We start from the raw sequence: 57,671 nt of genomic DNA on the forward strand, positions 1-57,671 counted from the left end.
ACAGAAAAATTGTCTAGAGACTATCAAAAAAGTTTATGAACAACAACAGTCAATGTGGGAGAATAAGACCCAGAGTGTTCCTCAAAGAATTGTAAGTTTAACTCAACCGCATATTCGTCCAATAGTGAGGGTAAAAGCAGGGAAACCAATAGAGTTTGGAGCTAAACTCTCAGTAAGCTGTGTAGATAACTATGTGTTTCTAGACAAAATAAGTTGGGAAAACTTCAATGAATCTTGTCATTTAAAAGAACAAGTAGAAAAGTATAAAGAAACGTTTGGCTATTATCCCGAATCCGTCCATGTAGATAAAATTTATCGAACTAGGGAAAACAGAAATTGGTGTAAGGAAAGAGGGATAAGAATCAGTGGTCCGAAGTTAGGAAGACCTCCGAAAAATGTCAGTGAAGAAGAAAAGAAACAAGCCCACTCCGATGAATGCTTCCGTAATGCTATTGAGGGAAAGTTTGGACAAGCTAAACGAAGATTTAGCCTAAATCTCGTGATGACAAAACTCCCTGAAACCTCCATTACATCTATTGCTATTACATTTTTAGTTGTCAATCTTTCTAAACTTCTGAGGCAGTTTTTGTCGCTTTTTTTGTCCTTATTTACTAATAATAGAACAGGGGAACTTATTAAACCGCCTTTCATTAATTTTGATTATACTTTAAACAATTTTTATGTACTAAAACTTATTGATTTGTCAGAAAATTCTTGGTCAAAAGTGGCATAAATTTTGGAGAAACTTTTTCAGCAAACCCTAGATAGCATCAACGTTGTGGCTAGTTACCTTTTCGGACATCTCTGGTCATCAAGTTACCCTCAGTGATGGTAACGGGGATACACGGGGAGCGATAGCTTAGCTTCTTTCCAAGCTCCGCAATCTTTCTTGATTCGACGACATTGAGGCAACTTAATCTTCGTCAAACTTAATCAACAATTTCTTGGTGGTATAGTATAATAGTATTAATAGTCTAAATACTAATAAATGTTTGACTCTACTTGTCGGTTCATTGCTGCCAACTTTGCGATGGACATGGCCACATGGCTGCTTGGAAAACCCATTAACTTAACAGAACTGAAGCCGTCGGAACTTTCCCTAGAACCGATTAGGGCTGATAGCTTAATCTTTCTTCAGTCAGAGGACTTGGTGTTGCATATTGAGTTCCAAACCGACCCTAAAGAGGATATTCCCTTTCGGATGCTCGATTATAGGCTTAGAGTCCATCGCCGTTATCCCAACAAGCAAATGTACCAGGTGGTCATTTACTTGAGGAAATCCAACTCAGAATTAGTACAGCAAACGGTATTTGAATTGCCACAAACACGGCATCATTTTAACGTTATTCGGCTTTGGGAAGTGGATTACTCTGAGTTGCTGACTGCACCTGGGGTCTGGCCATTTGCTGTATTGGGGAAAGGTGGCGATAATGAAGCTGTGCTTAGGGATGTGGCTAAACGCATTGATAAGATCAGTGATCAAACAGAGCAAAGCAACTTAGCTGCGTCCACTGCAATTCTTGCTGGGTTATTATTAGAGAAAAAGTTAATTCAAAGGATATTGAGGGAAGACATTATGAAAGAATCTGTCATTTACCAAGAAATAACAGCATCAGCTAAGCTTGAAGGACGGCTTGAAGGAAAACTTGAAGAAGCCGCTAACTTAGTATTACGTCAACTCAACCGCCGTCTCGGACAAGTCTCAAAGTCAGTCTCCGAGCAAATCCGTCAACTCCCCATTGAACAAATAGAAGATTTAGGAGAAGCTTTGCTGGACTTTGAAAACGAGGCAGATTTGCTCAATTGGTTAGCAAAATAATCTGTGTACTTAGGGTTTGCTGAAAAAGTTTCTCCAAAATTTATGCCACTTTTGACCAAGAATTTTCTGACAAATCAATAAGTTTTAGTACATAAAAATTGTTTAAAGTATAATCAAAATTAATGAAAGGCGGTTTGATGAGTTCCCCTGTTCTATTATTAGTAAATAAGGACAAAAAAAGCGACAAAAACTGCCTCAGAAGTTTAGAAAGATTGACAACTAAAAATGTAATAGCAATAGATGTAATGGAGGTTTCAGGGAGTTTTGTCATCACGAGATTTAGGCTAAATCTTCGTTTAGCTTGTCCAAACTTTCCCTCAATAGCATTACGGAAGCATTCATCGGAGTGGGCTTGTTTCTTTTCTTCTTCACTGACATTTTTCGGAGGTCTTCCTAACTTCGGACCACTGATTCTTATCCCTCTTTCCTTACACCAATTTCTGTTTTCCCTAGTTCGATAAATTTTATCTACATGGACGGATTCGGGATAATAGCCAAACGTTTCTTTATACTTTTCTACTTGTTCTTTAAAATGACAAGATTCATTGAAGTTTTCCCAACTTATTTTGTATAGAAACACATAGTTATCTACACAGCTTACTGAGAGTTTAGCTCCAAACTCTATTGGTTTTCCTGCTTTTCTCCTCACTATTGGACGAATATGCGGTTGAGTTAAACTTACAATTCTTTGAGGAATTGGACTTTAGATAAAAAACAATTGTTAGCGTAAATTTTACGCTAAACATATCTCCAGAGCTAAAATAGAGAATTAAGGTGATTTTAAAAACTCTCTTTCCATCTTTTTAGGGGATTTTAAATATTAAATAGCTTCATTCAGTTTCGGTTCCAATATAGATATCTAAGTAGCTTTCAGTTAGAGATTGAATGACTCGTTCTAATTCATCAATGAGATTTCTTCTAGTGAGTTTTTCTACAGCATCAATATGAGCAGAACTTCCGGCTCGTCCTAAATATTTATATTTGGTTTTTTTCTCATGATTAGTGGCCATAGGAAAAATTGATTCAGCAGCCTGTAGTTTATAATACCAGTAGATTGTTCCCTTTCCATTAACCTGATAACGAATAATATGACAATTAGCTGGTGCTACTTCCCCTTCCCGTTCAATTTTCTTTATTTTCTGTTTAAGAGAGCGAATTAGACTCTTAATTTGTTTGGCTCTCAGGTGGACATCTTGACTGGTCTTAAGTTCGGAATGTGATGACATTAGCCTTAACTGTAACAAATAACCTCTTTTGATGTTAGCGTATATATTCCGCTAATTTATAAGGTAATAAATTTTAAAAATGACCAAAAATGAAACGGCTACGTCTGTCGAGGAATTCCTGGTGTGGAGGTCTAACCTCTTCCAAGGACTAAAAGCTAGAAAAGAAACTATTATAGAATTACTCGATGCCCTCTCCAGTAACCAACAAGCTCACTCAGTCGTTGAATTGTCTCTCAATCCTTTATTTAGAAGAGATTATAACAGTTTATATAGAGGAATTCAAGAGTTTTTACCCACTCAAACTGACCCTAATTATGAACAGAGAATTGAGACTTTATTTTCAGCGGTATAGAGAACAATTCCTCCCACTTCAAAACATTATAACTTATTTGGTATTGACACAACTCCCTGTCCACGACCGTTTGCCGAAACGTTAGCGGATAAAACCTTTATTCATTACCCCAATCCAATTAAGGGAAATAAACCCATTAATATTGGACATTGTTATTCCGTTGTCTGCGCTTTACCTGACCAAATAGACACAGAAAAAGTCCCTTGGGCTGTCCCCTTATCAGGAGAGCGAGTTCCCTCTAAACATAAAGGAGTAAATCAAGGCAATCAACAACTAAAAAAAATCTGGCAAAGTTCTTTATTTTCTGATAAATTATCTGTCTTAGTGGCTGATAGTGACTACAGCCAAAAGGATTTTATTGGGGAACAAGTTAAGCATGAAGACGTAGTTAATATTACAAGAGTTAGAAGTGACCGAGTTTTTTATCGTCAATTTATTCGGGACCCAAATCAAGCCAAAACTTCGGGACATCCCCGTTGGTATGGGGATAAATTTGACCTTAAAGATGACCAAACTTGGACTGAACCTGATGAAGTTCATCATGTTCCCTTTACAACGAAAAAAGGTCGTCAATTAACAGTGACTATTTCGGGATGGAAACAGATGTTAATGAGAGGAACTAAAAACTATAAAATGAACAATCACCCCTTTACTTTACTCCAGATTGTTGTCAGAGCTCAAGAAAGAAATAGTATTTGGAAACCTATGTGGCTTATTGTTATTGGTTCTCGGCGCGATGAGTTAAGTTTAGTTGATTGTTATCAGTGTTATCGACAACGTTATGACATGGAACATCTTTTTCGATTTGGTAAACAAAGATTATTGATGACATCTTATTTAACTCCCGATGTACATCATGAAGAAAATTGGTTTAAACTAACACTTCTTTCTTATGTAAATTTGTGGGCTGCCAGAAAATTAGCTGTGGTTTTACCCCGTGATTGGGAACAGTATTTGAAGACTAATAAATCCATCAAAATCACCCCTAGTCTAGTTCAAAGAGACTTTTCAAGAATAATGACGACCTTGGGGACTTTCGCCAAATTTCCCAAACGTCGAGGTTTTTCTTCCGGACGTATTAAAGGTTACAAAAAAGCCCCACGAACTCGTCATGATGTTATCAAGAAAGGGAGCAAAAAATCAACTGAAAACTTAAAAGCTCCTTAGTTTTCCTCAGAATCTATAGATTAGCCCTATTTGTCAGCCAATTTTATTGACTGATACAGAGCCGATATTTTGGGATTTTAGTTTAGCGTAAAATATACGCTAACAAGCTTTTTTTGTCCAAAGTCCAATACTCTATATAAAGGCAATAACTCAGACAGTCTTTTTCCTCTAAAGTCTAAAAACTCAGTTAAGCCTCTACTGATGTTAAAGCATAACCAGCAACGTCTGTGTTTACAAGTGGAGCAGATTTTAGTTGAACAAGAACTGGTGATTAAATCTTTGGGTGATACCTTAACCTTACCTTCTTATATTCAGGGTTACAGTGTCTTAGGAAATGGTGCTTTAACCCTAGTAATTGATCCCATGGCCTTACCTTCTCAACCGCAAAAAACCAGTCAAACAGTCCATCCTTTATTAAAAACACTGTCTGGTGAACCACAAAAGAGTGAGCGATCGCCGATGACAACTGTTGCGCAACAGAAGGATTTAAGTATCAACCCAGAAAAACCCAGTCTTTTAGGCCACTCTGTTTCGGTGTTAGTGGTGGATGATTCTGTGGTGCAAAGACAAGCTTTGTTGCAAACAATAGAAAAAGGAGGTTATAAGGTATTGCAAGCAGGAAATGGTCAAGAAGCACTAGCCAAGTTAAATAAGCATCCAGAGATCAAATTGATCATTTGTGATATAGAAATGCCTTATATGAATGGTTTTGAATTTTTGAGTCACTGGAAACAAAATGCCAACATTTCTGAAATTCCTGTGATTATGGTGACAACTCGCAGTGGCAAAAAACACCGTCAGTTAGCTTTAGCGTTAGGAGCGAAAAGTTACTTGACTAAACCTTGTTCTCACCCAGAACTTTTAGAGACCATTGGGGAATTGATTACCCAAAACCAGACCTTGGTTACTCTTAAGTAGTCAAATAAACAAAAAGTAAACTGTAATGGAGACGATAATGGCCATGATCGATCAAACTTTTGAAATTCAAAGATTATCTCATACCACCACTCAACCGGATACTTTACGGGTTCTCGTTTTTAGGATTTCAGGAAATTCTTTATCAGATGAATCTGACTATCTTTTTGCTCTTCCCGTTGAGTCCGTCTTCAAGGTTATCCCTTGTCCTCCTATTAATTGGGCCATGGATACGGGTCTTGGTATGACTGATGTAGGTTCAGAAAATGTGACCACTTTGGATTTATATCAGCAGTTTTTTTCTAGAGACTCGAATAAGCTTGAGAATGCCAATGTTTCGACAGTTTCTAATGGTCATAAATTTCTTCTTTTACTCAAAACTAACACTGAAGAAAAATATGGTATTCCTGTTGCCGGACTTCCTATTCTTAGTAATATTCCCTTGGCAACCATTCGTCCCGTATCCTTATCCTATCGTCAGGTGGCTAAAATTGATTTTGCCAGCCACATGGCTATACTACCTCAAGCAGAAAACAAAAAGCCTATTAAGATATTTCTTCTGGGGATGAGTGATATTATAGAAGACCAATTAATGAAAAATAATCCATAATATCAAATCTGCTGATATAGCAGTCGGAAATGATATGTGAGGAGGGAGAATATATCAGGACTTTAATAATGGATAATTACCTCCCCCTAAAAGGGAAGAAGACCCTCGAAAAATGAATAATTTTGTCTTTTTTATCCTTTAAAGGAGAGCTTTTTAACAGAATTATACCCCGTCGTTAACCACGTGGTCTATGTCAATTATTCTGATACAGTTAATTGATAAATAGGGATGGTTTTGCTATGTACAATAGAAGATTTAATCCAGGCTTTGGCTTTTAATCTACCCAGGAAATAAAATGTACAATTACAGTTATTCGAGAAACAAGAGCAATATTTATAGGGATAAGTCTGTTCAGTGTGGTTGTCATCCAATAGAAAGTCAAAGAAGATTAGAGATTTGTATTAACAGCTTCATAGATGAACTTAATTTCTATAACTTTGACCTAGTTATATCGTTATTTAAAAAAGTCAGTGAAGATAATTCTCTGCAAGTAGATTATATTGATCAATCTAGTTATAACCTTATTGTTAATGGCTCTGATCAAGAATTAATAAAACTAGAAAAATTATTCACTTCTGGAGATTTAGAGGAATTCCTAAAAAATATAAAAACTGAATATTTTTCTCAAGTTATAATTGAGAGTGTTCGCTTCAGAGAAGATATAGAAGTTATCAAAAAATGTCAGTTATAGGAGTTACGCATTGACAGATGGTTTACAATGTGCATAGTCCAAACAGAGAAAGCGATCGCTGTTAACAAAAAGCAAAAAACTGATAAAATAGAGAGGATTATAAGAACTGGAGGTAGATATCCGAACTATAACGAAGAAATCAACGGCTAAATGTCATTTAGAACTCTATACTTACTATTTAATTGCTGAATCCAAATATTCGGGTTGTAATCGTTTATCCGAGATATTTGAGGATTTATCTCATGATAGTGTTAACCGTTTTTTATTAAGAGAAAGCTATAAACCTGTTGATTTATTCAATGAATTTAAACAGCACATTGAACTGAGTGGGGGAACCTTAAGTATTGATGATACAGTCATTGAAAAACTTTATAGTAATCCTAAATTAAGTAAATTTATTGGTTATTTCTGGTCAGGAAATAAACATAAAACTATCAAAGGAATTAATTTAGTTACTTTATTATATACTGACCCTAATGGAATTTCAGTCCCTCTAAATTATCGACTTTATGATAAAGAAGATAATCTGTCTAAAAATGATTATTTTCGGATGATGCTATCGGAAGTTTTAGCTTGGGGACTGAGGCCAATTTATGTAACTGGTGATAGTTGGTATTCATCTAAAGAGAACCTTAAATTTTTGAAAAAACAAGAATTAGGTTTCATGATAGGAATAGCTAAAAATCGACAAGTATCAATCGTTAAAGGACAATATCAATCCGTTGAAAGCTTAGAAATAGGGGAAAATGGGACAATTGTTTACTTAAAAGAGTTTGGCGAAGTTAAAGTATTTAAGAAACATTTCAAAAACGGGATGCTTCGTTTTTATATTTTATTTGACAAAGAAAATAAAGACTTAAGAGAAACAGATAAAACTCTATTTACTTTGTTGAAAACAACTCATTGGATTATTGAATGTTACCATCGTGCGCTCAAACAATTATGTGGTATCAATAAATTTATAGTCAGAAAATCAGAAGCTATATTGACCCATTTCTTTATTTCTTTACGGGCTTTTATTAAACTTGAAATTAATGAGAGCTAATGAGTTAATTGATAATTGGTATCAACTCCAAAGAGAATTGTCTATTGAAGTTAATCGGAATTTTATTTTAGAGCAAATAAATTTGAAATTATCAGCCTAATTTATAGATTAGTTATTGTTATTATTACGTCAATTTTAATGACTCTAATAATTAGCGATCGTTGTCTCTCTTTAAAGCTACTCATATTTAAGTTAATTTGTCAATGCGTAACTCCTATCATCTTCAAGGGTTTCATCTTCAACGGTTTTATCTTCAAGGGTTTGATCTTCAAGGGTTTCATCTTCAACAGTTTTATCTTCAACGGTTTCATCAATATGAGTCAGAGGAGTATCAGTTTCAGCAACGGTGATCTCTTCTTCAGTGACAACCCCATGAGAATGACGTTTAGTTTTAGTTTTTTTGGTATCTTCAACCCCATCAAGAGTCCAAATACGCTCACGAGTAGGCAGACCATGAATAGCCCAATTTTTAGTATGGTCTAAAATAACAGCATAATCCTTATCTTCTGTTGGTCTTAAAACCCTGCCAACCATTTGTAACCATTTAGTTAAAGATTTAGTGGGTTTAGCCACCTGTACTGCTTCAAGTGCGGGAATATCTAACCCCTCATCAAATAACTGGCAATTAGTAAGAACTAAAATTTTTCCCTGTCTAAATTGCTCAAGAATCTCTTGACGTTCTTGGCTGGGGGTAGTGCCATCAAGATGACGTGCCGGAATACCAGCTTGATTATAACGAGCAGCAATCATCATTGAATGGTCAACATTAATAGCAAAAACGAGACAGCGTTTCCCCTTAGCCTGTTCTAAATAGGATTCAATTAACTGACCGGATAACTGAATCAAATTATTAGCATTTTCCAAACCCTTAACAGAAAAATCCCCTTGTGCCATTCGTACCCCTTTAGTAGACATAGGGTTAGGGTCAGCATAAAGACGAAAACGGCTTAAATATTTCTGTTTAATTAGGGTTTGCTGAAAAAGTTTCTCCAAAATTTATGCCACTTTTGACCAAGAATTTTCTGACAAATCAATAAGTTTTAGTACATAAAAATTGTTTAAAGTATAATCAAAATTAATGAAAGGCGGTTTGATGAGTTCCCTTGTTCTATTATTAGTAAATAAGGACAAAAAAAGCGACAAAAACTGCCTCGGAAGTTTAGAAAGATTGACAACTAAAAATGTAATAGCAATAGATGTAATGGAGGTTTCAGGGAGTTTTGTCATCACGAGATTTAGGCTAAATCTTCGTTTAGCTTGTCCAAACTTTCCCTCAATAGCATTACGGAAGCATTCATCGGAGTGGGCTTGTTTCTTTTCTTCTTCACTGACATTTTTCGGAGGTCTTCCTAACTTCGGACCACTGATTCTTATCCCTCTTTCCTTACACCAATTTCTGTTTTCCCTAGTTCGATAAATTTTATCTACATGGACGGATTCGGGATAATAGCCAAACGTTTCTTTATACTTTTCTACTTGTTCTTTTAAATGACAAGATTCATTGAAGTTTTCCCAAATTATTTTGTCTAGAAACACATAGTTATCTACACAGCTTACTGAGAGTTTAGCTCCAAACTCTATTGGTTTTCCTGCTTTTCCCCTCACTATTGGACGAATATGCGGTTGAGTTAAACTTACAATTCTTTGAGGAACACTCTGGGTCTTATTCTCCCACATTGACTGTTGTTGTTCATAAACTTTTTTGATAGTCTCTAGACAATTTTTCTGTCTTTTACTCAGATTTTCCAGGGAAGCCCCAGCTTGAATTAAGTCTTCTATATTTCCTAAATTTTTCTTAAGGTATTTTAACTGTTTCCCGATAGCTTTTCTTCTTTCTTGATAAGATACTTTTCGTTTTTTAGCTACTTTTAAGTATTCCTTTCTAGCAATTTTTCTAGAAGTTCTCGGCTTTTTTCTCAATTTTACTCTTAATGGTTTATAAAGATTATCTATTATTCTTTCTGTCTCAATTCTGGCTTGATTTAATATGCCTAAATCCGTTGGGTATTTGATGTCTGCTGGCGCACAAGTCGCATCTAAAATTAGTTTACCTTTATTTTTTATTTTTTCTCTTTTTTCTTGGAGACAATCCTTTTTTTTTACTTCTTTATCACTCTTGTCTATTTCTCTTTTTACTATTTTTTTATTGATTTTGTTTATCAATTCTCCATCAATTCTTTTCCTAAAATGAACTAGCATTGAAGATTCCAGTGGTGGCTCTTGTTGATAACAATTTAAACCTATAAAGTATTGTAGATAGGGATTTTCTCTAATCTGTTCTATAGTTTCTCTATCACTTGTCCCTAATTTTTCCTTAATAATTAATGTCCCTAATGCCATTCTAAATAGTTTGGCTGGCGCACCTTTTTCTGCTGAAAAAAGTTTAGCATATTCTTCCTCAAAATCATCCCAAGGTATCAACTCTGCCATGATTACCCAACGATTATTGGGGGACAATTTGCCCTCGAAAGGTAATTCAAATTTTTCTGGGGGCGGTAAAGGTTGCTCCTCTTTTCGATACATTTGTTCTTGACCAACAACTGGGAGGTGTTTCTACCAATTATAGCGGTTTGTAGCCGACAAAGCTGATCTTTTTTGCGATCGCGAATATGGGTGTAACCTTTTAAAGAATAGGGTTTTGCTTTTATTCAGCAAACCCTAATTAGTCCGATAATTCTTTGTAATTCGTCTAAGGCTCCATCGGCTGGATCTACATTAGATGAACGAAGTTTAGCAACTAATAAATGATGCCCACAGAAAATATATAAAGGAGCATAACATACTCCGTGATAATAACTATTAAAAAATGCCCCTTCTTTATTACCATGTACTTGGTCATCCGTGACATCCATATCTAATATAATACTTAAGGGAGGTTTTTTATAAGACTCTAAAAAAAATTCGACAAAAGATTTTTCAATGGCTTCAAAGTTGGGTTCTATTTTATGATAACGACTCGTTTTTTGGTCGAGAATAGTCTCAGGACAATATTCCAATCTATTAATTGTACTTTTTCCAGCTAACCATCCCTTTTTATCTTCAAGTTCATTAAGCTTTTCTAAAGCGATCTTAAGGGCAGGATCGTGACGTAATTTATCATGGTCATTGACATCTTCATAGCCTAAAATAATTCCATAAAGCCTTTGTGCTAATAACTCATGAACGGAATGATCTACATAAGATTGATGACGATGATCTTGAAAACAGTTACCAAACTTCTCCGTAATTCCCAGTTTTTTATCCAACTCAGCTATCCAGACAATCCCCGCATCTGAAGTGATTAGTCCCCCATCAAAATTAGCGATTATTTCTTTTCCTTTGGTTGGGGAAATCTGCGATCGCTCTGTTCAAACCCACTTCCTGTAAGGCTTCTGTGTTTGGCGATCGCAGATTTTGTGAGAAATTCGGGTAAAAGCAGTCTGTGATCGGAACCAAGAAAGAGCAGAAAAATTAGTCAAACAGAAAAATATCAATATTTATAATGACTTAACAACCTTATTGACCGCAGAAAACTTAGATGTGGTTATCATCTTGACCCCCCCTGAATTCCATTGTGTAATGGCTTGTCAAGCTATGGATGCAGGATGTGATGTTCTCATTGAAAAACCTTTTACCTATAGCTTAGCAGAGGCTGATCAAGTCATTGCTAAACAAAAAGAAACAGGGCGGAGATTTTCTGTGATTCATAACGAACTTTTTAAACCGACAGTCACAGAACTAAAAACAAGAGTCATGAGTGGGGAAATTGGCAAAATTTGCTCAGTTCGTTTTTTTAGTGGACGACGTAATCAAACCTTTATTCCTGAACCATGGTACTTTCAAACTTATGGTGGTAGAGTGGGGGAAACCTTACCCCATGCACTTTATCAGTTAATTGAGTATTTTGATGATCTAGTTGTTGAGTATGTTCGAGCCAGAAAATTAGGACATTGTATTATTCCTGATGTAGCTAAATCTGTAGATGTTAAATACGATGAACTATTTGTTGAATTTAGGTGATTTCCGAGAAAGCTTTTCCCATAGGGGGTAATCGCTTGGACTAAAGGCTTTCAAGAAATAAAAGGAACAGAGAGTTAGCGGATCTTGGTACACAACTTTAAAATTTCATAATTGGCTTGTCTGAAAAAACAGAAGAAATAGATTAAAATGAAGAGGTAAAAAGATTAGAGAGAGTAAATTGAAGCTAAAACAGACAAATAATCCCTTAACCCCGTCGATGGTCGATGGTTTACGTTTAGCAGCCTCAAAAATGACGGGAGCAGAGCGTCGTTCATTTCAAGCTGAAATGTGTCTCAAGTATTGTGGAGGAAGTGCCAGACAAACCGAAATCGTGTTTGGTTGGGGGAGAAAAAATGTTCAACTTGGATTACATGAAAAACGAACTGGGATAGTGTGTTTAGGATTACAATCAGTCAATAGTGGATGTAAAAAATGGGAGGAAAGATACCCAATAGTTGCCCAATCATTGAAAGAAATAGCCGAAGCTCACGCACAACAAAACCCCACATTTAATAACCCCATTGCCTATACAAGATTAACGGCGGCTGAAGCCATTAAACAATTAAGAAATCTAGGATATAATGGAGAGGAGGTTCCTGCTGCTTCGACAATGGCAGATATTTTAAATCGTTTGGGCTATCGATTAAGAAAAGTGGTAAAAGCTAAACCTAAAAAAAAATCTCGGAGACGGACGCTATCTTCGAGAATATAGAGAAAAAAGATAGAAAAAAAGACCCTTCTGTGAAACGTTTAAGTATGGATTGTAAAGCAACTGTGGAAATAGGAGAATATTCACGTGGCGGACAAACCAGAGGTTATAATCAAGCTCAAGATCATGATATGGGAACTAAAGAAAAATACGTTCCTTGTGGGATTGTAGATGAAGATACAGGGCAACTTTATGTAACTTTTGGAAGTTCTTATAAAACGAGTGATTTCATGGTAGATAACTTGGAGCAATGGTGGACAAGTCTGAGTATAACTGAAAAGCAGCAACTAGAGAACATCCAAATTAAAGTTGATAATGGAGCAGAAAATAGTGGAATAAGAAGGCAATTTTTGAAGAGAATGGTAGAGTTTGCCGACCAAACTAAGAAATCTATTCAATTACTATATTTTCCTCCTTATCACAGTAAATATAATCCCATAGAAAGATGTTGGGGAATTTTAGAGAGGCATTGGAACGGAACACTTCTGAGAAATGCTCAAACGATGTTAGCTTGGGTAAAAACTATGACATGGAAAGGCTTAAATCCGATAGTTAAGTTAAGTAAAAAAGTTTATCAAAAAGGCATTTCTTTAACGAAAAAAGAGATGAAGGAAATTGAGAAACGTTTAGAACGTAATCCTCACTTACCTAAATGGGATATTTTGATTAGACCCAGTTAGTCTAAAAAGTTAATAAGAGTGTAAAATTAAGTGAATTTCCTTTTTAAAAATAGTCAAAGCTAATTTAAAAGTTAGCGTATTTCTTTCTTTTAGATAGGGAGGTTTTTGTTCGCGGAAAGTATCCGCGAACAACTTTTTATTTTTCCCTTTTCGCTTATTTGAGATGTTCTACAAACAGATTCTGAGAATGGGTGGGAAACTTTTTCTTGGAAATCACCTAATCGTTGGGTAATCATGGCAGAGTTGATACCTTGGGATGATTTTGAGGAAGAATATGCTAAACTTTTTTCAGCAGAAAAAGGTGCGCCAGCCAAACTATTTAGAATGGCATTAGGGACATTAATTATTAAGGGAAAATTAGGAACAAGTGATAGAGAAACTATAGAACAGATTAGAGAAAATCCCTATCTACAATACTTTATAGGTTTAAATTGTTATCAACAAGAGCCACCACTGGAATCTTCAATACTAGTTCATTTTAGGAAAAGAATTGATGGAGAATTGATAAACAAAATCAATAAAAAAATAGTAAAAAGAGAAATAGACAAGAGTGATAAAGAAGTAAAAAAAAAGGATTGTCTCCAATAAAAAGGAGAAAAAATAAAAAATAAAGGTAAACTAATTTTAGATGCGACTTGTGCGCCAGCAGACATCAAATACCCAACGGATTTAGGCATATTAAATCAAGCCAGAATTGAGACAGAAAGAATAATAGATAATCTTTATAAACCATTAAGAGTAAAATTGAGAAAAAAGCCGAGAACTTCTAGAAAAATTGCTAGAAAGGAATACTTAAAAGTAGCTAAAAAACGAAAAGTATCTTATCAAGAAAGAAGAAAAGCTATCGGGAAACAGTTAAAATACCTTAAGAAAAATTTAGGAAATATAGAAGACTTAATTCAAGCTGGGGCTTCCCTGGAAAATCTGAGTAAAAGACAGAAAAATTGTCTAGAGACTATCAAAAAAGTTTATGAACAACAACAGTCAATGTGGGAGAATAAGACCCAGAGTGTTCCTCATTGGACTTTGGACAAAAAAAGTTTGTTAGCGTATATTTTACGCTAAACTAAAATCCCAAAATATCGGCTCTGTATCAGTCAATAAAATTGGCTGGCAAATAGGGCTAATCTATAGATTCTGAGGAAAACTAAGGAGCTTTTAAGTTTTCAGTTGATTTTTTGCTCCCTTTCTTGATAACATCATGACGAGTTCGTGGGGCTTTTTTGTAACCTTTAATACGTCCGGAAGAAAAACCTCGACGTTTGGGAAATTTGGCGAAAGTCCCCAAGGTCGTAATTATTCTTGAAAAGTCTCTTTGAACTAGACTAGGGGTGATTTTGATGGATTTATTAGTCTTCAAATACTGTTCCCAATCACGGGGTAAAACCACAGCTAATTTTCTGGCAGCCCACAAATTTACATAAGAAAGAAGTGTTAGTTTAAACCAATTTTCTTCATGATGTACATCGGGAGTTAAATAAGATGTCATCAATAATCTTTGTTTACCAAATCGAAAAAGATGTTCCATGTCATAACGTTGTCGATAACACTGATAACAATCAACTAAACTTAACTCATCGCGCCGAGAACCAATAACAATAAGCCACATAGGTTTCCAAATACTATTTCTTTCTTGAGCTCTGACAACAATCTGGAGTAAAGTAAAGGGGTGATTGTTCATTTTATAGTTTTTAGTTCCTCTCATTAACATCTGTTTTCATCCCGAAATAGTCACTGTTAATTGACGACCTTTTTTCGTTGTAAAGGGAACATGATGAACTTCATCAGGTTCAGTCCAAGTTTGGTCATCTTTAAGGTCAAATTTATCCCCATACCAACGGGGATGTCCCGAAGTTTTGGCTTGATTTGGATCCCGAATAAATTGACGATAAAAAACTCGGTCACTTCTAACTCTTGTAATAGTAACTACGTCTTCATGCTTAACTTGTTCCCCAATAAAATCCTTTTGGCTGTAGTCACTATCAGCCACTAAGACAGATAATTTATCAGAAAATAAAGAACTTTGCCAGATTTTTTTTAGTTGTTGATTGCCTTGATTTACTCCTTTATGTTTAGAGGGAACTCGCTCTCCTGATAAGGGGACAGCCCAAGGGACTTTTTCTGTGTCTATTTGGTCAGGTAAAGCGCAGACAACGGAATAACAATGTCCAATATTAATGGGTTTATTTCCCTTAATTGGATTGGGGTAATGAATAAAGGTTTTATCCGCTAACGTTTCGGCAAACGGTCGTGGACAGGGAGTTGTGTCAATACCAAATAAGATATAATGTTTTGAAGTGGGAGGAATTGTTCTCGATACCGCTGAAAATAAAGTCTCAATTCTCTGTTCATAATTAGGGTCAGTTTGAGTGGGTAAAAACTATTGAATTCCTCTATATAAACTGTTATAATCTCTTCTAAATAAAGGATTGAGAGACAATTCAACGACTGAGTGAGCTTGTTGGTTACTGGAGAGGGCATCGAGTAATTCTATAATAGTTTCTTTTCTAGCTTTTAGTCCTTGGAAGAGGTTAGACCTCCACACCAGGAATTCCTCGACAGACGTAGCCGTTTCATTTTTGGTCATTTTTAAAATTTATTACCTTATAAATTAGCGGAATATATACGCTAACGTCAAAAGAGGTTGTTTGTTATAGTTAAGGCTAATGTCATCACATTCCGAACTTAAGACCAGTCAAGATGTCCACCTGAGAGCCAAACAAATTAAGAGTCTAATTCGCTCTCTTAAACAGAAAATAAAGAAAATTGAACGGGAAGGGGAAGTAGCACCAGCTAATTGTCATATTATTCGTTATCAGGTTAATGGAAAGGGAACAATCTACTGGTATTATAAACTACAGGCTGCTGAATCAATTTTTCCTATGGCCACTAATAATGAGAAAAAAACCAAATATAAATATTTAGGACGAGCCGAAAGTTCTGCTCATATTGATGCTGTAGAAAAACTCACTAGAAGAAATCTCATTGATGAATTAGAACGAGTCATTCAATCTCTAACGGAAAGCTACTTAGATATCTATATTGGAACCGAAACTGAATGAAGCTATTTAATATTTAAAATCCCCTAAAAAGATGGAAAGAGAGTTTTTAAAATCACCTTAATTCTCTATTTTAGCTCTGGAGATATGTTTAGCGTAAAATTTACGCTAACAATTGTTTTTTGTCCAAAGTCCAATAACCTTCATCAAGAGGTTAAGAAAAAAGGCCCTTTTACCGAGGCAGGGATTAAACAATTTTTGACGGAACTCTTACCCATCCTAGAGTATATCCATTCTCAGAAAGTCATTCACCGTGACATCAAACCCGCTAACCTCATTCGCTCTCAAAAAGACAGTAAACTGGTGTTGATTGACTTTGGAGCCGTGAAAAATCAAGTCAATTCTATGGTAGCCAATAACACTCAAACCGCCTTTACCGCTTTTGCCGTGGGAACTGCCGGTTTTGCTCCTCCCGAACAAATGGCTATGCGTCCTGTTTACGCCAGTGATATTTATGCGGTGGGTGTTACCTGTGTGTACTTATTAACCGCTAAAACCCCTAAAGATATTGGTTGTGACCCCGAAACTGGGGAAATTGCTTGGGAACCCTACGTGGATATTAGCTATTCCTTGGCCAAAGTTCTCAAAAAGATGTTAGAGGTATCGGTTAAACATCGCTACAAGTCAGCCGAACAAGTCCTAGATGCTATGGCCATGGCCCCTTATGAACAAGGGATGCAAGATAGTATGACCACCATGATCTCAGGGTTCAAGACTTCCGGTAGCCCATCAACTCCCAATTGTTCCGTGAGTACAGGTTTAATTACTACATCACCATCGACGAGAACTCGAGGAAATACCGTTTCTTCCGTTTCTACTGAACTCAATAAACCTGTCTCTATTAGCGTTAACCGTGGAGGTGGAGGTGGAGGTGGTGCGGCTGCACCAGGAAGTGTTTATAATATGGCTCATGGGGCAACTTCTACCCGTCGTCGTGGCCGTGGAAAAACTGCTTTTTCTGATGCCACGGAACCTAAAAAAAAGAAGAAAAAATGGCGAAGTAAAACCTTATTAAAAGCTTACAATAAAGGTCGTCGGGATTTTGCTCATCAAGAATTAAATGAACTCAATTTATCCAAAGCTTTTTTACCAGGAATTAATTGTTATGACTCCAAATTAAGTCGTATTAATTTACAAGGCGCTGAGTTATCTCGTGCGGATCTTGGCCGAGCAGATTTAAGCGAAGCTATTATGAAAAATGCTAATCTTAATGAAGCTTATTTGGGTTATGCTAACCTCAATGGAGCGGATTTAAGGGGGGCTAATTTATGTGGAGCTAATTTGAATTATGCTAACCTACAAGGGGCTAATCTTTGTGGGGTCGATCTCAATAGTGCTAGAATTACTGAGGCTCAATTATCCGTAGCAAAAACCAATTGGCGTACAGTTATGCCTAGTGGAAAAAGAGGTTTTTGGTAAGGTATTTCCTGTTCTATAAAGATTAAAAACCATGAATAAAGTAGAAATTAAAAATACTAACTATCAAGATAATTTAGAAGCTATTGAAAATATCAGAATCCGTGTTTTTCAACAAGAACAGGGGGTAGATCCGGCTTTAGAATTTGATGGTTACGATGATTATTGTGTTCATTTTATAGCTTATTTAGCTCAAAAACCCATAGGAACAACAAGAATTAGATATATTGATGAAGATACTGTTAAAATTGAACGATTGGCTGTTTTATCGACCGCAAGAGGTCAAGGGGTAGGCACAGCATTAATGAAAGAGGCGATCGCCTTTATTAAAGAACAAGAAAAATATAAGCAAATTGTTATTCATGCTCAAGTTTATGTTCAAAGTTTGTACGAAAAATTAGGCTTTGAACCAGTAGGCGATCTCTTTACAGAAGGGGAAATTATTCATATAAAAATGGTTAAATACATCTAGAATTTATTAATTATCCATTATTCGTTGTTTCGGAATTACAAATAAATATATAATGAGAAAAATATAAACTTTTATAACAAAAATTTAAACTGTGTCTAAACAAGCTATAGTCGTGGGAGCAGGAATTGGGGGCTTAACGGCCGGGGCATTACTAGCCCGTCGAGGGTATGATGTAAGCTTATATGAACAGGCTTATGTACCTGGGGGTTGTGCCTCAACCTTCAAACGTCGGGGGTTTACCTTCGATGTGGGAGCAACCCAAGTGGCAGGGTTAGAACCCGGAGGCATTCATCACCGCATTTTTGAAGAATTAGAGATTGACTTACCCCCGGTTACTCCCTGTGATCCCGCTTGTGCGGTTTTTTTACCCGGAGAAACCCAACCGATCAATGTTTGGCGTGATCCTGAAAAATGGCAACAAGAAAGACAACAACAGTTCCCCGGAAGCGAACCCTTTTGGCAATTATTAGCTAAACTATTTCAAGCAAGTTGGCAGTTTCAAGGGCGAGATCCTGTCTTACCTCCTCGCAACCTTTGGGATCTTTGGCAACTCACCAGCGCGCTACGGTTAGATACTTTAATTACAGTTCCTTTTACCTTGATGACGGTGGGGGATGCTTTACGGTTGTATGGAATATATAACGATCGCAGATTAAAAACCTTCCTTGATTTACAGTTAAAATTATATTCTCAAGTGGATACTGATGAAACCGCTTTATTGTATGCAGCTACAGCGTTAGGAGTATCCCAGGAACCCCAAGGATTATATCATTTACAAGGGAGTATGCAGGTATTGAGCGATCGCTTAGTAGAAGGGTTAAAAAAATACGGCGGAAAACTCTTCACCGGCCATTCTGTTGAGAAAATAGAAACCCTTAAGGATAAGAAAACTAAAGTTACTATTCGTGTTCGCAAAACAGGGGAAACCATCACCAAAATAGCAGATCATGTGGTGACTAATGTTCCTGTACAAAATTTAGTAAAAATGATTGATACACCGACTAAACCTGGGTTTAACCTGTATCAACAAAGGGTTGATAAACTGCCCGAAGCGTCTGGGGCCTTTGTTATTTATTTGGGGGTTGATGAAAAAGCTATCCCCGAAAGTTGTCCCCCTCATCTGCAATTTTTCTATGATTATGATGGCATTATTGGGGAAAATAATTCCTTGTTTGTTTCTGTGAGTAAACCTGGAGATGGTAGGGCAAAAAAAGGACAAAGAACAATTATTGCCTCTAGTTTCACCGATACTCAAATATGGAACAATATAAGTGAAGAGAAATATCAACAATTAAAACAACAATATAGCCAAGAAGCGATCGCCCGTTTGAGTAACTATTTCCACCTCAATGCTGACACTATTATTCACCAAGAAGCAGCCACCCCTCGCACTTTTGCCTACTATACAGCTAGGGATAAAGGGATAGTAGGAGGTGTTGGCCAACGGGTGTCTACTTTTGGTCCGTTTGGTATCGCTACCCGTACCCCGATGAAAAATATTTGGTTAGTGGGAGACTCTACCCACCCCGGAGAAGGTACAGCAGGGGTCAGTTATTCGGCCTTAACTGCTGTTAGACAAATCGAAAGGATGACCTAAAATTAACGTGAGTTCGGAGTTCGGAGTTCGGAGTTCGGAGTTCGGAGTTATGATTTTCTTAAGGAGAGAATGAAGGTTTCAGACTTCTCATTTGAGTTAGTTTTCTAGAAATTTCCTTATATCGAACTCAGGCTAAAAATAATGGTTGTGAAGGTTTTTAAGCACCTTCACAACCTTGATACTTCAACTAAAGGACATATTCAGTACCATTAGCTAACAAAATTGATTATCACCATGAACACTTCACGGGTAAGAGGTAAACTATCTACTACCATCGCAGTACATAACAACATTAGATAAAGGATAGAAAACTTAAACAGAGATTTTGCCATATCCTTATCAAAGGGGTTTTGTTTCAGTAACCAGGTTTTCTTGATAAATATCGCCCCTAATAATATAGCGATCGCTCCATATAACCAACCAGAAGCACCCACAGGATAGACTAACAACAGGGTACAAGGAATCACTAATAAGGTATACCACCAAATTTGACGCACCGTTGATTCTTCTCCTTCGATGACGGGCATCATAGGAACATTAACCTGAGCATAATCATCCTTGATCATCAAAGCCAAAGCCCAGAAATGGGGAGGAGTCCAGAGGAAAATAATGGCAAATAAAATCCAAGGGGCCCAACTGAGATCCCCTGTTACAGCAGCCCAACCCACTAAAGGAGGAATGGAACCTGCTGCCCCACCAATAACGATATTTTGAGGGGTATTGCGCTTGAGGAAATGGGTATATACCAGCATATAAAAGACAATGCCGGACATAGCTAATAAACCACTGAGAAGGTTTATATAGGCAAGAAAAAGACTAAAAGACATCACCCCTAACACCACTGCAAAAATGAGGGCGTGACTAGATTGAACTCGGCCAGAAGGGATGGGACGGGTTCTAGTCCGCAACATTTCGTAGTCAATGTCGCGATCGTAGATACAGTTCATCACTTGCGCTGAAGCGGCTGCGAGGGTTCCTCCTAATAAGGTAATGAAGAGTTTAAAAGAGTCCACTTCACCTTTAGAGGCCATCCACATCGAAGCGGCCGTGGTGATTAATAATAGAGGAATAATCCTCGGTTTGGTTAGTTGGTAATAACTTCTAACCACTTGTAAAAGGTTCTCGTTACGACGGACAAGATCAGTCCCAATCATTAATTCACACCAAATTCTATGGATTGATAGGTTATTGTGCTAAGCACGAAAAAATAGGAAATGGAAAGGCAAAAACACTGATTTTTAGGCTTTTGCATCTCGCATCCCCAAGGTTGTCAAGGCGACTAAGGTAGCAAATAAAGCAGCCCCGACGGTATGATGGGTTACGGTTAAGGGTTCTACCTGTAAATGGAGGTAAAAGGTAGCTACCCCTAAGAGGACCTGCAACACAACGATCCCACCAGCAACCCAAGCTAGTTTTCTGAGGGTTGGATGAAGCGCCGGAGTTCGCCAGGCGGTGGCAACAACGGCTAAGGTGGCTAAGGTAGCAGGAACCACACCGATAATATGACTATTCATCACAGCGCATAGTTGGGAACCGCCAAAGCATTGATGCAGGGCCCAACGGGAACCAACTAAGGCCCCTAATAAGCACTGCACATAGACTAAAATAGCTGCTGTCAGGCTAACCCATCGCAGTGTGCCGGCAGTGGTGGTGCCTTGGTAGGGGGTTAAACAGAGGGCAATGATCACTAAGCTGGCAAAGAAGAGGAGGGCGGTTCCTAAATGGGCGGTGACAATATCAAACCGCAACATTTGGGTGACGGTTAAACCCCCTAAGATACATTGAAAGACAATCAGTCCTAATGCTCCTAAACAAGCCCAGGGTAGCCATTTGGGGAGTTCTTTGCGAAACCACCAAGATAGTCCTACTAAGGCCAGGGTACTTAAACCAATGAGGGAAGCATCTAAGCGATGAAACCATTCTAAGAAGACTTGCAGGTTCATTTGTTGGGTGGGGACTAACTGACCATAACATAGGGGCCAGTCGGGACAAGCTAACCCGGCATTCATCACCCTTGTGGCACTGCCTACGGCCATTAAGAGTAGGGTAGCGATCGCGATTTTCCACACCAAAAATCTCATCCATTTTTGGACCTTCGGGCGATCGCTGGTGGTGGTTATTCGTCCTGTAAGAACAGATTCTGTCATAGCATCCTAATTACTTTATTTAACAGATTTTCTTGTTAGCAAAATGTTGATTTTGCTACAAAATTTTGTCTCTTTAAAAGTAGAGCTAGTCAGATTCTACTGAAGGGTTTCTGATTTGTGACGGAATTTTTAGGAACTTTTCCTAATCTTTTGATTAGGTTAATAATGCCTTTACTTAAGTTAACAAACCGAGACTTAAATTTAATTATGTTTTAATCTATTAGCAGGGTTAAGCGATGGCAAAGTTTGTATATTTCCGACTTTCAGGATCATGAAATGCTAAAACAATATCTTCTTTTGGTACACTTTCTCTTAAGAATTCATTTGCGATCCCTTCTTCTGTCCAATCTTCTTCTATATAGATTTTATTATTTTTAATGCGGATATGTACATGAGTGTTGTTAATTCTTTTTTGATTTACCCAAGCTATAGACATCCATAAATAATGATCATGATTTTCATCAAATATCAAACAAGTTTCATACTTTCTTTTAGATGAACGATTAGCAATTTCATCATATTCTGTTAAAATTTTTTTGATGATTTGACGATACTTAACTAAGTTATCCATTTTATGCTTACTTTTCTATATATATTTATTATAGGCGATCAGCAGAATTCAACCCATGTTTTAAGATAAAGTTATTATTCCTATGCTATTGTCTTGTGAAAAATCACTAATAATTTGATAATTATTTCTCAGTAATGATTCTATCATCCTTGTAGAACAGTTACCTATACGAATCCAAATAACTTTAGGAGGAAATCCTTTTAATATCAAGAGTTCATTAAAATCTGAATCTTTGGTAACAATAATATAATCTTGTTGTTTAGCTATTTCCCAGATAATGTTATCATTTTCTCGATCTAATCCCATCAAATATAAATGATTAGAGTTGGGATATAAATCAGCTAATCGCTTGACTAAACTAGGGGAAAGATTATGATCAAAAAGGAGTTTCATGATTGAATAATTAAGGTTTGACGTTCCCGATCTGCTGCATAACTGAGACAAGCTAAAATATCTTCTTTTGTTAAATAAGGAAAGTCCTCTAAAATCTCCTCATAAGTCATTCCGGAAGCAAGATAAGATAAAACATCATAAACAGTAATTCTCATGCCTCTAATGCAAGGTTTTCCGCTACGTTTTCCAGGTTCTATGGTGATAATATCTTGGTAATTCATAATATTAGGCATAAACTTTTCTTATTTCGTATATTTCAGAAGATTCAGAATCTTCAATGGTTAAAAATTCATGGAGTTCATCAATATGAAGGGGACGAGAATAAACATTTTTTTCACTATTATAAACTTCTGAAAAAGATTCAATGGCTTCTTTGAGTTTATCAATAGCTTGTTCTGGAGTTTCTCCTTGTCCCACTAATCCGTTTTCGAGACATAGTGAAACCCAATAATGTGCGCTTTTTCTGATTATAAATGTATAAAAATTCATTTCATTATTGATATTTAATATTTCTTTAAAGTAATGATAAAAAAAATAGTATATTAACTTAGTAAATCTTTAGGTATTTCAAAATTATCTTTTAATTGTTTCATGTATTGATTTAGTTTTCTTAAAACATAGTCAGCCATATTGCCTGGAGTCTTATTATTAGTATAACAAAATTCTAGACACACTAACTTATCATTTGTATCTACTAAAATATCAGGTCTAATATTTGTTAAATGAGGATGAGGTTTCTCAGCAACAAAGTCCAAATTATGTTCTGAGTTGTTAAAGACATCTTGTAAAGCTAAACAAACAGCTTTGTTAAACTTTTGATCACTAATTTTCTTGTCAGATATATCCTTGTTTATTTTTTCAAAAGCTGGCGTTGCATTTTTTAAACCCTTTTCTACTCTACCACTTTTTCTTTTTCCACCTGTAATAGAAACTCCTGACAATTGTAAATATAAAGGAGTTGTGCTGAGTGTTTTCTTTGCATTGCTTTTAATGCACCAATGTTGTAAAATATTATACTTATCTCGGTTCAATAAATCCTCTTTTGGAATAGGAATTTCTGCATCTTTTGCATAAGCAGCGATACAGCTTACTAAAGCATTTGTCGGTAAATACATAATTTTAGTAGTTAGCATACGACTACTTAAAGCTAAAGTAAGACGTTGAGGTTTCCAATCAGCTTTTCTTTGATTATTGTCGCTAATATAGACAAATAGGGATTTATAATCGGCATTCCACATTTCATTAATTATGTCTGGGGTTTGCTTGGCAAAGCGTGCGACTATATCTTCTGCTTCAGGATAAAAAAATATAAACCAGACTTCTGTTGGTTTAGGAACATTTTTGACAATTCCAGATATATAATCAGTTCTTTCTTCCCAAAGACTTCTTATATCTTTGAGATAATCTCTAATCAAGTGTTTTTCTTGTGCTTTCTTTTCATAACCTTTCTTTAAGTTTTCAAGATCATTATCAGTTAATTGAAACTCATAGCAACTTTTACCTTCGTTAAAAAACATGATTGTTTTTTTAGCAATATTTGGATATTCATCCAAGGGAGGACCTGTAAAATTTATAGCAGGTCTTATTCTATGAAACATAGTACTAGAAAAGCTTTTAGCAAATTCTTGCATATTTTCTAAATCTTCTCTAACTGTTACAGGCCAAATAATGAGAATTGGATACTTACGAAGTAGTCCATTTAAGTCTCTAAAAAAAGCTTTTACATTATTATTATCTTCATCGTTTAAATTTTCTAAGTAATCAATTACAATACATAGTTTATCATTGCTCTGATTATTCTCTGAAAAGAAATCCCTCGCTTCTTTTTTTATTTGTTTTAGTAATTGTTTTAATTTTATGTCAGACTTATTTTCATAGTCTAATTCACTAGCATCTATGGAAACTATTGATTGTATGGGAATATGTTTTTGAAATTTAAGTGAACTGATGAAAGTTGATTTTCCAACTCCCGATACACCATATAAGAATAGCAAATAACCGGCATTTTCAATATCTAGAACAACTTGAATAATTTGTTTTTCAAATTGAGTAACTGGAACAATTAAATCAACAAGTCTAGATTTATCTTTTCCAATTTTTTTTAAAATTTCTTCATAAGTAAATGGCAAAAATAAATCATTTTCACTTCTCTCATTTTTATTTGAAAATTCAGGATGTACTTCAGTCATTTTTATCTACTCCAATTATAGTGTAAGTGTTTACGCGATCTCAAAGTCTGTATGTTTACGAGTTTCGGCATCATAAAAAGCTAAAACAATATCCTCTTTTGGGACATCTCCTCTTAATAACTCATTAGCAATACCTTCCTCTGTCCAATCTTCTTCTATCCAAATTTTATCATTTTTAATTCTAACATAAACAGAAATGGCTTTCACTCGTTCGCCATTTTTCCAACCAATATTAAACCAAAGATATTGACTTCTTAGATCATCAAATATTAAAGTTTCATCGATATCAGGATCAGTTACCTGAGATGAGAGTTTTTCATACTCTAGAAGAATTTTTTTAATTAAACTTTGATAGTGAGTTATTTTATCCATATTAAGCATTTTCTTGACTTCATCTAATGAATAAGATGGACTATCTTTTTCTTCTTCTTTTGCTTCTTTTAAATCTTCTAAATCTTCTAAGTATTCCAGTCATTGTTTAATTTTAAGGAACTCTTCGTAGGATAAAACAGCAAACTCTTTCTTTCCATTCCTAGTTAAAAATGTAGGACGAAATTCAATCATTTTTATCTCCTTAATTTAATTCTCTCAAAAATTTACGTTAAGGTGGGCAATGCCCACCCTACGATGTTAACTTAAAGCACCTGCTGGAATGCCTAAAATATATTCAATTTTGGGTATTTCTTCTAAGGGAATAACTCTTCCTTCTTCTTCAAATCCTGCTATTTGATCAAAGTTCAAATAACGGTATAATTCATCGGCAAAAGGATCAATTTTTTGGGTGACAATCTCCATATATTCCTCAACAGTGGGTATTTTTCCTAATAAGGCACACACAGCAGCTAACTCCGCAGAACCTAAGTAAACTTGCGCCCCTTTACCCATACGATTATTAAAGTTACGGGTAGAGGTAGAAAACACAGTAGCATTATCTTCTACTCTTGCTTGGTTGCCCATACATAAAGAACATCCAGGCATTTCTGTCCTTGCACCTGATGCAGCAAACACACCATAAATACCTTCTTCTCGTAGCTGTTTTTCATCCATTCTGGTTGGGGGACAAATCCATAAAACAGATTTAATGCGTCCTGCCCCTTCTAAAATTTTGGCAGCAGCCCTATAATGTCCAATATTGGTCATACAGGAACCGATAAACACTTCATCTACTTTATCCCCTGCACATTCAGACATCAATTTAATATTATCAGGGTCATTGGGTGCAGCAATAATTGGTTCTTTGATCTCGCTTAAGTTAACTTCGATAACATCAGCATATTCTGCTGTTTCATCTGCCTCCATTAAAACAGGATTTTTTAACCATTCTTCCATTTTTGAAGCCCGACGCATCAACGTTTTAGGATCTTCATAACCCCGTGCCACCATATTTTTAATTAAGGAAACATTGGAACGCAAATATTCAGCGATGGTATCTTTTCCTAACTTAATAGTTGACCCGGCACAAGACCTTTCTGCTGTTGCGTCGGTTAATTCAAAAGCTTGTTCTACTTTTAAATCAGGTAATCCTTCCATCTCCATAATACGACCATTGAAAACATTAATTTTGTTCTCTTTGGAAACAGTTAACTTACCTTCTTGTATGGCAACCCAAGGAATAGCATTAACAATATCTCTTAAAGTTACTCCCGGCTGCAACTCTCCACTAAACTTAACTAATACTGATTCTGGCATATCCAAAGGCATAACCCCCAACGCTGCTGCAAAGGCAACTAAACCGGAACCAGCAGGGAAGGAGATACCCAAGGGAAAACGAGTATGAGAGTCTCCCCCAGTTCCCACTGTATCGGGTAATAACATCCGGTTTAACCAAGAATGGATGATACCGTCCCCTGGTTTCAACGCTACACCTCCACGGGTAGAAAAGAAGTCCGGTAAGTCTTTATGGGTGTTGATGTCAACCGGTTTGGGATAAGCTGCGGTATGACAGAAACTTTGTAGGGTTAAGTCTGCGTTGAACCCTAAACAAGCTAACTCTTTCAACTCATCCCTAGTCATGGGTCCTGTGGTATCCTGGGAACCAACGGTGGTCATCATGGGTTCACAAGATGTTCCGGGTCTAACCCCAGGCAAACCGCAAGCTTTACCTACCATTTTCTGCGCTAAAGTGAAGCCAGGTATCCCCCCGTCTTCGACACCCCCCTTACTAAGGGGGGAAGGGGGGATCGGACGGACAAATAGGGTACTGGGTTCCAGTCCCAATGCTTCACGGGTTTTATCCGTTAATGCGCGTCCAATGAGTAAAGGAATGCGTCCCCCGGCCCGAACTTCGTCTAAAATGGTTTCAGGTTTGCGCTCAAAGGTGGCAATAATGTCTCCTTCTTCGTTGGCAACTTCTCCTTTGTAGGGATAGATGATGATCACGTCCCCGGTTTCCATGTCGGAAACATCGCATTCGATGGGAAAGGCCCCGGAGTCTTCTGCGGTGTTGAAGAAAATAGGGGCTATTTTCCCCCCCAAAATGTAGCCTCCAGCCCGTTTATTGGGGACAAAAGGTATATCATGTCCAATGTGCCATAAAACGGAGTTAATAGCTGATTTACGGGAGGAACCTGTACCGACTACATCCCCAACATAAGCCACAGGATAGCCTTTTTCCTTGAGTCTAGCAATGGTTGCAATACCTTCTGGCATTTTTGACTCTAACATAGCCAACCCATGCAGGGGAATATCGGGACGAGTTGTTGCATGGGGTGCGGGAGATAGGTCGTCAGTATTAGTTTCTCCTGGGACTTTAAAAACGGTGACGTTGATGCTTTCGGGGACTTGGGGTTTATTTGTGAACCAAGTAGCTTCGGCCCATGCGTCGATGACTTGTTTAGCGTAGGGGTTGCTTTGGGAGAGTTCTAAGACTTCGTTAAATGCGTCAAAGACTAACAGGGTTTTGCTGAGTGCGGTGGCTGCTTCTGAGGCTAAGGTGGTGTCAGAAGATTTCAGCAAGTCTACCAATGACTGTACATTATAACCGCCCATCATGGTTCCTAATAAGTCGATCGCCCCTTGAGGGGAGATGAGGGGACAGGTTATTTCTTCTTTGGCGATCGCTGTTAAAAACCCTGCTTTCACATAAGCTGCTTCATCCACACCAGGGGGAACTCTATCCCGTAATAAGCTCAAAAGTTCTTCTTTTTGGTCTTCCGGAGGATGTTTTAAGAGTTCACATAGTTGCGATGTTTGTTCTGCGGTTAAAGGTAAGGGAGGAATACCAAGTTTGGATCTTTCTGCTGCGTGTTTGTGATAGTTTTCTAACATTTAGTAGTGTCTCCTTTTCTTCACATTTACTTAAGGTGTTGCGATGAGGACTTTTTAGGGTATCTCTTCTAAGGGTATCAAGTTTATTTGTTAATAGTGTTTAGGCATTTCTTAAGTTTTCTTGGAAGTGGTGTTAGGGTTGGGTTATATATCTTCAACCATTGTTGGATTACAATAAATAAATGTAATACATAACCACAAAACTATGATTGACTTATCGAAATTAGAAAAAAGTCCTGAAACAACAAAAGTTGAAGCGTCAAATAATATTTTTAGTGAACTAGGAAAAAACACTTATAGTTATTTAGATGTAATTTCTGAATTAATTGATAATTCAATAGCAGCTAGAAGAACAGATATGATTCTTGAAGTAACTATTAAACTTTATTTTAATCAAAAGAATAAAGTAAGACTATTTAGTATTACTGATAATGCAAACGGTATTTCTCAAGATAAATTAGGAATAGCAATTACTCCTGCTGGAGTACAATCTTGCCAATCCTTAAATGAACACGGTTTAGGAATGAAACAAGCAATTGCTGCTTTAGGAAAACTTAAATATTTAGCAACAAAAACTATATAGGATTCCAAAGCAAGAGTGATTAAAGAGTTTTCTTTTGGCGAATTAACTACTTATTATACATCCGAATTCAATCAAGAATCAGGAACAGAAATTTCTATCACCGATCTCAAATCAATAGTAAATGTTACCCAAACATCAGTAACGAATACTTTAACCCCATATTTAGGAGAAAGGTATAGGAGATTTTTAGCACCTGATAATAAAATAATGAACTTAAAATTATTGTTCCTAGAAGAAAGTGAGCAAACTTCATTATTTCAAGATTCAGGTTATAACATAAAAAGAGAATGGATAGTAAAGGAAGTAAAGCCTATATATTTTCACCCATTTAAAAGAGAAAACAAACCAGTATTTCTAAAACATCCGATTTCTGGGAAAGGATGGAAAGCAGAGCTAACTTTTGGATATGCACCTCAAGATAAAGAATATGAAGAATTAGGGTTAAAGATTCCTAATAAATTTCAGCCCTATTATGTTTCAATCAAAAGACAAGGATTAGACGTATTATTACATGATAGAGTAATTTTATTTCATCAATTATTTGAACTTGACATTGTTCCTAATAGACACGCAGACTATAATACTATTCGAGGAGAAATTGATCTTAAAGAAGGTTTTGAAACAGCAATCACGAAAAATTCTATTATAGAAGATAATAATTTTCGACACTGTTTAGAAAAAGTGAGAAAAATACTTAAAGGAGAAGAACCTGGACCAAAAAAAGAAAAGAAAAATTATTTACGACGTAGATCAGTTCCTGATGAACTTCCAGAAAAACTATTAAGAGATAGATTGGCTGAACACTTAGAAAATCATCCTATTTTCAAAAAAGATAAAGTCAACAAAGAATATGTACTTGAAGGAATAGAAGGTTATATTGATATTTTGGCAGATCAAGAAGTTTGGGAAATTAAAACATCACAAGCAAATGCTTTAGATATTTATCAATTATTTATGTATATGGATGTTGGTGGTTTTGATAACGGTTATTTAGTAGCGCAAGATTTTTCAGGAGGGGCTAAAGTTGCTATCGATTTTATCAAGAATAAACATAATAAAGAGATAATATTAGCAAAGCACACAGATTTTCCTATTACACATCCTCCTAGTGATGAAGAACGTTCAGAATATTATTGATAATAATTCATAAAGCTAGAATCAATGAATAAATGAAACATCAATCAGGTAGCGATCTCGAATAGATAAGTTTTACGGTGCGCTGGATTAATTTTAAGCTAGAATAGTTATATTGAAATACAAAACTGTAACTGTAAATATGACAAAAGTAGAAATTAAGGAAAAAGTTATGAAGACTAAAAAACTCATTGAATCTGAACTTGAGAACTTAACAGAAGAACAACTTAATCAAGTTTATGATGTTATCAAAAACTTGAATGATTCTGTAACAGTAGAAACTAAACCTAGTTTAATGTCTAAGTTAAGTCAAATCAAAATTGATGCACCTGAAAACTTCTCAACTCAAATTGCTGATAGTTTAGGAAGAGATATCAGTGAAGAATAAAATATTTGTTGATACACTGTTTATTGTTGCTTTAATTAACAAAAGAGATCAATATCATCCTAAAGCATTAAAATTAGCACAACAAGTTGAGAATTATCCTTTAATTACCACTGATGCAGTTTTGCTACAAGTTGGTAACAGTTTAGCGGGTAATTATAGAAATGAAGCGATTAATATAATTGAAATTTTTTTACAATCTGATGACATTGAAATTATCCATTTAACTCCTGAATTGTTCAATAAAGCAATAGAACTATATAAAAAATATCAAGACAAACAATGGGGATTAGTTGATTGTGTTTCTTTTGTTGTCATGGAAGAAAATAATATCAATAAAGCATTAACTTTTGATAAACATTTTATTCAAGCAGGTTTTCAAGCATTGATGAGATAAATTTTAACCTAAAATAGCTACATCATTAGTAGCAGAAGCAGGAAATGAAGTAATTATTGCTACTACAAATGTTAAACATTTATCTCAGTTTACCGATGCACGAGATTGGAAATTAATTAAATAGTAATATTTATGTTAACACCAAATAAGGAGTCTGAGTGATACAATTACCTTATCAGACTTTTATTGTTTTCAAGAGATAGAATAAAAAGACTCTAAGGCTATTTTTTGAATGGTAGTTAAAGGTTGATTAAACTTAAGAGCGATCGCAGAACAATCTTCATATTCTGGATGTACATTAATAATAGTTTTATTATCTCCTTTTCCTTTAGTTGCTATCTTAATCCTAACTTCTCCATATTTGGTATTAACTATTTTAATTTCTCGCTCTAAAATTGAACGTTTCTCAATAGATTGACGAATACCTAATGTAGTTGTTTCTCGAAAAATAATCTCCTCACAAATATCTATTTTATCAACAGGACAAATAACCGTTAATAAAATACCAGGCCGTGACTTTTTCATCATCACAGACTGTGTAAACACATCTAACGCCCCTTGCTTTAATAAAATATCCAAGACATAGCCAAAAACTTGCGGACTGAGATCATCTATTTGGGTTTCTAAAACAGCAACTATGTCGACATTACTGTTTTTTTTTCTGTCACACTTTCCCCTATCCAGAGACGCAAAATATTAGGAATGGATAAATCTTGTGATCCTGCACCTAACCCCACTTTTTCTAATACCATATTAGGAGGTTGACCAAAACTTTTAACCAGTGTAACAGCGATCGCCGCCCCTGTTGGTGTCACTAATTCTTTGTCAATCTTGTTACTATAAATAGGAACCTGACGGGACTCCCATAGCTTCAACACCGCCGGCACCGGTACAGGTAAACGGCCATGGGCGGCCCACACCGTTCCCCCACCAGTAGGTAACGCCGAACAGTATAACGTCTGAATATCCAAATAATCTAGCCCCAGACAAGTACCGACAATGTCCACTATGGCATCCGTTGCCCCCACTTCGTGGAAATGTACCTTTTCCGCTTTTACCCCGTGTACGGCACCTTCTGCAACGGCTAAACGACGGAATATATCCAGACTCCATTCTGTCACCCGTGACGGTAAGTTAGCTTGTTGAATCATGCTTTCAATTTCAGGAAGATGACGAGCGGGGGTATGATGGTGATGGTGGTGATGGTGATGGTCATGATCATCATCCTTAAGCAAGTTAACATGAACCTTAGTGGCCTGTTGCCCATTGCGCTGTACCTTTTCTTGACTTAACTCATATTCGTGGTCAATTTTTAACTCTTTGAGTTGCTCAATCAAGTATTCTAAAGGAACACCACTATCAACTAAAGCCCCTAAACACATATCTCCGGCAATACCTGTCACACAGTCTAAATAAGCTATTTTGGTCATAGTCATGGCTATTCTATACGATTTACACCCTAAAAACCCTCAAAATCATCGCATTGACGAAATATGTTCTGCTCTAAGACAAGGGGCGATTATGCTATACCCTACAGATACAGTGTATGCGATCGGGTGCGATCTTAATAGTAAATCGGCCGTGCAACGGGTACGACAATTAAAGCAATTATCTAATGATAAACCCTTGACTTTTTTGTGTTCTTCTCTATCCAATATTGCTAAATATGCAGGGGTAGAGGATGAAGCTTATCGTGTTATGAAAAGGTTAATTCCTGGGCCTTATACCTTTTTATTACCAGCTACCAAAGCTGTGCCAAAATTAGTCATGAGTCCTAAGCGAAAAAGTACAGGTATTCGAGTACCAGATCACCCTATTTGTCAAGCTATTTTACAAGGTTTAGAAAATCCCATTGTTTCTACTTCTGCTCATTTACCGGATGAAGATGGGGAGTTTCCTACTCTTGGCTTAGAAAAAGTAAAATTATTTGACATTTTAGAAAATCAAGTTGATATTATTATTGATAATAGTTTAGAACCTGGTTTTGAGGTGTCTACTATTTTAGACATGACTTCCGATCCCCCTTCCATTATTCGTCAGGGGTTGGGATGGGAAGAATTACAAAATTGGGTGAAGCTTCAAGTTTAATTCAGTTATCAGTTACCAATTACCAGTTATGAAAGTTATTCAAACAAAAATTCCTGATGTTGTTATTATTGAACCCCGTATCTTTGGGGATGATCGTGGCTTTTTTTATGAAAGTTATAACCACAAAGCGTTTACAGAAGCAACGGGAATAAGCAGAAATTTTGTCCAAGATAATCATTCCAAATCGGAGAGAAATGTATTACGAGGACTGCATTATCAACTTCAACAAACCCAAGGAAAATTAGTCCGTGTCGTTACAGGAGAAGTGTTAGATGTAGCAGTGGATATTCGCAAAAGTTCCCCGACTTTTGGACAATGGGTAAGCTGTCTTTTAAGTGCTGAAAATAAACGTCAATTTTGGGTTCCCGAAGGATTCGCTCACGGTTTTGTTGTGTCATCGGATGCTGCCGAATTTCTTTACAAAACCACTGATTATTACGCTCCAGAACATGAAAGAAGTATTCTTTGGAATGATCCTGATCTTGCCATAGATTGGCAATTAAAAGGAGAACCCAAATTATCAAAAAAAGATCAAGAAGGTTTACCTTTTAAACAAGCAGAAGTATTTTATTAAATAATTTTTGAATCTGAGTTCGGAGTTCGGAGTTCGGAGTTCGGAGTTTTTTTGGACAATCAGGGTTCAAGACTCTTGATGAAGGATCAGTTGTCTATAAATTTCCTTATCTCGAACTCAGGTTAAGGGGATTCCTCGTACCTCACCAATGACAGTTAATACCAAATCCGATTGTCAAAACCTCTTTATAGTTTTGCTCTCCTTCCTCCCACACTCCCCACCTTTCCCACACTCCCCACCCTCCTCAACTAGCAAGACAAAAGGGGTATCTAAATGGGATTTAGTACAAGGGGGTAGAAAATGTCCTAATTAATTTTGTTTATTTTTTATAACCGATCTTAGGGTTTATCTCTTATGAGTATGTACAACCCCTGATACTCAGAGAAAAAACCCTGATAATTTGCTCATAAGCACTGAGGAAATAATCAAAATATCTTTCTACAATGAAATCACATTCGATAAAGTATTGAGGTTTGTGTAAGATGGTTTTCACCTCAAGTGATAGCAAACAGGAAACAAAACAGTTAGTAACCAATTTTGAGCATCCTTTAAAAAAGAAACAGGTAGTATCATTGATTGGAATGAATCTCGTAATATTCTCACCAGCGAAGACTTCATTCTAGGTTTAATTGAAGGACTAGAAGAAGAAATTGGTAGTGCTGCTGGAGTCATTGCTTATAACATAGGTAAAGACTGGGGAAAACGAGATGCAGACTTTTTTAAAGAGTGGCTTTATGCTGAATATGAATATAAGAAACCCCTCAATCAAATGAACCTTAATTATGTCTTAGAAGCCTGGTGGTGGTCTTTCACAGCGCAAGGTTGGGGTAACTGGGAAGTAGATATGAGTGAGCAGAAAAATGGCTTTATGTTTGTCAATATTTTTGATTCTGCTGTGGCACGAACTTTAGGAGATGTAGGTAAACCAGTTTGTCATATTTATGCTGGTTTATTAGCTGGATTTTTTACTAAGTTAGTCAATAAAGACCTTAATGCTATCGAAATTCAATGTTATGCCATGGGGGAAACCTATTGTAAGTTTTTAGTAGGGAAACAAGACAGGGTTGACGCTGCAACTTTCTGGTTAAACGAAGGGGCCTTAGCTAAAGACATCGAAAAGAAATTACATCATGGGGAGTATCTTAAATGATGAGTAGGCAAACATGGTCTACCCGGATTTCTCACAAATTAATTTGAAAGCCCAATCCAGAGATGAAAAATGATAATTTTTAGGACTAATAGAAATTTTGAATATAGATGAATAAAAAAATTGACTTTGATTATCCAAAAATTGAGTTTAAGAGGGAATAATTATATTAACTTTTGATTTTCTCCACGATAAATAAGACTAAATGAAAGTATCAGTCAGTCAACAACTTATGATAGATATCTTTTTTTAAAAACAACTTATTCTACTTATCCAGTATTAGGAATAGTTTTAATTCTTTTGTTAGCAATAGATAAAATATCTTGATAAGGACAAGCACTAGCTATAGCGATAATAATTCTTCTACAACTAATCTTTATTCTGGCTCCCAACTTAAGAAGATTTAGACGTATTCTTCCCACAGTTGCTTTAGCCAATGAAGTTTTTTTTAAACAGTGTTGACGAAAAGCATTTATGAGAACATAAGCCCAGGAATGTATCCATAATCTTAGTTGATTACTTTGAAATGTTTGAGTTTAATTTCTATCAGCTAACAAGTCTAATTGTTGTTCTTTAATCCGATTTTCCATCTCGCCTCTCGGACAGTATTTTTTTGTATAAAGTTTTGAGGGTGGAATTTTTGAAGCGGGCAAAGATGTCACCACATGGCGCATTTTTAAGCCATCACTTCCATAACAAACTTTTGTCACTACTCTTCTTTGACAACTCCATGACTTTTCTGTTTTATAACGAATAGAGCGATACCAAGTAGAAATTGGTACTAATTTTTTAACTTCTTCTAAATCTTCTTTTTTCTGAAATAAACTATCCATTAATTCAGTTATTGGAGCTAGTTTTTTTTCATATTCATGTTTGGCTTTTTCAATTACATCATCCGCTCGTAACTTAAGAACGCCATTTGTTCCCATAGCTATAACATAATCAACTAAAGGCTGATTTTCACAAAAATAGAAGATTTCTTCACGGGCATAGGCACTATCACCCCTAACTAGGATATGAGTCTCTGACCATTTTTCTCTAATTAGTCCGATAATTCTTTGTAATTCGTCTAAGGCTCCATCGGCTGGATCTACATTAGATGAACGAAGTTTAGCCACTAATAAATGATGCCCACAGAAAATATATAAAGGAGCATAACATACTCCGTGATAATAACTATTAAAAAATGCCCCTTCTTGATTACCATGTACTTGGTCATCCGTGACATCCATATCTAATATAATACTTAAGGGAGGTTTTTTATAAGACTCTAAAAAAAATTCGACAAAAGATTTTTCAATGGCTTCAAAGTTGGGTTCTATTTTATGATAACGACTCGTTTTTTGGTCGAGAATAGTCTCAGGACAATATTCCAATCTATTAATTGTACTTTTTCCAGCTAACCATCCCTTTTTATCTTCAAGTTCATTAAGCTTTTCTAAAGCGATCTTAAGGGCAGGATCGTGACGTAATTTATCATGGTCATTGACATCTTCATAGCCTAAAATAATTCCATAAAGCCTTTGTGCTAATAACTCATGAACGGAATGATCTACATAAGATTGATGACGATGATCTTGAAAACAGTTACCAAACTTCTCCGTAATTCCCAGTTTTTTATCCAACTCAGCTATCCAGACAATCCCCGCATCTGAAGTGATTAGTCCCCCATCAAAATTAGCGATTAGATGATTTCCAAGAAAAAGTTTCCCACCCATTATCAGAATCTGTTTGTAGAACATCTCAAATAAGCGAAAAGGGAAAAATAAAAAGTTGTTCGCGGATACTTTCCGCGAACAAAAACCTCCCTATCTAAAAGAAAGAAATACGCTAACTTTTAAATTAGCTTTGACTATTTTTAAAAAGGAAATTCACTTAATTTTACACTCTTATTAACTTTTTAGACTAACTGGGTCTAATCAAAATATCCCATTTAGGTAAGTGAGGATTACGTTCTAAACGTTTCTCAATTTCCTTCATCTCTTTTTTCGTTAAAGAAATGCCTTTTTGATAAACTTTTTTACTTAACTTAACTATCGGATTTAAGCCTTTCCATGTCATAGTTTTTACCCAAGCTAACATCGTTTGAGCATTTCTCAGAAGTGTTCCTTTCCAATGCCTCTCTAAAATTCCCCAACATCTTTCTATGGGATTATATTTACTGTGATAAGGAGGAAAATATAGTAATTGAATAGATTTCTTAGTTTGGTCGGCAAACTCTACCATTCTCTTCAAAAATTGCCTTCTTATTCCACTATTTTCTGGTCCATTATCAACTTTAATTTGGATGTTCTCTAGTTGCTGCTTTTCAGTTATACTCAGACTTGTCCACCATTGCTCCAAGTTATCTACCATGAAATCACTCGTTTTATAAGAACTTCCAAAAGTTACATAAAGTTGCCCTGTATCTTCATCTACAATCCCACAAGGAACGTATTTTTCTTTAGTTCCCATATCATGATCTTGAGCTTGATTATAACCTCTGGTTTGTCCGCCACGTGAATATTCTCCTATTTCCACAGTTGCTTTACAATCCATACTTAAACGTTTCACAGAAGGGTCTTTTTTTCTATCTTTTTTCTCTATATTCTCGAAGATAGCGTCCGTCTCCGAGATTTTTTTTTAGGTTTAGCTTTTACCACTTTTCTTAATCGATAGCCCAAACGATTTAAAATATCTGCCATTGTCGAGTCAGCAGGAACCTCCTCTCTATTATATCCTAGATTTCTTAATTGTTTAATGGCTTCAGCCGCCGTTAATCTTGTATAGGCAATGGGGTTATTAAATGTGGGGTTTTGTTGTGCGTGAGCTTCGGCTATTTCTTTCAATGATTGGGCAACTATTGGGTATCTTTCCTCCCATTTTTTACATCCACTATTGACTGATTGTAATCCTAAACACACTATCCCAGTTCGTTTTTCATGTAATCCAAGTTGAACATTTTTTCTCCCCCAACCAAACACGATTTCGGTTTGTCTGGCACTTCCTCCACAATACTTGAGACACATTTCAGCTTGAAATGAACGACGCTCTGCTCCCGTCATTTTTGAGGCTGCTAAACGTAAATCATCGACCATCGACGGGGTTAAGGGATGATTTGTCTGTTTTAGCTTCAATTTACTCTCTCTAATCTTTTTACCTCTTCATTTTAATCTATTTCTTCTGTTTTTTCAGACGAGCCAATTATGAAATTTTAAAGTTGTGTACCAAGATCCGCTAACTCTCTGTTCCTTTTATTTCTTGAAAGCCTTTAGTCCAAGCGATTACCCCCTATGGGAAAAGCTTTCTCGGAAATCACCTTATTTCTTTTCCTTTCTGTTTACTAAAGTTGATTACTTGACGAGGGGTTCGGGGATGACTGGGACTCATTAAATCAGTTTAAGGTAAATTGCTTTAATAATTAAATTATAGCATATTTTATTCTAACAATCTAGTACTATTAGAGATTTTATTAATAATTTTTTTGGAAAAATGAGTGATTGATTTATCTTTTCATCTTTGTCTAATTCGGGTTGATTTTAACTTAAAATCTGACAACAGACTGTTGGTTGGGGAAATATGCGATCGCTCTGTTCAAACCCACTTCCTGTAAGGCTTCTGTGTTTGGCGATCGCAGATTTTGTGAGAAATTCGGGATAAGATGTCAAACTCTCAACCACAAGCAGGACAAGGTTCGCCTTTTGATTTTTTCACTCCCGAGTTATCACCCCCCGAAGATCATACACAATCAAAACCTAACTTTGACAATGCCTACATCTGCGCCAATATTTCTGAACTTTGTTATTTAAGTTCTGTAAATGCAAAACACATGAATATAGGGTATGAAGAAGCCGTGCGCTCGACTCTATATAGTTGGGGATGTAGTTATGAAGATGTTCAAAAAACTATCTTTATTGATAGTCAAGACATTGAAGACATTCCAGATGATAGTGAAAATATTGATGACAACAAAAAGAAATATATTGCCGAAACCCAATAATAACGGTATTTTTCATAAAAATACCGTTATTATTGGGTTTCGTGGGTCTGAAAAAAAAGTCGGCGACTGGGCCATAAATCTAAAAATCCATTCTCGGATACTTGATTATACAGACAGACAAGACGGAAGAGAGAATCTTTTATCCGTTATTAGCAGTAAAGAACAAAGGGTGCATCGTGGCTTTTTACGAGCTTTTAAAGCACTTCTTGTTAACCAAGACTATCATGACTGGGTGATGAAACAACTAGGAGCCGCAGAGAATGTCTGGTTAACGGGACATAGTTTAGGAGGTGCGATCGCTATTCTTGCTGCTAACTATTTACTGGAGCAAGTAGAGCCAAAAATCAATGTATCTGGTGTTTATACCTTTGGTGCGCCTCGTGTTGGGAATAGTCATTATCGCGATCACATTAATGATAAATTCAAGTCTCAATACTGGCGGTTTATGAATGATAATGATCCCGTTCCAGATATTCCTTTTCCTGAATTAATTTATCGTTATTCCCGTGAAGGATGTATGCTGCGTCTCAATAATATCAATGGAAATTACGATATCTTACGTAGGATTGATCAAGAGGGAAAAAGAATCAGATTAGGCCGTTATAATGGTAAACCTAACTCTGTAAATGATCATAATCTAGGTGGAGCGGGTAGCTATTGTGAGAGACTATTTTCTCTAGCTTCTCAAGCTCAACCAATGACCTTTAAACACTTGAAGGAAAAGGGAAATAAGCGACAAATCAAAGGTATTACTCCTGAGATTTCTGTTTTTCAAACAATAGATTCTCTTTTAAAGCAAGGAGTATCAGATGAAACAATTGCTCAAGCATTAAAAGTTGATTTAAAAATTGTCAAAAAGGCCAGAAACTCCGACTTTCCGTACAGTGATTAAACCGATTAACTAGCGTTTTATCCTTGTTTTCCCTAACCTGTATTTTTGGCAACTCAATCCTAATTTTAGTAATTTAAAGAATTAAATAATAGTCGATTAGTGAGGAATATTTTTGAGAAAACAATTGCTAAACAAGGGAACAGATTAGCTAAACTATCTAAACATAAAATGATACAAGAAATATTACCCAAATGAATTTCATTGTAGGGTGGGCAAATATTATAAGTCCGATAATCAAATTGAGATCATCATACAATTTGCCCACTTAACCCTTAACCTCATAAACTTCTTTACACTATAAAGTACCAAAATAGCAACGCTTTTAATATAAATTGATAATGTGTTGTAACTCTTAATAAAAAGGGGGTGTCACTAACGGCAGAAAGGCTGGTAGACTGTGATTCAGGGATCGTAAATTCCTGCTAAAAAATGTAACAATCTTGTTACATTTTTTAGCAAAACGAGTCCTTAATCGATTGAAAAAAGTCTTTTTAAACAAGCTATGGTCAATACCCTTCAAAAATCTGAATTTGACGAAATGCGTCCTGGGATCAAGGTCCCGGCCAAAGAAACTATCCTAACTCCTCGTTTTTATACCACCGACTTTGATGCGGTGGCCAAAATGGATATTTCAGTGAACGAAGAGGAATTAAAAGCCATTCTCGAGGAATTTCGTACTGATTATAACCGTCATCATTTTGTCCGTCGTGGAGAATTTGCTCAAACCTGGGAACACATTGATGGGGATACCCGTCGTTTGTTTGTAGAATTTTTAGAACGTTCCTGTACAGCAGAATTTTCCGGGTTCCTTCTCTACAAAGAGTTAGGGAGACGCTTAAAAAATAAAAGCCCCATTTTGGCTGAATGTTTTACCCTGATGTCCCGTGATGAAGCACGTCACGCTGGTTTCCTCAATAAAGCCTTATCTGATTTTAATCTGTCTTTGGATTTAAGTTTCTTAACAAAGAGTCGCAGTTATACTTTCTTCCAGCCTAAGTTTATTTTTTATGCGACATATTTATCCGAAAAAATTGGTTATTGGCGTTATATCACCATTTTCCGCCACTTAGAAAAGCATCCCGAAGACAAAATCTATCCTATTTTCAATTTCTTTGAAAACTGGTGTCAAGATGAAAACCGTCACGGTGACTTTTTCGATGCCATCATGAAAGCAACCCCTAACATACTAAACAATTGGAAAGCCCGTCTATGGTGTCGTTTCTTCTTGTTATCCGTATTTGCAACCATGTATCTCAATGATATCCAACGGTCTGATTTTTATGCAGCGATTGGACTAGATGCACGGGAATATGATAAATATGTTATTGAGAAGACCAACGAAACAGCAGGAAAGGTTTTCCCTGTGGTTTTAGATGTGGAAAATCCTGAATTTTACGGCAGACTAGAAACTTGCGTCAAAAACAACGAAAAATTACGAGAAATTGACGCTTCAAACAGTCCAGCCCCTGTGAAGTTCCTCAGAAAACTACCTGCTTTTGTTTCCAATGGAGTTCAGTTTATTAAACTGTATTTCGTGAAACCTATTCGGGTTGATCATCTAGAAGGAACGGTTCGTTAAAAGTTTTGAGTTAGTTTACGTTTTAAGCACCCGCTAAGGCGGGTTTTTTTATAGTTTCAAATTGTACGGGGTCAACGGCCGTTGACCCCTACAGAAAGGAAATTTATAGGCAACTGCTCAAAATCACGAGTCTTAAACCCTGATTATTTCATGGAAAAAACTCCGAACTCCGAACTCCGAACTCCGAACTCCGAACTCCGCGCCTCACGTCTACAGGGTTGTTTATGATTTTTTTTGCGCCATTTTCGCCTTCCAATCCTCAATAATTCTTTGTCGTTGTCTGGCAATAACTAAAGCATGATCCGGAACATCATTAGTAACAACCGATCCGGCAGCTACAGTTACCTCCTCACCTAGTGTAACCGGTGCAACAAACACACTATTGGCTCCGGTTTTGGTGCGATCGCCGATAATAGTTTGATGCTTCCGATAACCATCATAATTAGCTGTAATGGTTCCTGCACCCACATTTACCTCTTGCCCCAGAGTCGCATCCCCAAGATAGGTTAAATGGGCGACATTGCTCTTATCTCCTACCTGAGTCTTTTTAATCTCCACAAAATTACCAATACGGCAAGATGCTTCTATTTTTGCCTCTCCTCGTAAATGGGTATAGGGGCCAACACGACAGTTATCAGCAACTTCAGAATCAGCAATAACCGAATAAAGTGCCGTCACCTGTTCCCCAATGGTACTATTTTCAACGAGACTTCCCGGGCCAATACGACTTTTTGCCCCGATAGAAGTATTACCCCGTAAATGGGTTTGGGGTTCGAGGATGACATCAGGAGCAAGGGTAACAGTATCATCGATGGTAATACTATCAGCATCGATCATGGTTACACCTACACTCATCCAATGCTTTTTGATACGATCTTGTAAGATATCGTTAGCAATAGAAAGTTGATAGCGATCATTTATACCATTTATTTCGTAATAATCTTCTACATCAACAGCCATTACAGGGTTGAGATAATCCACAACCTCGGTTAAATAGTATTCTTTTTGGTCGTTATTAGTGGAAAGTTTCGGTAAAGCTTCGGCTAGTTTTGACCAGTTGAAACAGTATATTCCGCCGTTAACCCGATTATTCTGTTTTTGTGCCGCGTTACAGTCCCGATCTTCGACAATTTGGCTAACTTGGTTGTTCCCATCGCAGAAAACTCTTCCATACCCTTTGGGGTTGGGTAAATTTGCTGTTAATAAAGTGGCTGCGTTATTATTTTTTTGATGAATCTGGAGTAAATTTTCTAAGGTTTCAGGGCGTAATAAAGGAGCATCCCCGTTTAAAACCAATAAATCTCCTTCAAAACCTTGTAAGTGGGGTAATAATTGCTGTATAGCGTGTCCTGTCCCTAATTGTTCCCTTTGTTCTACAAATTCGAGGGATGAGCTATGCTCAAAAGACTGTTTAACTTGTTCCCCTTCATAACCAATGATAATCAGTTTTCGAGACGGGGCAATTAGATGACAACTATCGATCACCCGTTGTACTAGCGATCGCCCCCCTAAAGTGTGTAATACTTTAGGTAAGTCAGACTTCATCCGTGTTCCTTTACCGGCTGCCAGAATTGCTACTGCTACCATATTTCTATCCATCAACAGTCCCGAAAAGAGTATATCCTGTCCTGTGTGTTTTGGATAGGGGTGTGTTAATTAATAATTAATAATTAATAGTTAATAATTGACAATTTACAATATTTATGATTTATGGATAATATTTTTCATTTTACCCATCAATTGATTGACCAAGAGATTTTTGAGACTATTGTTAATAGTAGAAATGTGAAAATTGAGCGTATTATTTCTACGGGACAAACCACTCCTAAAGACAGTTGGTATGATCAAGAGCAAGATGAGTGGGTGATTTTATTACAAGGACAAGCTACTTTATTATTCTTTGATAATTCCTCAATTAAGCTTAAATCTGGAGATTATTTATTAATTAAAGCTCATCAAAAACACCGAGTTACTTTTACCAGTATTGATCCTCCTTATATTTGGTTGGCTATTCATGGTAATTTGTCATTAAACTAAGTTGGCGTATTCATTCATTATTAATTGTTAATTTTCAAACGATTCTCCCAGGATTTAACCAACGTAAAATTTCATTTTTGAGACGATATAAATCACGAGAAAAAGCTTGTTTTACCCACTGGCCAACAGCATCTAAAGGGGTAAAAATTTCCCCTGCTTCCCACTTTATGTCCTGTGATAATGGTGTTAAATGATTCCCTGATAAAGTTTGTAAAGCAATTAAGTTAGGGTATTTATCGTCTAAAATTGGTTCTAAAATCTTAGTTTCATCTATATTATCATCAGTAAATTTTACCAACAAATTACGTCTAACTAGGTAATCTTTTTCTATAATAAGTTTAGTTTCATCGGTAGAAGGAGTGAATTCTAGGTTAAGATAATTTTCGATATCTAATTGTTCTAGAAAAGGAATAGCTTTTTTAACAGGATAATTATTAAAAGAAATGAGAACATTTCCGGCCCTTTCCACAGAAAAAAGACTACCAATTAATAAATGAAGTTTACAACCCATACTATGACCGATACCATAAATAGGTAGATAACCTTGTCCTAGAGAATTATTGGTTTGGAGACGGTCTAAAATGCCCTCAAAACGGTTAAGAACATTACGGGCGATCGCTAAATGATCAAAGGTATTGACAAAAGGAGTGGCAATGATAGCATAGCCCTCTTTTGCCAATTCTTCCAGTAGCCAACGATAGGTAAAATTAGGGGCTGTTCCTACAAAAGCACCACCCAAAAAATGAATGATAGCGATGGGGTATCTAGGTACTAAAACAGAACTTCCTGAGATTTCAAGCCATTCCATAATCGATTAAATTTAAGCAGTTAAGGGGTATTATCAGAGCCTTCAGTATCAAGAATTGGTACAAACTGGTTTTCTGGAACCAAAGAAGGGGGAATTTGTGGTTTTGCTGGTCGTAATGATTTATTCCATGCCTTAATTTGGGTTTGAGCAGAGCCATAAGCAGCACTATCACGAGGAATCATCTTCGCTAATTTTACTGCTTCGGGCAATAAAGAACGATTAGCCATTCTTTGAGCCATAGAGAGTAATTGAAAACTCCAGCGATCTAGAGCTTGTTTCGCTCTATAACTAACATCTGTTGAAGAGGGAATTTTCCTCACCACAGAGATAGCAGAGACCAAAGACTGAGGGGTTTGGGGTTGGGCTATTAAATAAGCCTCTTGTAAGTTCTTTTGGGCGCGGATTTCCCTTTGCCATTTGTTAATATTGTTCTGAGCTTCTTGATAGAGAACCCGTCCCGAGCCAATTTGCCTAGCAGCACTGATAGCAGCGTCGTAGTCTTTGCCAGCACCTAAAGCAATGGCTTGATTGAGAATGGGTTGATCTTCTTTGCGTTGGATCGTAACACGCCACTTCCTGATCTCTTTTTGAGCCTCATTGTGAAGGGTACGCCCCGAACCGATGGACTGTGCCTGGGCGATGGCCTGTCTTAAGTCAGAAAGACTACCACCTGCGGCTGAACTACGGGCTTGATCAAGAATGGGTTGGTCTTCTCGTAGTTGGATAGTAGTAGTCCATTGAGTAATCTCCTGTCTCGCTTCTTGATAACGGGGGTTTCTCGAAGGAACCATCTCTGCCGTTGCAATGGCAGCATTCAAGTCATCAATGCTACCTCCCGAGGCCAAGTTCCGGGCCTCTTGTAGATTAGTTACATCTTGTACTTCTAATTTGAAGCGGCTAATCAAATCTTGGGCTTCTTGATAAAGGGGACGATCCTCGTCGATTTCTTCGAGACCTAAAATAGCAATTTCTAGGTTTTCTACTGTACCTGTTTGGGCATCTAAACCTGCGCTGGCCATGGTTCTCCAGTCTGCTATTTCCTCGGATAAGGCTAGACTATCGGGGAGTTGGTTAACTACATCAGATAAACTCGACCAACGACGAGCATCGATTAAACCGTCTATATGATCGCTTATTTTCTCTTTAGCATCGGCGATCAGGTTTTGTGCCTCTTGGTAAGCGTAGCTCTCAGAGGAAATCTCTTCAGCATCGGCGATCGCTTTTAACCAGTTATCAATTCCCCCACGACGTAAGATACGATAAGCATCATCCAGACGACGACTCTCTTCTTGAGCCAATTGGATCTTATTAACTGTTTCATCGTATCTGGTGGTTGCCCAATACTTATTGGATACACTCAAGAGATTGACTGCTTCTCTAAAAGCGAAATTCCAATTAGACTTGCGTAATTCTTCTTCCACCTTCGCAAAAATTTCTTCTCCTTCTCCCCAGATACTGCGCCACTTTTCAATTCTTTCTTCTATCAGCCCATAAACCTGTACATTTTCAGGAACACGACGGGCTGTTTCGATGGCTCCTTCTAACTTACCCCGTTGAAATTCATTTTCAGCTATATCCAGGATAGCCACCGCCCATTCTTCTACATTACGATTAATTTCGTTTCTTAAGGGGTGATCGCTTGGCAGTGCTTCCACTAGGTTAATTGCCCGTAGGAAGCTATCTACTGTCCCTTGTTCTGCTTCCACCTGGGCGCAGTAGATCCGCTTGGATGCTGAAGCAATTGGCCAAAAAATACGAACACATTGGGGGGATTTTGGCAACCTCAACAACATGGATGTTGCTGCAAAACCAACGGTTCCAGAAACGATAATCAGAGCGATCGCCCAGAACTGCCAAGGAATTTGACTGGTTCGCAGAGCTATACGACCTAGTAGAGCGGTGTGATTTGCAGTAGTGCCTTGATTTGTCGATTGTTCCATAGTGCTACAGACTTTAAAAAGTCTCTCTTTCTCCTCATCAAACCATTCTATTATGCCTTGTGTCGGTAATTATGCTTAATTTTTTTGTCAAAACCCTAGACACAACAAGACTTAATGATAATGTAGCGCAAAGTCTTGGGTTTTTGATCGATCTCCGATGATAAAATAGAAACAGTCTCAGCCATAAATAATTATTAATTTTAGATTTTATACTATGTCCATATTTGATTGGTTTGCTAAACAAGAAAAGTCAGAACCCACTATCCAACAACAGCAGCAAGAACGGGAAATAGCCGATGGTTTATGGACTAAGTGCGAAGCTTGTGGGGCCTTAACCTATACTAAGGACCTTCAAGTTAATCAACTGGTTTGTACGGAATGTGGTCATCATTTTCGTGTGGAAAGTTCCGAACGCATTGCCCAGTTAATCGATAGAAATACCTGGAAACCCATCAACGAAAATCTTACCCCCACCGATCCCCTCAAATTCTGCGATCGCAAACCCTACAGCGATCGCATTCAGGACACCCAGGAAAAAACCGGGTTAGTTGATGCAGTGCAAACGGGAACAGGATTAATTGATGGTCTACCTTTGGCTTTGGGGGTGATGGACTTCCGCTTTATGGGTGGTAGTATGGGTTCTGTGGTAGGGGAAAAACTCTGCCGTCTTATTGAACACGCTACCTCGGAACGTTTCCCTGTGGTGATTATCTGTGCTTCTGGTGGGGCAAGGATGCAGGAAGGGATGTTAAGTTTGATGCAAATGGCTAAAATTTCTGGGGCCCTGGAACGTCATCGTAATGATAAGTTACTCTATATACCTGTTTTATCCCATCCTACCACTGGAGGAGTGACCGCAAGTTTTGCTATGTTGGGAGATATTATTTTAGCTGAACCCAACGCTACCATTGGTTTTGCCGGTCGACGGGTGATTGAACAAACTTTAAGGGAAAAATTACCGGATGGTTTCCAAAAGTCGGAATATTTATTAAAACATGGTTTTGTGGATGCCATTGTTTCCCGTACTCAACTGAAAAGAACTTTAGCTCAACTAATTAGTATTCATCAACCTTTTTTCCCTGTACTCCCTCCTCTTGATGTCAACCATAAACATCATCACGTAGAAGAGGTTGCCTTAAAAATAGATGGAAAACAGTTATCAATTGATAATTGATAATTGACATAGATCCCGTTATTAACGACGGGATCTAATTCGGTTGAGAACCTCTTATTGGGTGATTTCCACACTTGAATATACCTGCTTTTCCAATTATTCCCCCCTTTTTAAGGGGGGTTAGGGGGGATCGTAAGGGATCTCCTTTATCAGAAATCACCTTGAAATATTCAGTTAATTCGTTTGTGGATATTTCGATAATGATTATCAACTTAGGTTATCATGATAATGATCATCATTATAATAATTTACCAATGGTCAGTCAGTTAACTCAGTCTCCCTTGTCAATCGCCAACCCAGAAAAACTAGAGCGCATTCGTCACACTTGCGCCCACGTCATGGCAATGGCAGTACAAATCCTCTTTCCAGAGACAAAAGTTACCATTGGTCCCACTACAGATAAAGGTTTTTATTACGATTTTGATCGCCCACAACCTTTTGCCCCTGAAGAGTTGAAAAAAATTACCAAGCAAATGCGCTTTATTATTAAAGCTAATTTGCCGATTATTCGTGAAGAGATCACTAGAGAAGAAATGAAGGCGGAAATCGAACAGTTAGGGGAACCTTATAAACTAGAGATTTTAGATAGCATCCCTGAAGGAGAAACCATTACTCGTTATTACATCGGAAGTACCGACGGTGATGGATTGCCCAATGTAGGACAAAAGCTCAAAGATGCTTTACCGGAACCCTCCTCAATTAAACCTGTCAAAATTCCTTCTACGGTATCTTGGTGGGATCTTTGTGCAGGACATCATATTAACTATACAGGGGAGATTAACCCCAAAGCTTTCGCTTTAGAAAGCGTAGCTGGGGCATACTGGCGGGGAGATGAAACCAAAGCCCAATTACAACGTATTTATGGCACTGCTTGGGAAACCCCCGAACAATTAGATGCTTATTTAAAACAACGGGAAGAAGCTAAACGCCGAGATCATCGCAAACTAGGAAAAGAGCTAAAACTGTTTAGCATTCAGGAAAATGCTGGTGGTGGTTTGGTATTTTGGCATCCTCGCGGTGCAAAGATGCGCTACGTCATTGAAGATTATTGGCGCAAGGCTCATTTAGATGGAGGTTACGAACTCCTCTATACTCCCCACGTTGCTAACTTAGATTTGTGGAAAACATCGGGACATTTTGATTTTTATCGGGAAAATATGTTTGATTCGATGAAGATTGAGGAACAAGCTTATCAAATCAAACCCATGAACTGTCCTTTTCATGTTTTAACCTATAAAAATGAACTCCATTCCTATCGAGAATTCCCTTTACGCTGGGCAGAATTAGGGACAGTATATCGCTATGAACGTTCTGGGGTTCTACATGGTTTGATGCGGGTGCGGGGTTTTACTCAAGATGATGCTCATGTTTTCTGTTTACCCACACAAATTGCCTCAGAAATTCTCGGTGTACTCAATTTAACAGAGAAGATTCTTTCTGATTTTGGCTTTAAAGACTATGAAGTTAATCTTTCCACTCGCCCAGATAAATCAGTGGGAACAGATGAGGGTTGGGAGTTGGCAACTCAAGCTTTAGTAGAAGCATTAAATGGCAAGGGTTGGGACTATATTGAGGATAAGGGAGGCGGTGCTTTCTATGGTCCTAAAATCGATATCAAAATCAAGGATGCTATTGGACGGACTTGGCAATGTTCTACTATCCAGGTAGATTTTAACTTACCAGAACGCTTTGACATGGAATATGTAGCTGTGGATGGTTCTCGTCAACGTCCTATTATGATTCATCGGGCAATTTTTGGGTCTTTAGAGCGTTTTTATGGAATTTTAATCGAAAACTATGCAGGAGATTTTCCTTTATGGTTAGCACCTATCCAATTACGTTTGTTACCAGTTAGTGAAGCACAAATAGAATATGGGGAAACTGTGGTTGCTACCCTAAAACAGGCTGGTTATCGGGTAGAAATAGACTGCACGGGGGAACGTTTGGGCAAACAAATACGTAATGCTGAACTAGAGAAAATTCCTGTGGTGGCCATAGTTGGAAAAAAAGAAGTTGAAACTCAAACTTTGAGTATTCGTACTCGCCAACAAGGAGATATTGGGACTATGACTTTGACTGAGTTGAAGGAAAGTTTCAAGAGTGCGATCACTAATAAGGCGAATATTTAGCTTCTTCGGCAAGAAGCCCCACGCTGTATTTTCCAAAAAAACACCGACAAATCAGCGTGGGATGAATTGCCGTCCGAAATTACTCGTTAGGACGAGTTTGATTTTCAATGTATTTTCTGAGAGTAGAAATAGTTACACCACCACAAGAAGCTATGAAATAAGAACTATTCCAGAAAACCTCTTTCCAATAAAATTTATTGATTTGCTCTGGAAATTCCTGCCTTAATTTACGACTAGAGACACTTTTAAAATTATTGACAAACTTGCTTAACTCCGTAGTGCAGCTTAGCAAAAATAATCCACCAGTCACTTATGATCTTTAAAGCCCTTAAATTTCCAAACGAACGGCTTAGCAAAATGTTGATTAAAGTAATCAATAAAATTGAGAATTTTTTGGGATAGTTCTTCAGTTGAACGGACAGTAATTCTTTTGAGTAAACGCCGGACTAAGATCGAAAACCAACACTCAATTTGATTAAGCCACGATGTATGTTTGGGAATATAAACAAAGCGAATTCGATGAGATTCATCTGATAAAAAATCTGCTCTGCTGTCCATAGATTGCAAAATCCCCTCCTTTCCTTTTCTCCCCAAATCAATAGTAATTCCACAGCTTTCTGCTACTAATTTGACTAAGCTTTCCGATTTATGAGTGTTGAGTTGATCTACAATAAAAATCCATTCTGCTTTTTCATCAATCTTAATCGTTCTCTGGATATGTTCAGAAAAATCTTGTTCTGTTCTTGTCGGTCCAATAGAGGGACTAACAACTTTTCCTCTTGCCACATCCCAGTTCGCAATCAAGCTTAAAGTTCCGTGTCTTTCATATTCAAATTCGATTTTTTCTACTTGTTTAGGCTTGATTCTTTTGTTCGGAAATAATCTCTCAAGAGCTTGAATCCCTGTCATTTCATCTGTACTAATTAAATGAATTCCTTGTTCTAACAAAGTTTTAGCTTCTTGATGAAGTTCACAGATATATTTGACTTGCTTTTTAAATTTTAAGGGATCATCAATTTTGGCATTTAACCAGTAACGAACGAGATGTGGTTGTAATGTCGCTTCTTTTTAAAAAACGCCCCACACTACGGGGGGAAATCTTTTCGACAATTCCTCTTTTTATGGCTTCATCCGCCAACTCTGAAGGTGTCCAATGGCTCACTGGTCTGTCTGATTTTTCACATTCTTCACAAGCGATCTCTACAATCTGGACTACTTGTTCGACCGTAAAGGATTTTGTTGTTCCAGGTCTTGGGCGATCGCTTAAAATTCCTTTGATCAAGACCATTAATGCTTTCTCCGTTACCTGTTGTTCTTCGGCGGCACTCAGTTTTTCTCTCTCCTCAAACCATCGCGATCGCCACTGACGCACTTGTACTCGGTCTAATTCTAATCTTCGACTAATCGAACTATTGCTCTCTCCTGATGCTGCGGCTAAGATTAGCTTGGCTCGTCTAACAAGGCGATAGGGGTTTGTTGTCCCTCTCACTATTTGTTGGAGTACTGTTTTCTGTAGGTTGGAGAGGTTAATTGGCAATGCTTTTATCATGGACATCAACTTCGAGATTCTTCCGTTAGTTTCATTGAAACACATTGTCGTGGCTAGTCACGAAAGTTTCTGTAAAAATCTGGTGGATTACTTTCGCCAAGCTGCACTAGTCCATTGATTAAAATAGACTTAACTACTGTACCTGCTGAGATTTTTTCTCTAACATCTATTCCTAATTTATTATTAATTATTTTGACTATTCCTATTTCATCAATTAAACCAGCTACTATCCCTAAATGGTCTAAATTTTTAACTTGTATTTCTTCTAAATAAGACATTTTTCGCTCTTTTTTTACAGAGGAAACAACTTAAACAATTATCCCACTTTTTTGTCTTCAAGAGCTTAAGCAATTATACTTAATTATTAACCCCAGGCTTGTAGTATTTAATGCTACTTTTTGAAGTGCGGAATCTGGGTTGAACATCAAGTTGGTACTGAAAGCTATAGGGAATGGTTTCTGGGTCTCCTACTATGAGCAGATAATAAGGCATTTTGTCAGGATCGGCAGGACCGGGCCCTACTCCATGACGGGCCAGAAACTTACTTTTTGTCTCTCCTGGACGATAGCCCTTGACTCCCCTGTATTCTTGATAGTAATGCTCATGGTTCTGGGTGGCTTGCTGTTGGCGATGCTCTAATAGTTCTTTGAGGGCTTCGAGAATGGCGGGATCGATATCATGAGGGAAAATTACTCCCCATCCCGTTTCTGCCAAGTTTTTGGGATCTATTCCCTCCATCGGAGCAAAATTAGCGTCTAGTGCAGCTTGGCGAAAGTAATCCACCAGATTTTTACAGAAACTTTCGTGACTAGCCACGACAATGTGTTTCAATGAAACTAACGGAAGAATCTCGAAGTTGATGTCCATGATAAAAGCATTGCCAATTAACCTCTCCAACCTACAGAAAACAGTACTCCAACAAATAGTGAGAGGGACAACAAACCCCTATCGCCTTGTTAGACGAGCCAAGCTAATCTTAGCCGCAGCATCAGGAGAGAGCAATAGTTCGATTAGTCGAAGATTAGAATTAGACCGAGTACAAGTGCGTCAGTGGCGATCGCGATGGTTTGAGGAGAGAGAAAAACTGAGTGCCGCCGAAGAACAACAGGTAACGGAGAAAGCATTAATGGTCTTGATCAAAGGAATTTTAAGCGATCGCCCAAGACCTGGAACAACAAAATCCTTTACGGTCGAACAAGTAGTCCAGATTGTAGCGATCGCTTGTGAAGAATGTGAAAAATCAGACAGACCAGTGAGCCATTGGACACCTTCAGAGTTGGCGGATGAAGCCATAAAAAGAGGAATTGTCGAAAAGATTTCCCCCCGTAGTGTGGGGCGTTTTTTAAAAAGAAGCGACATTACAACCACATCTCGTTCGTTACTGGTTAAATGCCAAAATTGATGATCCCTTAAAATTTAAAAAGCAAGTCAAATATATCTGTGAACTTCATCAAGAAGCTAAAACTTTGTTAGAACAAGGAATTCATTTAATTAGGGTTTGCTGAATAAAAGCAAAACCCTATTCTTTAAAAGGTTACACCCATATTCGCGATCGCAAAAAAGATCAGCTTTGTCGGCTACAAACCGCTATAATTGGTAGAAACACCTCCCAGTTGTTGGTCAAGAACAAATGTATCGAAAAGAGGAGCAACCTTTACCGCCCCCAGAAAAATTTGAATTACCTTTCGAGGGCAAATTGTCCCCCAATAATCGTTGGGTAATCATGGCAGAGTTGATACCTTGGGATGATTTTGAGGAAGAATATGCTAAACTTCTTTCAGCAGAAAAAGGTGCGCCAGCCAAACTATTTAGAATGGCATTAGGGACATTAATTATTAAGGAAAAATTAGGAACAAGTGATAGAGAAACTATAGAACAGATTAGAGAAAATCCCTATCTACAATACTTTATAGGTTTAAATTGTTATCAACAAGAGCCACCACTGGAATCTTCAATGCTAGTTCATTTTAGGAAAAGAATTGATGGAGAATTGATAAACAAAATCAATAAAAAAATAGTAAAAAGAGAAATAGACAAGAGTGATAAAGAAGTAAAAAAAAAGGATTGTCTCCAAGAAAAAGGAGAAAAAATAAAAAATAAAGGTAAACTAATTTTAGATGCGACTTGTGCGCCAGCAGACATCAAATACCCAACGGATTTAGGCATATTAAATCAAGCCAGAATTGAGACAGAAAGAATAATAGATAATCTTTATAAACCATTAAGAGTAAAATTGAGAAAAAAGCCGAGAACTTCTAGAATAATTGCTAGAAAGGAATACTTAAAAGTAGCTAAAAAACGAAAAGTATCTTATCAAGAAAGAAGAAAAGCTATCGGGAAACAGTTAAAATACCTTAAGAAAAATTTAGGAAATATAGAAGACTTAATTCAAGCTGGGGCTTCCCTGGAAAATCTGAGTAAAAGACAGAAAAATTGTCTAGAGACTATCAAAAAAGTTTATGAACAACAACAGTCAATGTGGGAGAATAAGACCCAGAGTGTTCCTCAAAGAATTGTAAGTTTAACTCAACCGCATATTCGTCCAATAGTGAGGGGAAAAGTAGGAAAACCAATAGAGTTTGGAGCTAAACTCTCAGTAAGCTGTGTAGATAACTATGTGTTTCTAGACAAAATAAGTTGGGAAAACTTCAATGAATCTTGTCATTTAAAAGAACAAGTAGAAAAGTATAAAGAAACGTTTGGCTATTATCCCGAATCCGTCCATGTAGATAAAATTTATCGAACTAGGGAAAACAGAAATTGGTGTAAGGAAAGAGGGATAAGAATCAGTGGTCCGAAGTTAGGAAGACCTCCGAAAAATGTCAGTGAAGAAGAAAAGAAACAAGCCCACTCCGATGAATGCTTCCGTAATGCTATTGAGGGAAAGTTTGGACAAGCTAAACGAAGATTTAGCCTAAATCTCGTGATGACAAAACTCCCTGAAACCTCCATTACATCTATTGCTATTACATTTTTATTTGTCAATCTTTCTAAACTTCTGAGGCAGTTTTTGTCGCTTTTTTTGTCCTTATTTACTAATAATAGAACAGGGGAACTCATCAAACCGCCTTTCATTAATTTTGATTATACTTTAAACAATTTTTATGTACTAAAACTTATTGATTTGTCAGAAAATTCTTGGTCAAAAGTGGCATAAATTTTGGAGAAACTTTTTCAGCAAACCCCAAATAGCTTGACGGCGTTTTTTCGGATCTTTTTCTTGCAATTCGTCAAGCAATGTTTCAACTTCATCTCCACTGGGAATACGGGTTGTTTTTTGAATGGCAACAACATCTTCTGAATCTGGTGTTTCCAACGTTACTTCTGGATCCATTTGCGATTCAATTTGATTGTTATCATATGAAAACAATGGAGTTTTAGGTTCTGGTTTGTTGTTATGATCCTCATAATTTTCATCAAAGTTGGTGCTTGTTGTTGTATTGGACTTTGGATAAAAAACAATTGTTAGCGTAAATTTTACGCTAAACATATCTCCAGAGCTAAAATAGATAATTAAGGTGATTTTAAAAACTCTCTTTCCATCTTTTTAGGGGATTTTAAATATTAAATAGCTTCATTCAGTTTCGGTTCCAATATAGATATCTAAGTAGCTTTCAGTTAGAGATTGAATGACTCGTTCTAATTCATCAATGAGATTTCTTCTAGTGAGTTTTTCTACAGCATCAATATGAGCAGAACTTCCGGCTCGTCCTAAATATTTATATTTGGTTTTTTTCTCATTATTAGTGGCCATAGGAAAAATTGATTCAGCAGCCTGTAGTTTATAATACCAGTAGATTGTTCCCTTTCCATTAACCTGATAACGAATAATATGACAATTAGCTGGTGCTACTTCCCCTTCCCGTTCAATTTTCTTTATTTTCTGTTTAAGAGAGCGAATTAGACTCTTAATTTGTTTGGCTCTCAGGTGGACATCTTGACTGGTCTTAAGTTCGGAATGTGATGACATTAGCCTTAACTGTAACAAACAACCTCTTTTGATGTTAGCGTATATATTCCGCTAATTTATAAGGTAATAAATTTTAAAAATGACCAAAAATGAAACGGCTACGTCTGTCGAGGAATTCCTGGTGTGGAGGTCTAACCTCTTCCAAGGACTAAAAGCTAGAAAAGAAACTATTATAGAATTACTCGATGCCCTCTCCAGTAACCAACAAGCTCACTCAGTCGTTGAATTGTCTCTCAATCCTTTATTTAGAAGAGATTATAACAGTTTATATAGAGGAATTCAAGAGTTTTTACCCACTCAAACTGACCCTAATTATGAACAGAGAATTGAGACTTTATTTTCAGCGGTATCGAGAACAATTCCTCCCACTTCAAAACATTATAACTTATTTGGTATTGACACAACTCCCTGTCCACGACCGTTTGCCGAAACGTTAGCGGATAAAACCTTTATTCATTACCCCAATCCAATTAAGGGAAATAAACCCATTAATATTGGACATTGTTATTCCGTTATCTGCGCTTTACCTGACCAAATAGACACAGAAAAAGTCCCTTGGGCTGTCCCCTTATCAGGAGAGCGAGTCCCCTCTAAACATAAAGGAGTAAATTAAGGCAATCAACAACTAAAAAAAATCTGGCAAAGTTCTTTATTTTCTGATAAATTATCTGTCTTAGTGGCTGATAGTGACTACAGCCAAAAGGATTTTATTGGGGAACAAGTTAAGCATGAAGACGTAGTTACTATTACAAGAGTTAGAAGTGACCGAGTTTTTTATCGTCAATTTATTCGGGACCCAAATCAAGCCAAAACTTCGGGACATCCCCGTTGGTATGGGGATAAATTTGACCTTAAAGATGACCAAACTTGGACTGAACCTGATGAAGTTCATCATGTTCCCTTTACAACGAAAAAAGGTCGTCAATTAACAGTGACTATTTCGGGATGGAAACAGATGTTAATGAGAGGAACTAAAAACTATAAAATGAACAATCACCCCTTTACTTTACTCCAGATTGTTGTCAGAGCTCAAGAAAGAAATAGTATTTGGAAACCTATGTGGCTTATTGTTATTGGTTCTCGGCGCGATGAGTTAAGTTTAGTTGATTGTTATCAGTGTTATCGACAACGTTATGACATGGAACATCTTTTTCGATTTGGTAAACAAAGATTATTGATGACATCTTATTTAACTCCCGATGTACATCATGAAGAAAATTGGTTTAAACTAACACTTCTTTCTTCTGTAAATTTGTGGGCTGCCAGAAAATTAGCTGTGGTTTTACCCCGTGATTGGGAACAGTATTTGAAGACTAATAAATCCATCAAAATCACCCCTAGTCTAGTTCAAAGAGACTTTTCAAGAATAATTACGACCTTGGGGACTTTCGCCAAATTTCCCAAACGTCGAGGTTTTTCTTCCGGACGTATTAAAGGTTACAAAAAAGCCCCACGAACTCGTCATGATGTTATCAAGAAAGGGAGCAAAAAATCAACTGAAAACTTAAAAGCTCCTTAGTTTTCCTCAGAATCTATAGATTAGCCCTATTTGTCAGCCAATTTTATTGACTGATACAGAGCCGATATTTTGGGATTTTAGTTCAGCGTAAAATATACGCTAACAAACTTTTTTTGTCCAAAGTCCAATGAATAAGAACATACTCTTTTAAACTGGGACAAGTTTGATAATCACTGAATTTTTGACCTCTATCAAATGCTTCTGTTGATTTCGATAATACCTCTATTATCAAAAGAGGATAAAGAATAAAATCATCTGTATTATTAATCTCCCTTTCATCACAAACAACTGCAATATCTGGATAATAATAACAATTTGCTTCTTCCAATCTAACCTTAATATCTGAATTTAAAACAAGACAAGGACTATTTTCTAAATGATTACCGAGAATCATAGTCAAATTACTTGCTAAAACAATATGAGACTTTTTTGCCCCTACCATTGCATAAACTTGTCCCTTTCGGTATTCATGTTTGATAGGACTAACTCTTTCTCCCTCTAAATATGTTTCTGGAGATATATAAAAAAATTGATTATTTGTTATCATAATTGATGTATTAGTTTCTACCCCTGCATAAGTCCCCATCTGAGTTAATTATACTCTATATTTATTATGTCTATGTCGAGACAAGAGCAATTAAAGATCCTTGGATAATTGTAGGGTGTATTAGCGTAGCGTAATACACCAAAAAACCTAATATTACTGCGTTACGGCCTAAAAAAATGGTAGCTTATTCCAATTACAAACAACTCCAGTAAACCTAATACAGACTAATGGATTGTTTTTACTAAAATGGTGGGTTACGACGGATTATTATCTTCTTATTATTACCTAAATTATAGCCGTCTAACCCACCCTACATTCTGAAAGATTCTTTTTTCTCCGAACTCCGAACTCCGAACTCCGAACTCCGAACTCCGAACTCCGAACTCCGAACTCCGAACTCCGAACTCATTTCTCTTCAATTTTCCCCTCTGCATCATGCACAATACTCCTTAAATTATCCAGGGTATTACTATCAACATCTTGCCATAAACCTCTTTGATTTGCTTCTAATAATCTTTCCGCCATATCTCGCAACGCCCAAGGATTTTTTTCTTGAATAAATTGTTGCACCGTTTCATCAAATAAATAAGCTTCTGCTACTCCTTGATACATAAAATCCTCCACACAGTTTGCTGTTGCATCATAAGCAAATAAATAATCAACCGTTGCTGACATCTCAAACGCCCCTTTATAACCATGTCTCATCACCCCTTTAATCCATTTTGGGTTAATTACCCTGGAACGATATACCCTAGCAATCTCTTCTTTTAATCGTCTAACCTTGGGATGAGCAGCAATAGCATTATCTCCAAAATAAGTCTCAGGATTTTTACCCGTTAACGCTCTCACAGCGACGGTTAAACCACCTTGAAACTGATAATAGTCATCGGAATCTAAAAGATCATGTTCTCGATTA

Annotated in this window: 46 protein-coding genes and 17 pseudogenes (2 of these 63 only partly in view); 32 read left to right on the forward strand and 31 right to left on the reverse strand. The window is 36.8% G+C overall.

Features of this window, described 5'->3' with window-relative positions; all coding sequences use genetic code 11:
* Both CWATDRAFT_RS35330 and CWATDRAFT_RS00895 read left to right on the forward strand, forming a co-directional pair.
* Positions 1-733: pseudogene (locus CWATDRAFT_RS35330) on the forward strand (IS5-like element ISCwa2 family transposase); it begins 794 nt to the left of the window's first position.
* A gap of 255 nt (positions 734-988) precedes the next feature.
* The gene (locus CWATDRAFT_RS00895; protein ID WP_007303203.1) at positions 989-1,819 is read left to right on the forward strand and encodes a DUF4351 domain-containing protein; all 831 of its coding nucleotides are present in this window, start codon (positions 989-991) and stop codon (positions 1,817-1,819) included.
* A gap of 40 nt (positions 1,820-1,859) precedes the next feature.
* On the opposite strand, the pseudogene CWATDRAFT_RS00900 reads toward CWATDRAFT_RS00895, so the two are convergent.
* Positions 1,860-2,516, reverse strand: a pseudogene (locus tag CWATDRAFT_RS00900) (IS5-like element ISCwa2 family transposase); the annotation flags it as partial.
* Positions 2,517-2,649: 133 nt separating this feature from the next.
* On the reverse strand, positions 2,650-3,045 hold the full coding sequence (locus tag CWATDRAFT_RS00905) for a hypothetical protein (protein WP_007303205.1): 396 nt from the start codon (positions 3,043-3,045) through the stop codon (positions 2,650-2,652).
* A gap of 79 nt (positions 3,046-3,124) precedes the next feature.
* Here CWATDRAFT_RS00905 and CWATDRAFT_RS00910 point away from each other — a divergent pair.
* The 6 genes and pseudogenes from CWATDRAFT_RS00910 (at position 3,125) to CWATDRAFT_RS32570 (ending at position 7,925) form a co-directional block, all read left to right on the forward strand.
* A pseudogene (locus CWATDRAFT_RS00910) lies at positions 3,125-4,564 on the forward strand (NF041680 family putative transposase).
* Between the two features lie 192 nt (positions 4,565-4,756).
* Positions 4,757-4,924: pseudogene (locus CWATDRAFT_RS40915) on the forward strand (chemotaxis protein CheW); the annotation flags it as partial.
* Positions 4,925-4,927: 3 nt separating this feature from the next.
* Positions 4,928-5,482 carry a response regulator gene (locus CWATDRAFT_RS40920; protein WP_339366628.1) on the forward strand — a complete coding sequence of 185 codons (555 nt, stop codon included), beginning with the start codon at positions 4,928-4,930 and terminating at the stop codon, positions 5,480-5,482.
* Between the two features lie 43 nt (positions 5,483-5,525).
* Positions 5,526-6,089 carry a hypothetical protein gene (locus CWATDRAFT_RS00920; RefSeq protein WP_232286908.1) on the forward strand — a complete coding sequence of 188 codons (564 nt, stop codon included), beginning with the start codon at positions 5,526-5,528 and terminating at the stop codon, positions 6,087-6,089.
* A 295-nt stretch (positions 6,090-6,384) separates the two neighbouring features.
* Positions 6,385-6,780: a hypothetical protein gene (locus CWATDRAFT_RS00925; protein ID WP_007303210.1), complete on the forward strand. Its 396-nt coding sequence runs from the start codon at positions 6,385-6,387 to the stop codon at positions 6,778-6,780.
* 118 nt (positions 6,781-6,898) lie between these two features.
* Positions 6,899-7,925, forward strand: a pseudogene (locus CWATDRAFT_RS32570) (IS701 family transposase).
* A 92-nt stretch (positions 7,926-8,017) separates the two neighbouring features.
* Here CWATDRAFT_RS32570 and CWATDRAFT_RS00935 read toward each other — a convergent pair.
* From CWATDRAFT_RS00935 to CWATDRAFT_RS00945, 3 genes and pseudogenes are all read right to left on the reverse strand, one after another.
* Positions 8,018-8,818, reverse strand: coding sequence for a DEAD/DEAH box helicase (locus CWATDRAFT_RS00935; RefSeq protein ID WP_007303212.1), 801 nt, complete (start codon positions 8,816-8,818; stop codon positions 8,018-8,020).
* Between the two features lie 3 nt (positions 8,819-8,821).
* Complete coding sequence (locus tag CWATDRAFT_RS00940; protein ID WP_007303213.1) at positions 8,822-10,348, reverse strand: IS5-like element ISCwa2 family transposase; 1,527 nt, start codon at positions 10,346-10,348, stop codon at positions 8,822-8,824.
* A gap of 134 nt (positions 10,349-10,482) precedes the next feature.
* Positions 10,483-11,157, reverse strand: a pseudogene (locus CWATDRAFT_RS00945) (IS1380-like element ISCwa5 family transposase); the annotation flags it as partial.
* 70 nt (positions 11,158-11,227) lie between these two features.
* On the opposite strand from CWATDRAFT_RS00945, the gene CWATDRAFT_RS00950 reads away from it, so the two are divergent.
* The 3 genes and pseudogenes from CWATDRAFT_RS00950 to CWATDRAFT_RS35335 all read left to right on the forward strand — a co-directional run.
* Positions 11,228-11,824 carry a Gfo/Idh/MocA family protein gene (locus CWATDRAFT_RS00950; RefSeq protein ID WP_081450891.1) on the forward strand — a complete coding sequence of 199 codons (597 nt, stop codon included), beginning with the start codon at positions 11,228-11,230 and terminating at the stop codon, positions 11,822-11,824.
* A 286-nt stretch (positions 11,825-12,110) separates the two neighbouring features.
* Positions 12,111-13,213, forward strand: a pseudogene (locus tag CWATDRAFT_RS39165) (ISAzo13 family transposase).
* A 219-nt stretch (positions 13,214-13,432) separates the two neighbouring features.
* Positions 13,433-14,230: pseudogene (locus tag CWATDRAFT_RS35335) on the forward strand (IS5-like element ISCwa2 family transposase); the annotation flags it as partial.
* A gap of 130 nt (positions 14,231-14,360) precedes the next feature.
* Here the strand turns inward: CWATDRAFT_RS35335 and CWATDRAFT_RS38085 are convergent.
* A pseudogene (locus CWATDRAFT_RS38085) lies at positions 14,361-15,800 on the reverse strand (NF041680 family putative transposase).
* A 79-nt stretch (positions 15,801-15,879) separates the two neighbouring features.
* On the opposite strand from CWATDRAFT_RS38085, the gene CWATDRAFT_RS00985 reads away from it, so the two are divergent.
* The 4 genes from CWATDRAFT_RS00985 to crtD all read left to right on the forward strand — a co-directional run bounded on the left by CWATDRAFT_RS00985 (position 15,880) and on the right by crtD (position 19,757).
* Entirely contained in the window at positions 15,880-16,275 is a 396-nt protein-coding gene (locus CWATDRAFT_RS00985) for a hypothetical protein (RefSeq protein WP_007303222.1), read from the forward strand.
* A gap of 84 nt (positions 16,276-16,359) precedes the next feature.
* Positions 16,360-17,691 carry a serine/threonine-protein kinase gene (locus CWATDRAFT_RS00990; protein WP_007303223.1) on the forward strand — a complete coding sequence of 444 codons (1,332 nt, stop codon included), beginning with the start codon at positions 16,360-16,362 and terminating at the stop codon, positions 17,689-17,691.
* Between the two features lie 31 nt (positions 17,692-17,722).
* Positions 17,723-18,160: a GNAT family N-acetyltransferase gene (locus tag CWATDRAFT_RS00995; RefSeq protein WP_007303224.1), complete on the forward strand. Its 438-nt coding sequence runs from the start codon at positions 17,723-17,725 to the stop codon at positions 18,158-18,160.
* A 91-nt stretch (positions 18,161-18,251) separates the two neighbouring features.
* Positions 18,252-19,757 (forward strand): C-3',4' desaturase CrtD, encoded by a 1,506-nt coding sequence (crtD, locus tag CWATDRAFT_RS01000; protein ID WP_007303225.1) that lies wholly within the window; start codon positions 18,252-18,254, stop codon positions 19,755-19,757.
* Positions 19,758-19,966: 209 nt separating this feature from the next.
* Here crtD and CWATDRAFT_RS01005 read toward each other — a convergent pair whose 3' ends face one another.
* From CWATDRAFT_RS01005 to acnB, 9 genes are all read right to left on the reverse strand, one after another.
* On the reverse strand, positions 19,967-20,911 hold the full coding sequence (locus CWATDRAFT_RS01005) for a heme o synthase (protein ID WP_007303226.1): 945 nt from the start codon (positions 20,909-20,911) through the stop codon (positions 19,967-19,969).
* Between the two features lie 84 nt (positions 20,912-20,995).
* On the reverse strand, positions 20,996-21,904 hold the full coding sequence (locus tag CWATDRAFT_RS01010) for a COX15/CtaA family protein (RefSeq protein WP_007303227.1): 909 nt from the start codon (positions 21,902-21,904) through the stop codon (positions 20,996-20,998).
* 229 nt (positions 21,905-22,133) lie between these two features.
* Positions 22,134-22,475 (reverse strand): XisI protein, encoded by a 342-nt coding sequence (locus tag CWATDRAFT_RS01015; protein WP_007303228.1) that lies wholly within the window; start codon positions 22,473-22,475, stop codon positions 22,134-22,136.
* 60 nt (positions 22,476-22,535) lie between these two features.
* Positions 22,536-22,868, reverse strand: coding sequence for a DUF5615 family PIN-like protein (locus CWATDRAFT_RS01020; RefSeq protein WP_007303229.1), 333 nt, complete (start codon positions 22,866-22,868; stop codon positions 22,536-22,538).
* Positions 22,865-23,089: a DUF433 domain-containing protein gene (locus CWATDRAFT_RS01025; protein WP_035823911.1), complete on the reverse strand. Its 225-nt coding sequence runs from the start codon at positions 23,087-23,089 to the stop codon at positions 22,865-22,867. Before CWATDRAFT_RS01025 ends, CWATDRAFT_RS01020 begins: the two co-directional genes overlap by 4 nt.
* Before the next feature lie 4 nt (positions 23,090-23,093).
* Positions 23,094-23,357, reverse strand: coding sequence for a type II toxin-antitoxin system HicB family antitoxin (locus tag CWATDRAFT_RS01030; RefSeq protein ID WP_007303231.1), 264 nt, complete (start codon positions 23,355-23,357; stop codon positions 23,094-23,096).
* Between the two features lie 53 nt (positions 23,358-23,410).
* Positions 23,411-25,057, reverse strand: a complete 1,647-nt coding sequence (locus tag CWATDRAFT_RS01035; protein WP_007303232.1) for an AAA family ATPase — start codon at positions 25,055-25,057, stop codon at positions 23,411-23,413.
* A 30-nt stretch (positions 25,058-25,087) separates the two neighbouring features.
* Entirely contained in the window at positions 25,088-25,429 is a 342-nt protein-coding gene (locus CWATDRAFT_RS01040; protein ID WP_042711063.1) for a XisI protein, read from the reverse strand.
* Between the two features lie 258 nt (positions 25,430-25,687).
* Positions 25,688-28,324 carry a bifunctional aconitate hydratase 2/2-methylisocitrate dehydratase gene (gene acnB, locus CWATDRAFT_RS01045; protein ID WP_007303234.1) on the reverse strand — a complete coding sequence of 879 codons (2,637 nt, stop codon included), beginning with the start codon at positions 28,322-28,324 and terminating at the stop codon, positions 25,688-25,690.
* 205 nt (positions 28,325-28,529) lie between these two features.
* On the opposite strand from acnB, the gene CWATDRAFT_RS01050 reads away from it, so the two are divergent.
* The 4 genes from CWATDRAFT_RS01050 to CWATDRAFT_RS01065 all read left to right on the forward strand — a co-directional run bounded on the left by CWATDRAFT_RS01050 (position 28,530) and on the right by CWATDRAFT_RS01065 (position 30,823).
* A complete protein-coding gene (locus CWATDRAFT_RS01050; RefSeq protein ID WP_007303235.1) occupies positions 28,530-28,907 on the forward strand; it encodes an ATP-binding protein in 378 nt (125 codons plus the stop codon).
* Positions 28,908-28,922: 15 nt separating this feature from the next.
* Positions 28,923-30,044, forward strand: a complete 1,122-nt coding sequence (locus CWATDRAFT_RS01055; RefSeq protein WP_007303236.1) for a hypothetical protein — start codon at positions 28,923-28,925, stop codon at positions 30,042-30,044.
* Positions 30,045-30,183: 139 nt separating this feature from the next.
* Entirely contained in the window at positions 30,184-30,429 is a 246-nt protein-coding gene (locus CWATDRAFT_RS01060; RefSeq protein WP_007303237.1) for a hypothetical protein, read from the forward strand.
* The gene (locus CWATDRAFT_RS01065; RefSeq protein ID WP_007303238.1) at positions 30,419-30,823 is read left to right on the forward strand and encodes a type II toxin-antitoxin system VapC family toxin; all 405 of its coding nucleotides are present in this window, start codon (positions 30,419-30,421) and stop codon (positions 30,821-30,823) included. Before CWATDRAFT_RS01060 ends, CWATDRAFT_RS01065 begins: the two co-directional genes overlap by 11 nt.
* Before the next feature lie 192 nt (positions 30,824-31,015).
* Here CWATDRAFT_RS01065 and larC2 read toward each other — a convergent pair whose 3' ends face one another.
* Entirely contained in the window at positions 31,016-31,402 is a 387-nt protein-coding gene (larC2, locus tag CWATDRAFT_RS01070; protein ID WP_007303239.1) for a nickel pincer cofactor biosynthesis protein LarC2, read from the reverse strand.
* A gap of 56 nt (positions 31,403-31,458) precedes the next feature.
* The gene (gene larC / locus CWATDRAFT_RS01075) at positions 31,459-32,253 is read right to left on the reverse strand and encodes a nickel pincer cofactor biosynthesis protein LarC (protein WP_042711123.1); all 795 of its coding nucleotides are present in this window, start codon (positions 32,251-32,253) and stop codon (positions 31,459-31,461) included.
* 4 nt (positions 32,254-32,257) lie between these two features.
* Here larC and CWATDRAFT_RS01080 point away from each other — a divergent pair, with 4 nt between their 5' ends.
* From CWATDRAFT_RS01080 to CWATDRAFT_RS40925, 3 genes and pseudogenes are all read left to right on the forward strand, one after another.
* Complete coding sequence (locus tag CWATDRAFT_RS01080) at positions 32,258-32,911, forward strand: L-threonylcarbamoyladenylate synthase (RefSeq protein WP_007303241.1); 654 nt, start codon at positions 32,258-32,260, stop codon at positions 32,909-32,911.
* Positions 32,912-32,939: 28 nt separating this feature from the next.
* Positions 32,940-33,485: a dTDP-4-dehydrorhamnose 3,5-epimerase gene (rfbC, locus tag CWATDRAFT_RS01085; protein WP_007303242.1), complete on the forward strand. Its 546-nt coding sequence runs from the start codon at positions 32,940-32,942 to the stop codon at positions 33,483-33,485.
* A gap of 547 nt (positions 33,486-34,032) precedes the next feature.
* A pseudogene (locus tag CWATDRAFT_RS40925) lies at positions 34,033-34,635 on the forward strand (V4R domain-containing protein); the annotation flags it as partial.
* Between the two features lie 266 nt (positions 34,636-34,901).
* Here CWATDRAFT_RS40925 and CWATDRAFT_RS32585 read toward each other — a convergent pair.
* Positions 34,902-36,374: pseudogene (locus tag CWATDRAFT_RS32585) on the reverse strand (IS1380-like element ISCwa5 family transposase).
* A gap of 163 nt (positions 36,375-36,537) precedes the next feature.
* A pseudogene (locus CWATDRAFT_RS41580) lies at positions 36,538-37,709 on the reverse strand (ISAzo13 family transposase).
* A 563-nt stretch (positions 37,710-38,272) separates the two neighbouring features.
* Here CWATDRAFT_RS41580 and CWATDRAFT_RS36845 point away from each other — a divergent pair.
* The 4 genes and pseudogenes from CWATDRAFT_RS36845 (at position 38,273) to acsF (ending at position 41,082) form a co-directional block, all read left to right on the forward strand.
* Complete coding sequence (locus CWATDRAFT_RS36845; RefSeq protein WP_042711064.1) at positions 38,273-38,611, forward strand: hypothetical protein; 339 nt, start codon at positions 38,273-38,275, stop codon at positions 38,609-38,611.
* Complete coding sequence (locus CWATDRAFT_RS31460; protein ID WP_050018321.1) at positions 38,595-39,503, forward strand: lipase family protein; 909 nt, start codon at positions 38,595-38,597, stop codon at positions 39,501-39,503. The genes CWATDRAFT_RS36845 and CWATDRAFT_RS31460 overlap by 17 nt, the downstream gene beginning before the upstream one ends.
* A gap of 93 nt (positions 39,504-39,596) precedes the next feature.
* A pseudogene (locus CWATDRAFT_RS38105) lies at positions 39,597-39,698 on the forward strand (hypothetical protein); the annotation flags it as partial.
* A gap of 307 nt (positions 39,699-40,005) precedes the next feature.
* Positions 40,006-41,082: a magnesium-protoporphyrin IX monomethyl ester (oxidative) cyclase gene (acsF, locus tag CWATDRAFT_RS01125; protein WP_007308869.1), complete on the forward strand. Its 1,077-nt coding sequence runs from the start codon at positions 40,006-40,008 to the stop codon at positions 41,080-41,082.
* A 222-nt stretch (positions 41,083-41,304) separates the two neighbouring features.
* On the opposite strand, the gene glmU is transcribed toward acsF, so the two are convergent.
* Positions 41,305-42,669: a bifunctional UDP-N-acetylglucosamine diphosphorylase/glucosamine-1-phosphate N-acetyltransferase GlmU gene (glmU, locus tag CWATDRAFT_RS01130; RefSeq protein WP_007308870.1), complete on the reverse strand. Its 1,365-nt coding sequence runs from the start codon at positions 42,667-42,669 to the stop codon at positions 41,305-41,307.
* Between the two features lie 123 nt (positions 42,670-42,792).
* Between glmU and CWATDRAFT_RS01135 the strand changes: the two genes are divergently transcribed.
* Positions 42,793-43,119: a cupin domain-containing protein gene (locus CWATDRAFT_RS01135; protein ID WP_007303251.1), complete on the forward strand. Its 327-nt coding sequence runs from the start codon at positions 42,793-42,795 to the stop codon at positions 43,117-43,119.
* Positions 43,120-43,153: 34 nt separating this feature from the next.
* Here CWATDRAFT_RS01135 and CWATDRAFT_RS01140 read toward each other — a convergent pair whose 3' ends face one another.
* Positions 43,154-43,927 carry a DUF1350 family protein gene (locus tag CWATDRAFT_RS01140; protein WP_007303252.1) on the reverse strand — a complete coding sequence of 258 codons (774 nt, stop codon included), beginning with the start codon at positions 43,925-43,927 and terminating at the stop codon, positions 43,154-43,156.
* Between the two features lie 20 nt (positions 43,928-43,947).
* A complete protein-coding gene (locus tag CWATDRAFT_RS01145) occupies positions 43,948-45,867 on the reverse strand; it encodes a hypothetical protein (RefSeq protein ID WP_007303253.1) in 1,920 nt (639 codons plus the stop codon).
* Between the two features lie 214 nt (positions 45,868-46,081).
* On the opposite strand from CWATDRAFT_RS01145, the gene accD reads away from it, so the two are divergent.
* Positions 46,082-47,041 (forward strand): acetyl-CoA carboxylase, carboxyltransferase subunit beta, encoded by a 960-nt coding sequence (gene accD / locus CWATDRAFT_RS01150; RefSeq protein ID WP_007303254.1) that lies wholly within the window; start codon positions 46,082-46,084, stop codon positions 47,039-47,041.
* A 254-nt stretch (positions 47,042-47,295) separates the two neighbouring features.
* Positions 47,296-49,170 carry a threonine--tRNA ligase gene (gene thrS / locus CWATDRAFT_RS01155; RefSeq protein ID WP_198138925.1) on the forward strand — a complete coding sequence of 625 codons (1,875 nt, stop codon included), beginning with the start codon at positions 47,296-47,298 and terminating at the stop codon, positions 49,168-49,170.
* 79 nt (positions 49,171-49,249) lie between these two features.
* Here the strand turns inward: thrS and tnpA are convergent.
* The 5 genes and pseudogenes from tnpA to CWATDRAFT_RS01175 form a co-directional block, all read right to left on the reverse strand.
* Positions 49,250-49,444, reverse strand: a pseudogene (tnpA, locus tag CWATDRAFT_RS32590) (IS200/IS605 family transposase); the annotation flags it as partial.
* A gap of 32 nt (positions 49,445-49,476) precedes the next feature.
* Positions 49,477-50,118, reverse strand: coding sequence for a transposase (locus CWATDRAFT_RS01160; protein WP_007303151.1), 642 nt, complete (start codon positions 50,116-50,118; stop codon positions 49,477-49,479).
* Between the two features lie 64 nt (positions 50,119-50,182).
* Positions 50,183-50,764, reverse strand: coding sequence for a helix-turn-helix domain-containing protein (locus CWATDRAFT_RS01165; protein ID WP_007303067.1), 582 nt, complete (start codon positions 50,762-50,764; stop codon positions 50,183-50,185).
* Between the two features lie 62 nt (positions 50,765-50,826).
* Positions 50,827-50,997: pseudogene (locus tag CWATDRAFT_RS01170) on the reverse strand (DUF4277 domain-containing protein); the annotation flags it as partial.
* A 79-nt stretch (positions 50,998-51,076) separates the two neighbouring features.
* Positions 51,077-51,535: a hypothetical protein gene (locus CWATDRAFT_RS01175; protein ID WP_198138929.1), complete on the reverse strand. Its 459-nt coding sequence runs from the start codon at positions 51,533-51,535 to the stop codon at positions 51,077-51,079.
* A gap of 4 nt (positions 51,536-51,539) precedes the next feature.
* Here CWATDRAFT_RS01175 and CWATDRAFT_RS01180 point away from each other — a divergent pair, with 4 nt between their 5' ends.
* Both CWATDRAFT_RS01180 and CWATDRAFT_RS01185 read left to right on the forward strand, forming a co-directional pair.
* Positions 51,540-52,121, forward strand: coding sequence for a helix-turn-helix domain-containing protein (locus CWATDRAFT_RS01180; RefSeq protein WP_007303150.1), 582 nt, complete (start codon positions 51,540-51,542; stop codon positions 52,119-52,121).
* 228 nt (positions 52,122-52,349) lie between these two features.
* On the forward strand, positions 52,350-53,876 hold the full coding sequence (locus tag CWATDRAFT_RS01185) for an IS5-like element ISCwa2 family transposase (RefSeq protein WP_007303257.1): 1,527 nt from the start codon (positions 52,350-52,352) through the stop codon (positions 53,874-53,876).
* Here CWATDRAFT_RS01185 and CWATDRAFT_RS01190 read toward each other — a convergent pair.
* Positions 53,862-54,209, reverse strand: a complete 348-nt coding sequence (locus tag CWATDRAFT_RS01190) for a hypothetical protein (protein ID WP_007303258.1) — start codon at positions 54,207-54,209, stop codon at positions 53,862-53,864. The two genes, CWATDRAFT_RS01185 and CWATDRAFT_RS01190, sit on opposite strands and share 15 nt — an antisense overlap.
* Positions 54,210-54,293: 84 nt before the next feature.
* Positions 54,294-54,689: a hypothetical protein gene (locus tag CWATDRAFT_RS01195; RefSeq protein WP_007303072.1), complete on the reverse strand. Its 396-nt coding sequence runs from the start codon at positions 54,687-54,689 to the stop codon at positions 54,294-54,296.
* Positions 54,690-54,768: 79 nt separating this feature from the next.
* Here CWATDRAFT_RS01195 and CWATDRAFT_RS39170 point away from each other — a divergent pair.
* Positions 54,769-56,208: pseudogene (locus CWATDRAFT_RS39170) on the forward strand (NF041680 family putative transposase).
* 127 nt (positions 56,209-56,335) lie between these two features.
* Here the strand turns inward: CWATDRAFT_RS39170 and CWATDRAFT_RS01205 are convergent.
* Both CWATDRAFT_RS01205 and cobN read right to left on the reverse strand, forming a co-directional pair.
* Positions 56,336-56,755, reverse strand: a pseudogene (locus tag CWATDRAFT_RS01205) (Uma2 family endonuclease); the annotation flags it as partial.
* Positions 56,756-57,160: 405 nt separating this feature from the next.
* A protein-coding gene (cobN, locus tag CWATDRAFT_RS01210; RefSeq protein ID WP_007303262.1) for a cobaltochelatase subunit CobN crosses the window boundary here: on the reverse strand, positions 57,161-57,671 show its 3' portion. 3,245 nt of this gene lie beyond the right edge of the window; the window shows 511 of its 3,756 coding nt (coding positions 3,246-3,756); the start codon falls outside the window, past its right edge; it ends in the stop codon at positions 57,161-57,163.

This window comes from Crocosphaera watsonii WH 8501, assembly GCF_000167195.1.
GTDB lineage: Bacteria > Cyanobacteriota > Cyanobacteriia > Cyanobacteriales > Microcystaceae > Crocosphaera > Crocosphaera watsonii.

What these genes read in the sequence shown, in the direction of transcription:
- CWATDRAFT_RS01165 (WP_007303067.1), bottom strand. Translation starts at nt 50,764, where the DNA reads ATGTGTTTCAATGAAACTAACGGAAGAATCTCGAAGTTGATGTCCATG.
- CWATDRAFT_RS01195 (WP_007303072.1), bottom strand. Translation starts at nt 54,689, where the DNA reads ATGTCATCACATTCCGAACTTAAGACCAGTCAAGATGTCCACCTGAGA.
- CWATDRAFT_RS36845 (WP_042711064.1), top strand. Translation starts at nt 38,273, where the DNA reads ATGTCAAACTCTCAACCACAAGCAGGACAAGGTTCGCCTTTTGATTTT.
- rfbC (WP_007303242.1), top strand. Translation starts at nt 32,940, where the DNA reads ATGAAAGTTATTCAAACAAAAATTCCTGATGTTGTTATTATTGAACCC.
- larC (WP_042711123.1), bottom strand. Translation starts at nt 32,253, where the DNA reads ATGACCAAAATAGCTTATTTAGACTGTGTGACAGGTATTGCCGGAGAT.
- CWATDRAFT_RS01025 (WP_035823911.1), bottom strand. Translation starts at nt 23,089, where the DNA reads ATGAATTACCAAGATATTATCACCATAGAACCTGGAAAACGTAGCGGA.
- CWATDRAFT_RS01180 (WP_007303150.1), top strand. Translation starts at nt 51,540, where the DNA reads ATGTGTTTCAATGAAACTAACGGAAGAATCTCGAAGTTGATGTCCATG.
- CWATDRAFT_RS00995 (WP_007303224.1), top strand. Translation starts at nt 17,723, where the DNA reads ATGAATAAAGTAGAAATTAAAAATACTAACTATCAAGATAATTTAGAA.
- acsF (WP_007308869.1), top strand. Translation starts at nt 40,006, where the DNA reads ATGGTCAATACCCTTCAAAAATCTGAATTTGACGAAATGCGTCCTGGG.
- CWATDRAFT_RS01010 (WP_007303227.1), bottom strand. Translation starts at nt 21,904, where the DNA reads ATGACAGAATCTGTTCTTACAGGACGAATAACCACCACCAGCGATCGC.
- CWATDRAFT_RS01040 (WP_042711063.1), bottom strand. Translation starts at nt 25,429, where the DNA reads ATGGATAAAATAACTCACTATCAAAGTTTAATTAAAAAAATTCTTCTA.
- CWATDRAFT_RS00985 (WP_007303222.1), top strand. Translation starts at nt 15,880, where the DNA reads ATGTCATCACATTCCGAACTTAAGACCAGTCAAGATGTCCACCTGAGA.
- CWATDRAFT_RS01145 (WP_007303253.1), bottom strand. Translation starts at nt 45,867, where the DNA reads ATGGAACAATCGACAAATCAAGGCACTACTGCAAATCACACCGCTCTA.
- CWATDRAFT_RS01035 (WP_007303232.1), bottom strand. Translation starts at nt 25,057, where the DNA reads ATGACTGAAGTACATCCTGAATTTTCAAATAAAAATGAGAGAAGTGAA.
- CWATDRAFT_RS00940 (WP_007303213.1), bottom strand. Translation starts at nt 10,348, where the DNA reads ATGTATCGAAAAGAGGAGCAACCTTTACCGCCCCCAGAAAAATTTGAA.
- CWATDRAFT_RS01185 (WP_007303257.1), top strand. Translation starts at nt 52,350, where the DNA reads ATGTATCGAAAAGAGGAGCAACCTTTACCGCCCCCAGAAAAATTTGAA.
- CWATDRAFT_RS00925 (WP_007303210.1), top strand. Translation starts at nt 6,385, where the DNA reads ATGTACAATTACAGTTATTCGAGAAACAAGAGCAATATTTATAGGGAT.
- CWATDRAFT_RS01080 (WP_007303241.1), top strand. Translation starts at nt 32,258, where the DNA reads ATGGCTATTCTATACGATTTACACCCTAAAAACCCTCAAAATCATCGC.
- acnB (WP_007303234.1), bottom strand. Translation starts at nt 28,324, where the DNA reads ATGTTAGAAAACTATCACAAACACGCAGCAGAAAGATCCAAACTTGGT.
- CWATDRAFT_RS01020 (WP_007303229.1), bottom strand. Translation starts at nt 22,868, where the DNA reads ATGAAACTCCTTTTTGATCATAATCTTTCCCCTAGTTTAGTCAAGCGA.
- CWATDRAFT_RS00990 (WP_007303223.1), top strand. Translation starts at nt 16,360, where the DNA reads ATGTTTAGCGTAAAATTTACGCTAACAATTGTTTTTTGTCCAAAGTCC.
- CWATDRAFT_RS01030 (WP_007303231.1), bottom strand. Translation starts at nt 23,357, where the DNA reads ATGAATTTTTATACATTTATAATCAGAAAAAGCGCACATTATTGGGTT.
- CWATDRAFT_RS01015 (WP_007303228.1), bottom strand. Translation starts at nt 22,475, where the DNA reads ATGGATAACTTAGTTAAGTATCGTCAAATCATCAAAAAAATTTTAACA.
- accD (WP_007303254.1), top strand. Translation starts at nt 46,082, where the DNA reads ATGTCCATATTTGATTGGTTTGCTAAACAAGAAAAGTCAGAACCCACT.
- CWATDRAFT_RS01135 (WP_007303251.1), top strand. Translation starts at nt 42,793, where the DNA reads ATGGATAATATTTTTCATTTTACCCATCAATTGATTGACCAAGAGATT.
- CWATDRAFT_RS01005 (WP_007303226.1), bottom strand. Translation starts at nt 20,911, where the DNA reads ATGATTGGGACTGATCTTGTCCGTCGTAACGAGAACCTTTTACAAGTG.
- CWATDRAFT_RS01060 (WP_007303237.1), top strand. Translation starts at nt 30,184, where the DNA reads ATGACAAAAGTAGAAATTAAGGAAAAAGTTATGAAGACTAAAAAACTC.
- CWATDRAFT_RS00905 (WP_007303205.1), bottom strand. Translation starts at nt 3,045, where the DNA reads ATGTCATCACATTCCGAACTTAAGACCAGTCAAGATGTCCACCTGAGA.
- CWATDRAFT_RS01140 (WP_007303252.1), bottom strand. Translation starts at nt 43,927, where the DNA reads ATGGAATGGCTTGAAATCTCAGGAAGTTCTGTTTTAGTACCTAGATAC.
- glmU (WP_007308870.1), bottom strand. Translation starts at nt 42,669, where the DNA reads ATGGTAGCAGTAGCAATTCTGGCAGCCGGTAAAGGAACACGGATGAAG.
- CWATDRAFT_RS01190 (WP_007303258.1), bottom strand. Translation starts at nt 54,209, where the DNA reads ATGTTTAGCGTAAAATTTACGCTAACAATTGTTTTTTATCCAAAGTCC.
- CWATDRAFT_RS00895 (WP_007303203.1), top strand. Translation starts at nt 989, where the DNA reads ATGTTTGACTCTACTTGTCGGTTCATTGCTGCCAACTTTGCGATGGAC.
- thrS (WP_198138925.1), top strand. Translation starts at nt 47,296, where the DNA reads ATGGTCAGTCAGTTAACTCAGTCTCCCTTGTCAATCGCCAACCCAGAA.
- CWATDRAFT_RS01050 (WP_007303235.1), top strand. Translation starts at nt 28,530, where the DNA reads ATGATTGACTTATCGAAATTAGAAAAAAGTCCTGAAACAACAAAAGTT.
- CWATDRAFT_RS40920 (WP_339366628.1), top strand. Translation starts at nt 4,928, where the DNA reads ATGGCCTTACCTTCTCAACCGCAAAAAACCAGTCAAACAGTCCATCCT.
- CWATDRAFT_RS00920 (WP_232286908.1), top strand. Translation starts at nt 5,526, where the DNA reads ATGATCGATCAAACTTTTGAAATTCAAAGATTATCTCATACCACCACT.